Source organism: Sorangium sp. So ce836, assembly GCF_028553905.1.
GTDB classification, from domain to species: Bacteria; Myxococcota_A; Polyangia; order Polyangiales; family Polyangiaceae; genus Sorangium; species Sorangium cellulosum_D.
The window spans coordinates 11,838,769-11,895,763 of record NZ_CP102233.1 but is presented as its reverse complement, the minus strand read 5'-3'; the positions used below and the strand labels follow the sequence as shown (position 1 = coordinate 11,895,763).

General features: G+C 72.6%; 44 protein-coding genes, 2 tRNA genes and 1 pseudogene (2 of these 47 running past the window's edge). 33 read left to right on the top strand and 14 right to left on the bottom strand.

The window, feature by feature from the left end; all coding sequences use genetic code 11:
* From glmS to rpsI, 6 genes are all read left to right on the top strand, one after another.
* A protein-coding gene (glmS, locus tag NQZ70_RS43430; RefSeq protein ID WP_129579463.1) for a glutamine--fructose-6-phosphate transaminase (isomerizing) crosses the window boundary here: on the top strand, positions 1-1,393 show its 3' portion. 443 nt of this gene lie to the left of the window's left edge; 1,393 of the gene's 1,836 nt are visible here — the last part of the coding sequence; the start codon falls outside the window, past its left edge; the stop codon is at positions 1,391-1,393.
* Positions 1,394-1,498: 105 nt separating this feature from the next.
* The gene (locus NQZ70_RS43425) at positions 1,499-3,286 is read left to right on the top strand and encodes an ATP-binding protein (RefSeq protein WP_129579462.1); all 1,788 of its coding nucleotides are present in this window, start codon (positions 1,499-1,501) and stop codon (positions 3,284-3,286) included.
* Between the two features lie 106 nt (positions 3,287-3,392).
* Positions 3,393-3,479 (top strand) — tRNA-Ser (locus tag NQZ70_RS43420).
* A 105-nt stretch (positions 3,480-3,584) separates the two neighbouring features.
* Positions 3,585-3,672, top strand: a tRNA-Ser gene (locus tag NQZ70_RS43415).
* Between the two features lie 622 nt (positions 3,673-4,294).
* Positions 4,295-4,744, top strand: coding sequence for a 50S ribosomal protein L13 (gene rplM / locus NQZ70_RS43410; protein ID WP_020740461.1), 450 nt, complete (start codon positions 4,295-4,297; stop codon positions 4,742-4,744).
* Between the two features lie 8 nt (positions 4,745-4,752).
* Positions 4,753-5,145, top strand: coding sequence for a 30S ribosomal protein S9 (rpsI, locus tag NQZ70_RS43405; protein WP_020740460.1), 393 nt, complete (start codon positions 4,753-4,755; stop codon positions 5,143-5,145).
* A gap of 312 nt (positions 5,146-5,457) precedes the next feature.
* Here the strand turns inward: rpsI and NQZ70_RS43400 are convergent, their stop codons facing one another.
* Positions 5,458-7,602: a M23 family metallopeptidase gene (locus NQZ70_RS43400; protein ID WP_129579461.1), complete on the bottom strand. Its 2,145-nt coding sequence runs from the start codon at positions 7,600-7,602 to the stop codon at positions 5,458-5,460.
* Positions 7,603-7,719: 117 nt separating this feature from the next.
* On the opposite strand from NQZ70_RS43400, the gene NQZ70_RS43395 reads away from it, so the two are divergent.
* Positions 7,720-8,592, top strand: coding sequence for a lipopolysaccharide assembly protein LapB (locus tag NQZ70_RS43395; RefSeq protein ID WP_129579460.1), 873 nt, complete (start codon positions 7,720-7,722; stop codon positions 8,590-8,592).
* A gap of 3 nt (positions 8,593-8,595) precedes the next feature.
* Positions 8,596-9,852 (top strand): DUF2062 domain-containing protein, encoded by a 1,257-nt coding sequence (locus NQZ70_RS43390; protein WP_129579459.1) that lies wholly within the window; start codon positions 8,596-8,598, stop codon positions 9,850-9,852.
* Between the two features lie 1,084 nt (positions 9,853-10,936).
* On the opposite strand, the gene NQZ70_RS43385 is transcribed toward NQZ70_RS43390, so the two are convergent.
* Positions 10,937-11,389: a DNA-binding protein gene (locus NQZ70_RS43385; protein ID WP_129579458.1), complete on the bottom strand. Its 453-nt coding sequence runs from the start codon at positions 11,387-11,389 to the stop codon at positions 10,937-10,939.
* A gap of 997 nt (positions 11,390-12,386) precedes the next feature.
* On the opposite strand from NQZ70_RS43385, the gene NQZ70_RS43380 reads away from it, so the two are divergent.
* The 4 genes from NQZ70_RS43380 to NQZ70_RS43365 all read left to right on the top strand — a co-directional run bounded on the left by NQZ70_RS43380 (position 12,387) and on the right by NQZ70_RS43365 (position 19,223).
* A complete protein-coding gene (locus tag NQZ70_RS43380; RefSeq protein ID WP_257792747.1) occupies positions 12,387-12,518 on the top strand; it encodes a hypothetical protein in 132 nt (43 codons plus the stop codon).
* 1,086 nt (positions 12,519-13,604) lie between these two features.
* Positions 13,605-15,839, top strand: a complete 2,235-nt coding sequence (uvrC, locus tag NQZ70_RS43375; RefSeq protein WP_129579457.1) for an excinuclease ABC subunit UvrC — start codon at positions 13,605-13,607, stop codon at positions 15,837-15,839.
* A 270-nt stretch (positions 15,840-16,109) separates the two neighbouring features.
* Entirely contained in the window at positions 16,110-17,426 is a 1,317-nt protein-coding gene (locus NQZ70_RS43370; RefSeq protein ID WP_272826813.1) for a serine/threonine-protein kinase, read from the top strand.
* A 72-nt stretch (positions 17,427-17,498) separates the two neighbouring features.
* On the top strand, positions 17,499-19,223 hold the full coding sequence (locus NQZ70_RS43365) for a VanW family protein (protein WP_129579455.1): 1,725 nt from the start codon (positions 17,499-17,501) through the stop codon (positions 19,221-19,223).
* A gap of 66 nt (positions 19,224-19,289) precedes the next feature.
* On the opposite strand, the gene NQZ70_RS43360 is transcribed toward NQZ70_RS43365, so the two are convergent.
* Together NQZ70_RS43360 and NQZ70_RS43355 are read right to left on the bottom strand one after the other, a co-directional pair.
* Positions 19,290-20,312 carry a tryptophan--tRNA ligase gene (locus NQZ70_RS43360; RefSeq protein WP_129579454.1) on the bottom strand — a complete coding sequence of 341 codons (1,023 nt, stop codon included), beginning with the start codon at positions 20,310-20,312 and terminating at the stop codon, positions 19,290-19,292.
* A 149-nt stretch (positions 20,313-20,461) separates the two neighbouring features.
* The gene (locus tag NQZ70_RS43355) at positions 20,462-20,992 is read right to left on the bottom strand and encodes a DUF2007 domain-containing protein (RefSeq protein ID WP_165374458.1); all 531 of its coding nucleotides are present in this window, start codon (positions 20,990-20,992) and stop codon (positions 20,462-20,464) included.
* Positions 20,993-21,206: 214 nt separating this feature from the next.
* Between NQZ70_RS43355 and coaBC the strand changes: the two genes are divergently transcribed.
* Positions 21,207-22,520 (top strand): bifunctional phosphopantothenoylcysteine decarboxylase/phosphopantothenate--cysteine ligase CoaBC, encoded by a 1,314-nt coding sequence (coaBC, locus tag NQZ70_RS43350; protein WP_129579452.1) that lies wholly within the window; start codon positions 21,207-21,209, stop codon positions 22,518-22,520.
* Positions 22,517-23,245, top strand: coding sequence for a CPBP family intramembrane glutamic endopeptidase (locus NQZ70_RS43345; RefSeq protein ID WP_237244586.1), 729 nt, complete (start codon positions 22,517-22,519; stop codon positions 23,243-23,245). Before coaBC ends, NQZ70_RS43345 begins: the two co-directional genes overlap by 4 nt.
* 28 nt (positions 23,246-23,273) lie before the next feature.
* Here the strand turns inward: NQZ70_RS43345 and NQZ70_RS43340 are convergent, their stop codons facing one another.
* From NQZ70_RS43340 to NQZ70_RS43325, 4 genes are all read right to left on the bottom strand, one after another.
* On the bottom strand, positions 23,274-24,023 hold the full coding sequence (locus tag NQZ70_RS43340) for a YebC/PmpR family DNA-binding transcriptional regulator (protein ID WP_129579450.1): 750 nt from the start codon (positions 24,021-24,023) through the stop codon (positions 23,274-23,276).
* Positions 24,024-24,319: 296 nt separating this feature from the next.
* Positions 24,320-25,534, bottom strand: coding sequence for an ammonium transporter (locus tag NQZ70_RS43335; RefSeq protein WP_129579449.1), 1,215 nt, complete (start codon positions 25,532-25,534; stop codon positions 24,320-24,322).
* Positions 25,535-25,679: 145 nt separating this feature from the next.
* A complete protein-coding gene (locus NQZ70_RS43330; RefSeq protein ID WP_129579448.1) occupies positions 25,680-26,129 on the bottom strand; it encodes a universal stress protein in 450 nt (149 codons plus the stop codon).
* Complete coding sequence (locus NQZ70_RS43325; RefSeq protein ID WP_129579447.1) at positions 26,104-28,278, bottom strand: DUF2079 domain-containing protein; 2,175 nt, start codon at positions 28,276-28,278, stop codon at positions 26,104-26,106. The genes NQZ70_RS43330 and NQZ70_RS43325 overlap by 26 nt, the downstream gene beginning before the upstream one ends.
* A gap of 116 nt (positions 28,279-28,394) precedes the next feature.
* Between NQZ70_RS43325 and NQZ70_RS43320 the strand changes: the two genes are divergently transcribed.
* On the top strand, positions 28,395-29,033 hold the full coding sequence (locus NQZ70_RS43320; RefSeq protein ID WP_129579446.1) for a hypothetical protein: 639 nt from the start codon (positions 28,395-28,397) through the stop codon (positions 29,031-29,033).
* Positions 29,034-29,073: 40 nt separating this feature from the next.
* Here NQZ70_RS43320 and NQZ70_RS43315 read toward each other — a convergent pair whose 3' ends face one another.
* Both NQZ70_RS43315 and NQZ70_RS43310 read right to left on the bottom strand, forming a co-directional pair.
* Positions 29,074-30,057, bottom strand: coding sequence for a lysylphosphatidylglycerol synthase transmembrane domain-containing protein (locus NQZ70_RS43315; RefSeq protein ID WP_129579445.1), 984 nt, complete (start codon positions 30,055-30,057; stop codon positions 29,074-29,076).
* Between the two features lie 111 nt (positions 30,058-30,168).
* The gene (locus NQZ70_RS43310; RefSeq protein WP_237244585.1) at positions 30,169-31,230 is read right to left on the bottom strand and encodes a glycosyltransferase family 2 protein; all 1,062 of its coding nucleotides are present in this window, start codon (positions 31,228-31,230) and stop codon (positions 30,169-30,171) included.
* 445 nt (positions 31,231-31,675) lie between these two features.
* On the opposite strand from NQZ70_RS43310, the gene NQZ70_RS43305 reads away from it, so the two are divergent.
* The 3 genes and pseudogenes from NQZ70_RS43305 to NQZ70_RS43300 all read left to right on the top strand — a co-directional run bounded on the left by NQZ70_RS43305 (position 31,676) and on the right by NQZ70_RS43300 (position 34,843).
* Positions 31,676-33,262, top strand: a complete 1,587-nt coding sequence (locus NQZ70_RS43305; protein WP_165374457.1) for an AAA family ATPase — start codon at positions 31,676-31,678, stop codon at positions 33,260-33,262.
* Positions 33,214-33,720 (top strand): annotated as a pseudogene (locus NQZ70_RS53595) (AAA family ATPase); the annotation flags it as partial. The gene NQZ70_RS43305 and the pseudogene NQZ70_RS53595, both read left to right, overlap by 49 nt.
* A 70-nt stretch (positions 33,721-33,790) precedes the next feature.
* Complete coding sequence (locus NQZ70_RS43300; RefSeq protein WP_207217625.1) at positions 33,791-34,843, top strand: hypothetical protein; 1,053 nt, start codon at positions 33,791-33,793, stop codon at positions 34,841-34,843.
* 136 nt (positions 34,844-34,979) lie between these two features.
* Here NQZ70_RS43300 and NQZ70_RS43295 read toward each other — a convergent pair whose 3' ends face one another.
* A complete protein-coding gene (locus NQZ70_RS43295) occupies positions 34,980-35,795 on the bottom strand; it encodes a hypothetical protein (RefSeq protein ID WP_129579442.1) in 816 nt (271 codons plus the stop codon).
* Between the two features lie 270 nt (positions 35,796-36,065).
* Here NQZ70_RS43295 and NQZ70_RS43290 point away from each other — a divergent pair, with 270 nt between their 5' ends.
* The 12 genes from NQZ70_RS43290 to NQZ70_RS43235 all read left to right on the top strand — a co-directional run bounded on the left by NQZ70_RS43290 (position 36,066) and on the right by NQZ70_RS43235 (position 51,336).
* Complete coding sequence (locus NQZ70_RS43290) at positions 36,066-38,201, top strand: serine/threonine-protein kinase (protein ID WP_165374456.1); 2,136 nt, start codon at positions 36,066-36,068, stop codon at positions 38,199-38,201.
* Between the two features lie 52 nt (positions 38,202-38,253).
* Positions 38,254-38,574: a hypothetical protein gene (locus NQZ70_RS43285; RefSeq protein ID WP_129579440.1), complete on the top strand. Its 321-nt coding sequence runs from the start codon at positions 38,254-38,256 to the stop codon at positions 38,572-38,574.
* Positions 38,571-39,431, top strand: a complete 861-nt coding sequence (locus NQZ70_RS43280; RefSeq protein WP_129579439.1) for a sigma-70 family RNA polymerase sigma factor — start codon at positions 38,571-38,573, stop codon at positions 39,429-39,431. Before NQZ70_RS43285 ends, NQZ70_RS43280 begins: the two co-directional genes overlap by 4 nt.
* A 27-nt stretch (positions 39,432-39,458) precedes the next feature.
* Positions 39,459-40,643, top strand: a complete 1,185-nt coding sequence (locus NQZ70_RS43275) for a hypothetical protein (protein WP_272826809.1) — start codon at positions 39,459-39,461, stop codon at positions 40,641-40,643.
* Positions 40,644-40,663: 20 nt separating this feature from the next.
* Positions 40,664-41,800, top strand: coding sequence for a hypothetical protein (locus NQZ70_RS43270; protein WP_129579437.1), 1,137 nt, complete (start codon positions 40,664-40,666; stop codon positions 41,798-41,800).
* Positions 41,801-41,823: 23 nt separating this feature from the next.
* Entirely contained in the window at positions 41,824-43,368 is a 1,545-nt protein-coding gene (locus NQZ70_RS43265; protein ID WP_129579436.1) for a PGRS family protein, read from the top strand.
* Between the two features lie 209 nt (positions 43,369-43,577).
* On the top strand, positions 43,578-44,687 hold the full coding sequence (locus NQZ70_RS43260) for a hypothetical protein (RefSeq protein WP_129579435.1): 1,110 nt from the start codon (positions 43,578-43,580) through the stop codon (positions 44,685-44,687).
* 128 nt (positions 44,688-44,815) lie between these two features.
* Positions 44,816-46,258, top strand: coding sequence for a PGRS family protein (locus tag NQZ70_RS43255; protein ID WP_129579434.1), 1,443 nt, complete (start codon positions 44,816-44,818; stop codon positions 46,256-46,258).
* A gap of 215 nt (positions 46,259-46,473) precedes the next feature.
* Positions 46,474-47,547: a hypothetical protein gene (locus NQZ70_RS43250; protein WP_129579433.1), complete on the top strand. Its 1,074-nt coding sequence runs from the start codon at positions 46,474-46,476 to the stop codon at positions 47,545-47,547.
* A gap of 44 nt (positions 47,548-47,591) precedes the next feature.
* Positions 47,592-49,145: a PGRS family protein gene (locus NQZ70_RS43245; protein ID WP_207217623.1), complete on the top strand. Its 1,554-nt coding sequence runs from the start codon at positions 47,592-47,594 to the stop codon at positions 49,143-49,145.
* 196 nt (positions 49,146-49,341) lie between these two features.
* Complete coding sequence (locus NQZ70_RS43240) at positions 49,342-50,118, top strand: PP2C family serine/threonine-protein phosphatase (RefSeq protein ID WP_129579432.1); 777 nt, start codon at positions 49,342-49,344, stop codon at positions 50,116-50,118.
* 396 nt (positions 50,119-50,514) lie between these two features.
* Positions 50,515-51,336 (top strand): DUF434 domain-containing protein, encoded by an 822-nt coding sequence (locus NQZ70_RS43235; protein ID WP_237244584.1) that lies wholly within the window; start codon positions 50,515-50,517, stop codon positions 51,334-51,336.
* Positions 51,337-51,404: 68 nt separating this feature from the next.
* Here the strand turns inward: NQZ70_RS43235 and NQZ70_RS43230 are convergent, their stop codons facing one another.
* The gene (locus NQZ70_RS43230; protein ID WP_129579431.1) at positions 51,405-52,352 is read right to left on the bottom strand and encodes an NAD-dependent epimerase/dehydratase family protein; all 948 of its coding nucleotides are present in this window, start codon (positions 52,350-52,352) and stop codon (positions 51,405-51,407) included.
* Between the two features lie 348 nt (positions 52,353-52,700).
* Between NQZ70_RS43230 and NQZ70_RS43225 the strand changes: the two genes are divergently transcribed.
* Together NQZ70_RS43225 and cysK are read left to right on the top strand one after the other, a co-directional pair.
* A complete protein-coding gene (locus NQZ70_RS43225; protein ID WP_129579430.1) occupies positions 52,701-53,771 on the top strand; it encodes a sulfate/molybdate ABC transporter ATP-binding protein in 1,071 nt (356 codons plus the stop codon).
* Positions 53,772-53,826: 55 nt separating this feature from the next.
* Complete coding sequence (cysK, locus tag NQZ70_RS43220) at positions 53,827-54,792, top strand: cysteine synthase A (protein WP_129579429.1); 966 nt, start codon at positions 53,827-53,829, stop codon at positions 54,790-54,792.
* Here the strand turns inward: cysK and NQZ70_RS43215 are convergent.
* Together NQZ70_RS43215 and NQZ70_RS43210 are read right to left on the bottom strand one after the other, a co-directional pair.
* Positions 54,789-55,541 (bottom strand): hypothetical protein, encoded by a 753-nt coding sequence (locus NQZ70_RS43215; RefSeq protein ID WP_129579428.1) that lies wholly within the window; start codon positions 55,539-55,541, stop codon positions 54,789-54,791. The genes cysK and NQZ70_RS43215 overlap by 4 nt on opposite strands.
* Positions 55,542-55,785: 244 nt before the next feature.
* Entirely contained in the window at positions 55,786-56,331 is a 546-nt protein-coding gene (locus tag NQZ70_RS43210) for a hypothetical protein (RefSeq protein ID WP_129579427.1), read from the bottom strand.
* Positions 56,332-56,552: 221 nt separating this feature from the next.
* On the opposite strand from NQZ70_RS43210, the gene NQZ70_RS43205 reads away from it, so the two are divergent.
* A protein-coding gene (locus tag NQZ70_RS43205) for a MoxR family ATPase (RefSeq protein WP_129579426.1) crosses the window boundary here: on the top strand, positions 56,553-56,995 show its beginning. 622 nt of this gene lie beyond the right edge of the window; the window shows 443 of its 1,065 coding nt (coding positions 1-443); its start codon is at positions 56,553-56,555; its stop codon lies beyond the right edge, outside the window.

Below are 56,995 nucleotides of genomic sequence, written 5' to 3'. Positions count from 1 at the left end.
GGCGCTCCGGCAGGTCCACGGCGCCTACGCGATCGCGGTCGTCTCCCGCGACCAGCCCGACGTCATCGTCGCCGCCCGCTACGGCTCGCCGCTCGTCGTCGGCGTCGGCGAGAACGAGATGCTCTGCGGCAGCGACATCCCCGCGCTCCTCTCGCACACCCGCGACATGATCTTCCTCGAGGACGGAGACATCGTCGAGCTGCGCGCCGACGGCGTCCGCATCGAGACCGTGGCCGGGAGCGACAAGGTCGAGCGGCGCGTGAAGCGCATCGACTGGAGCCCCGTCCAGGCGGAGCGCGGCGGCTACAAGCACTTCATGCTGAAGGAGATCCACGAGCAGCCCGACGTCGTCGAGGCGACGCTGCGCGGCCGGATCGATCTCGCCGCCGGCGACGTGCACGCGACCGAGATCGGGGTCACGCCGGAGTTCGCGAAGGAGCTGCGCCGGGTCTACATCGTCGCCTGCGGCACGAGCCACCACGCCGGCATCGCCGGGCGCTACTGGCTCGAGCAGCTCGCCCGCGTCCCCACGGTGGTCGAGCTCGCGAGCGAGGTCCGCTACCGCGAGCCGATCTTCTTCCCCGACGACCTCGTCATCGCCATCAGCCAGTCGGGCGAGACCGCCGACACGCTCGCCGCCCTCAAGGCGGCGAAGGCGCAAGGCGCCAAGGTGCTCGCGCTCTGCAACGTGCTCGACAGCGCGATCCCGCGCCTCGCCGACGGCGCGCTCTACACGCACGCGGGCCCCGAGATCGGCGTCGCGTCGACCAAGGCCTTCACCACGCAGCTCGCCGCGCTGCTCCTGCTCTCGGTCTACCTCGGCCGCCGCCGCGACTCGCTCTCCGCGGATCGCGGGCGCGAGATCCTCCAGGCGCTCTGGGAGACCCCGAGCCACATGCGCGAGGTGCTCGGCGACGCCGACTACGTGCATGCCATCGCGAAGCGGCTCGTCCACGCGAAGGACGTCCTCTTCCTCGGGCGCGGCCTCGGCTTCCCGATCGCGCTCGAGGGCGCGCTCAAGCTCAAGGAGATCTCGTACGCCCACGCGGAGGGCTACGCCGCCGGCGAGATGAAGCACGGGCCGATCGCCCTCATCGACGAGAACCTCCCCGTGATCGTCGTCTGCCCGCGCGACGCGCACTACGACAAGACCTTCTCCAACCTGCAGGAGGTCCGGGCGCGCGAGGGGCAGGTCGTCGCCATCGCCACGAAGGGCGACGAGTCGATCCTCGAGATCGCGCAGCACCACGTCTGGATCCCGAAGGTGCCGGACGAGGTGGGGCCGCTCCTCACGGTGCTCCCGCTCCAGCTCATCGCCTATTACGTCGCCAACCTGAAGGGCAACGACGTCGACCAGCCGCGCAACCTCGCGAAAACGGTCACGGTCGAGTAGCGGCGCTCCCCCGCGGCTGGGCCGCTCCGGCGCGCGGGCGGCCCAGCCGGGCGGCGCGGGCGGCCCGCGTGCGCGCCGGCGCGGGGCCGCGGCTATGCTGCGCGCATGCGCATCCCCGGCAGAACGGAGCGGCGGGTCGTCGCGGCCATCCTCGTGACCGCGCTCATCCCGCTCGTCGCCAGCATCGTGGTCGCCAGGACGGTGATCGCGCGGGTGTCGGCGACGGCGTTCCAGCCCGAGTTCGGCGTCCACCTGGACAGGGCGCTCGGTGTGTACGCCGAGCTGGCCGCCGCCATCAAGCAGGGCATGCGCTCCGAGGCCGAGGCGATCGCCGCGGCGGATCCGCTGCGCCGGAGCGCCTTCGCCGGGGACGCGGAGCTCCTCGGCGCCGAGCTCACGCGCGTCATCGCGGCGCACCCCGCGCTGGTCTCCCTGCGCGTCGAGCGCTGCGGCGGCGAGCTCGTCGGCGCGCGGGAGCGCGGCCGGCCGGTGGACCCGGCGCGCGAGAAGACGCTCACGGTCCGGAAGGCGATCGAGCGCGCCCCCGGCTCGACCGCGGAGCCCGCGCCCCCCGCGGAGCCCGCGGCCGAACCCGACGACTGCGAGGGCGACGCGAGGGCGCTCGTCGCGACGTTCGCCGCGCCGAGCGCCCGCTTCGACGAGCTCGAGTCCGCGCAGGCGTTCGCGCAGGCGTACCGCGCCCTCGAGCGCGAGCATCGCAAGGAGTACGTCGACGAGAGCTACGGCGACGCCTTCGCCGCGCTGCTCGGCGCGACGATCGTCCTCGCCGTGCTCGCCGGCGTGCTCGTCGCGCGCCCCGTGGTCGATCGCGTCGCGCGGCTCGCCGCGGCCATGCGGCCGGTCGCCGAGGGCGATCTCTCGGTGCGCGTCGCGCTCAAGGGCGACGACGAGGTCGCCGACCTCGGCCGCGCCTTCGACCGCATGCTCGAGGAGCTCGAGGGCAGCCGCGCGCGGATCGAGTTCCTGAAGCGCATGGGCGAGTGGCAGAAGATGGCGCGGCACCTCGCGCACGAGATCAAGAACCCGCTGACGCCGATCCAGCTCGCCGTCGAGGAGTGCCACCGCCGCTATGCGGGCAGCGACCCGGCCTACCAGCGCCTGCTGCAGACCACGCTCGAGGTTGTCGAGGAGGAGATCGGCACGCTGCGCCGGCTCGTCGGCGAGTTCTCCAATTTCGCGCGGCTCCCGCAGGCCGAGCTCGAGCCCGCGGATCTCGCGGAGTTCCTGCGGGAGCAGGGCGAGCGCTTCGCCGCGGTGGAGGAGGCGGGGCGCGAGCACGCCTCGGACGAGGCGCTGCTCGGGCGCGTCGATCTCGAGTTCGACGTGCCGGCCGGCCCGATGCCGGCCGCGCTCGATCGCGAGATGCTCCGGCGCGCCCTCGGCAACATCGTGCGCAACGCGGCGCAGGCGCTGCGTGACGCGCAGCGGGCGGCGCCGGGCGGGGGCGCTGCAGCGCGCCCCGGCGCCCTGTGGGGCAGGGTCCGCGTCTCGGCGCGGAGCGAGGGGCAGAGCCACCTCATCGCGATCGACGACGACGGGCCGGGCATCGATCCCGCCGTGCGCGACTCGGTGTTCGATCCCTACGTCACGACGCGGTACGACGGCACGGGGCTCGGCCTGAGCATCGTGAAGAAGATCGTCGTCGACCACGGCGGCACCATCGACGTGCTCGAGTCCCCGCTCGGGGGCGCGCGCTTCGTCGTCCGGCTCCCGCGCGCGGGCACGCCCGCGGCGCGCGCCGCGCAGCGGGCCGAGGGCGAGGGCGAGGGCGGAGCGCGCTCGACCTCGCCGCGCGCGGCGGGCGGACCTGGAGGCCCGGCGGCGCTCGGGCGCGAGGCCTTCTCCGAGGGCGATCGCGAGGACGCTCGTTGATGTTCGGGGGTCCGGCGGAGGGTCCCGGCCACGAAAGCGCGCCGACGCGTCGGTCCGTGTCAGGAGATGCTTGACCAGCCGGCCCCGCTTTGCCATGTTCGCCCGCGGAGAGGTGACCGAGAGGCCGAAGGTGCCTGATTCGAAATCAGGTGTACCCGCAAGGGTACCGCGGGTTCGAATCCCGCTCTCTCCGCTACGCTTGGCTGCTTGCCCCCGCTGAACCAGGTGGGCTCTGACCGCCCGCTCTCTCGCGGGCGGCGCCGGTCCGGCAGAAGCGGGGCGCGTCGAAGAAGTATCGGGAGAGGTGACCGAGTGGTCGAAGGTGCACGACTGGAAATCGTGTGTACGGCAACGTACCGCGGGTTCGAATCCCGCCCTCTCCGCCAAGCTGAACCGTCTGTCGACTCCTGGTGGTGAGCTCCTCCGAAACGAGCCCGCGGGAAGTTCGCGACGAGAAAAAAGAGGATGAGGCCGAGCGGCAGCTGCGCTCGGAAGTCGTGGCCGGTCGCTGAGCGACGCCCGGCTTCTGGATGCGCCGCCTCGAGCTGATGCCCGCGGAGCTGCGGCGCCTTCAACCTCGGTCGGGCCGAAGCGGAGATCTGTCCCGAGCGACGGGGGCGGTATCTGGAGACCATCCCGCGCAGGACGTGGCGAAGCGAGCGCTGTCTGCTGGGCGAGGAGCGTGGGCGCGTGAAGGCCGCGCAGGAGGCGCGAGGGCGCGAGGGCGCGAGGGCGCGAGGGCGCGAGGAAAGCGGCGGACGAGCGCGGCAAAGGACGCGCAGCAAACGAAAGAAGCGACCGGCGCGAACGCTTGTGCTATCAGGCGGCCGACCGACGCGCCCTTGACCGGCTCGCGCCGGACGACAAGGCTCCCGCCGGACGACAAACGTGACGATGACGACGATGACGATGCGCCACGAGCGGGCCCGAGACGCTTGACAGGCGGAGGGCCGCCTTGTAGAAGTTGCGCCCCTTTTTGGCAGGCGCCCTTCCGGAGTTTTTCGCCCAATGAATCCTCAGCCCAAGTCCTTTTCCGCCAAGCCTGCGGAGGCCCGCAACGAGCGTACGTGGTGGGTGATCGACGCGGAAGGCAAGCCCCTCGGCCGCCTTGCCAGCCGCATCGCCATGGTGCTTCGCGGCAAGAACAAGCCCACGTTCACGCCGCACGTCGACACCGGCGACTTCGTGATCGTCGTGAACGCCAAGAAGGTCCTTCTGACCGGTCGCAAGCTCCAGCAGAAGAACTACGTGCGGCACAGCGGTGAGCCGGGCGGCTTCCGCTCCGAGGCGTACGGTCATCTGCTCGAGCGCAAGCCGGAGCTCCCCATCCAGAAGGCCGTGAAGGGCATGCTCCCGAAGAACGTGCTCGGGCGCGAGCTCCTTACCAAGCTCAAGGTCTACGCCGGTCCCGATCACCCCCACGCGGCGCAGAAGCCGCAGCCCCTTAGCTACAGCTGAGCAAAGCCATGACGGAAACGAGAACGTACGCCACTGGGAAGCGTAAGACCGCGGTCGCGCGCGTCTTCCTCTCGCCGGGCACCGGCAACATCAAGGTGAACAAGAGGCCCGCCGACGAGTACTTCGTCCGCGAGACCTCGCGCATGGTGATGCGCCAGTCGCTGGAGCTGCTGGAGCTGCTCGAACAGTTCGACGTGAACGCGACCGTCGTCGGCGGTGGGCACAGCGCCCAGGCCGAGGCGATGCGGCACGGCATCGCGCGCGCCCTGTGCGAGCTCGATCCGGAGCGCAGGTCGTCGCTGAAGCGCGCGGGCTTCCTCACGCGCGACGCGCGCAAGAAGGAGCGCAAGAAGTACGGCCAGCCCGGCGCCCGCAAGCGCTTCCAGTACTCGAAGCGCTAGCAGGCCCGGCAGCTGCCCGTCGGGGCGGTTGCCATGGCGACGCCATCGAGGACGCGAGGGATCTTCCCTCGGCGTCCTCGACGCTTTTTGTCCTCGGCCGGGGGAGGCGCTGCGCTCTTCGCGCGGACGCCCTCGGCCTGCTCGGCGTCACATCGTCTCCGGCGGCTCTCGAGATCGGGGCCTTCGATGGGCTCGCCGTGCTCGAGCGGACCTCCCGGCCCGCCCGGCGTCACATCGCCTCCGGCGGGCTCTCGAGATCGGAGCCTTCGATGAGCTCGCCGTGCTCGGGCGGACCTCTCGGTCCGCCCGACGTCACATCGTCTCCGGCGGACTCTTGAGATCGGGGCCCTCGATGAGCTCGCCCTCATCGTCCCCGGCGCCTTCGGGCGGCTTCGGCTCGGGCTCGGCCGGCCCGCTCGGCCCGACCGCGGGCGCCGCGGTGACCGTGGCCTCGCTGCCGGCCGCTGCGGGGGGCGGCGGGGTCGGCTCCGCGACCTCCGGCTTCACCGGCTCGGGCGGCGGCTCGGGCAGCGGGATGGCGTCGAGCCGCGCGTCGAGCGCCTCCTTCGCCGCGGCGAACGCCGCGCGATCGACGCCGGGCATCACGCGCTCGCCGTCGAGCTGGAGCGTCTCGGCGTCGAAGTACTTGCCGTCCTTCTTCGCGCTGAAGTGAAGGTGCGGGCCCGTCGAGCGGCCCGTCGACCCCACATACCCGACGAGCTGGTGGGTGCCCACCTTCATGCCGACCTTGATGCCGGCGGCATACCTCGACAGGTGCGCGTAGCCGGTGCTGACGCCGTTCGGATGCAGGACGGTGACGAGGTTGCCGCTCGGACCCGCGGGGCCGACCCACTCGACGACGCCGCGGTACGCCGAGTACACCGGCGTCCCCGTCGGCGCGCCGAAGTCCGTCCCGTTGTGGGGCATCCTCTTCTTCAACACCGGGTGCATCCGCTGCGGGTTGAACCTCGACGTCACGGGCGCGCCCGGGACCGGCGCGCGCCATCCGCCCGCGTACGGCTGCCGGCCGCGCTCGTCGAAGTAGCCGCGGGCCTCTTGCCCCTTGAAATCGTAGATGCGCACCGGCTTCTCGGCGGGATCCGCGGGCCGGTACTCGAGCGCGATGATCTTCTTGTACCGGGAGAACATCCCGAGCGCCGTCTCTTCGACGGCGATCAGCCGGACGGTGCTCCCTTCCTCGAAGCTCTCCGTCGACATGCGCCCGCTCAGCGCGTCGTCGATCACGTCGAGCACGCCCGCTTCCAGGCCGCCCGATCGGTACGCGCTCGTGAGATCCTTGCCCACGTAGAAGGCGGCGACGACCTCCTCCTCGGCGATCTTCATGTCGAGCGTGGTGCCCGAGAGCAGCCCGGCCGCGTCCTCCCGCGCCTGGTAGATCTCGCTCGCCGAGACCTCGTACTCGAAGGCGCGGACGCGGCGCGTGGAGCGGTCCATCGCGACCGTGAACCGATCCTTGCGGCCGCACTTGTCGAACTTCCGCAGCCCGTCGAAGGCCTTCATGATCCGGTAGATCTGCGCCTTCGGCACGCCCTTCTCGTCGAGGGCCGTGATGAACGACCGGCGGTCCATCGCGTCGCTCGCCAGGATCACGGACGAATCCTTCGCGAGCTCGGAGATCCGCCACGGGCCCGGCAGCGGGGTGCGCTTCTTGGCCTTCACCTCGGGCGCGGCGGCGGGCTTTCCGGCCTCTTCCGTGCCTGTGGTCGAGCCCGCCGGGCCCCCCGCGACCAGCGCGCGCTCGTCGCGCACCGGGACGCCCTGGATCAGGAGCGCGATGAGCGAGGTGAGCGTCGCGAGGCCGAAGATGCCGCCGAAGACCGCGGTCATGCGCGGCGAGAGGTGCGGCCCCGGAGGCGGCCGGCTGAGGCCGGCGGGCAGACGCGGGCCGTCCGCCGCGCCGGAGCCCGCGTAGGGGCCGCCGTCCGCGAGCGACGGGCGGGAGGGCCGCGGATCGCTGCCGCGCGACCAGGGCGCGGCGCCGCGCCCGCGAGAAGAAGGAGGAGGGAGCTGCGTCCACGACGGCGACGAGCGCGCGCGCAGATCGCCGCCGCGCGACCAGGGCGCGGCCGGAGCGCTCTCCGCCCGGCGGTGGCCCACGAGCGGCGCGGCCAGCGGCGGCGTGGCAGGCCGGCTGGAGGCGTCGAGCGCGTCGTCCGTCACGTCGTCGGCGCCGCTGCGCTCGATGTCCGCGCGCGGCGCGGGATGCGGGACGATGCCGGGCTCGGCGCGCGGCGCGTCCCGCGGGGTGGCGTCGGCCTCCGCGCGCGGCGCGCCCTGCGGGACCGCGGCGCCGGCCTCCGTGCGCGGCGCTCCCGGCAGGGCGGCGGCGCCGGGCCCCGACGCCCGGCCGGCGTCGTCGTTCCGCTCCTCGGAGCGGTCCGCGGCGTCCGGACTTCCGGGAGCCTCGAGCGGGTTCTGGGGTACTGCACTCGGCACGCCGACGTGCGTACCAAGGCATCGTCGGGGTTGCAACCGCGCGGCCACCCGATCCGCGCAAGGGTTGCGCGGAAGACCGACCGCATCGTACGCCGGTCGCGTAAGCTGGCGGGCCTCATGGACGACAGGCTGAAGCAGCTTCTGGTTCTCGGCAGGGAGCACTACGAGCGACGCGAGTACGATCTGGCCGAGCACGCCCTGCGGCAGATCCTCGAGAAGACCGATCGGTTCGCGGACGTCTTCAACATGCTCGGCGTCATCCTCCACGAGCGCGGCGATTTCCTCGCGGCCGAGGCCCACTTCGAGCGCGCGGTGCAGCTCAACGAGCACTACACGGAAGCGCTGCTGAACCTCGCCGTCACGTACAACGACCTCGGCAAATACGAGGCGGCGCGACAGGTCTACTCCCGCATCCGTCGCGGAGAGGGGGACGGCGGCGTCCTCGACCCGTTCGCGCGCGGCAAGATCGCCAACATGCATGCCGATCTCGCGCAGGCCTATGCCGACGCGGGCTGCGCGCAGGAAGCGATCGCCGAGCTGAAGCGCGCCGTGGCGCTGTGCCCGACGTTCGTCGATCTCCAGCTGCGCCTCGGCACGATGTACCGCGACGCCGGCAATCTGGCGCTCGCCCGCGAGCACTACGCCGCCGCGCGCGACGCCAACCCGAAGTACGCGCCTGCGCGCGTGTTGCTCGGGGTCGCGCTGCACTCCCTCGGTGCGCACGATCTCGCGATCGCCGAGTGGCGCGAGGCGCTCGCGATCGAGCCCGACAACAAGACGGCGAAGATGTACCTTCGCATGGTGGAGGCGCAGCGGAGCGGGAACACCGCGGGCGCGGCGCCGCGCGACGCGACGCCGACCACCTCGCGGGGCGCCTCCTGGGACGCGCTCGACGAGTCGACCCCCACGGAGGTGAGCGACCTCCTGTCCTCGCTGTCGGCCGACGCGGCCGATGACGCGGATCGCCCCACACCGGAAGGCAACCCCTGAACGTTGGCGAAATACTCTCTGCTCCGCGAGGAGGCGCGCCGCGCATGGCGCGAGCTCCGTGGCAGCGAGCTGTCGGCCGGCCGGACGGCCGTGGCGGTGGCGATCGGCCTGTTCATCGGATCGCAGCCGATCTTCGGCTGCCACACGCCGCTCGTCCTCCTGCTCTGCCTGTGGTTCCGTCTGGACGCGGCGATTGCCTGGGTCGCGGCGAACATTTCCAACCCCTTGTTCGCACCAGCGCTGCTCACGGCCGAGTTCCAGGTCGGGGCGTACCTCCGCACCGGGCGCTGGCTGCGCCTTCATGAGAAGATGAGCTGGGCGCAAGCACTGTCCGAGTTCCCCGAGTACATGCTCCTCGGCGCGCCCGTGGTCGGGCTCGCGCTCGCCGCGCTCGGCGGCGGGCTGGTCTTCGCGCTCGTCGCGCTGAAGCGGCGGCGCGCGCCCTCGCTGCGGCGCGGCGGGATGGAGCCGTATCGGCTCCCAGAGGACGCGCCGCCGTGGGTCCACGCGATCGAGCGCGTCGCGGCGAGGTACAGCCCGCAAGAAGGCGCCACGCCGGCGCAGCGCACCCGGTTTCACTATGTCCGCTTCAAGCTGCTCGGCGATCCCGTCGCGCGGCTGATTGCCGACATCGCCGGCGACCGCCCCGGCGCGCTGGGGGAGGTGCTCGATATCGGGACCGGGGCTGGCCAGCTGCCGATTCTCCTGCTCGAGCTCGGCCGGGCCGCGCGCTCGCGGGGGTTCGACTGGGACCGCGCCAAGATAGAGGACGCGCGCCGCGCGAGCGGCGGCAATCCGGGCGCGCCTCTGCCGCCCTCGGCCGAGCCGCCCGGCTCGTCCGGCGAGCAGCCCGCCCCCCAGGCGGCCCCTCCGCTGGCCGCCGAGTTCTGGTGCGCGGACGCGCGCGAGGCCGAGCTGGGAGACGCAGACACCGTGCTGCTCATCGACCTGCTCCACTACTTCCGCGTGGAGGAGCAGGACGCGATCGTGCGGCGCGCGGCGGCCGCGGTCCGACCGGGAGGGCGCCTGCTCGTCCGCGAGGCGGACACCGAGCGCGGCCTGAGGAGCTCGATCACGCTCCTCGAGGAGCGCATCTTCACCGCGCTTCGATTCAACCGGGGCGAGCGGGTGCGTTTCCGCCCTGCCCGGGAGATCGTCGCGCTCCTCGAGCAGCTCGGCTTCTCGTGCGAGACGAGGCCCGCCTGGGGGAAAACGCCGTTCTCGAATGTCCTCATCGTCGGGACCCGGGCGGATCGCTGAGCCCGAGTCGCGCTTCCCGCCGAGATCTCTTCACGCACCGCCGTCGCGACGCCCCTCGGCGGTGTCACCGGGGCGCCCGGTCCAGCGTGCAAGCTCGGCCCGGTGGACCGACTGTCGATCGCGCGCCGCGGGGATCCGATGAGCATCGCAGATGGTCAGAACCTGTCCAGCGCGGTGGCAGTTGGGTCTCGTCGGTTCACGCCGCTCACGAGGCGCGGTATCCGCTGAGCAACTCCAATGTGGCACAGACCATGCCTTGGCGTTGACCAAGGGCCTGGCGGCGCTCCTTGCTGTCCGTGTCCGTGCCTGATCCACAGAGGCCGAGAGCGCCCGAGGGCCCTCTTCGGCTGGAGGCCGGGCTCGCCCACGTTGCAAATTCGCAATATCCGCCTGGGGCGTCCTGCCCAGATGTCTGTGAAGGTGCGTTGGCCACCAGCCCGCTTGGGGCGAGGCGATGTCTCGCAGGCGCAACCATCAGTACCCGGCGGGACACCCGAGGGAGGAGGCGCGGGCCAGGCGCTCACAGCCGCCACGCTCGCGCCGCGCCGATCGTGCTCTGCCAGCTTGGCAATCCCGACCACTTGCGGTCCACACAGCTAGATGTGGTGGTCCTTCGATGTCACCCCACGACATGTTGGGGTCTTCGGGTGAGGTGATGCTGCCCGACTCCCGCGCGAACGACAGGAGCGCGGGCATGGCCGCTCGGTAACCCAGCGTCCTGGGCGCCGGAGCGCGTCTGGCCGCACAGCGGCTGTCGGGCGCAGCTCCCGCATTGCGTCGCTGGGCGGATCCGCTCAGCAGCGGTCGGGCGGGAGCTTTCGGGCCGCGCGCGCGGATTTCTCCACGGCGCGTGCGGGGCTCTCCACGGCGCTACGCCGAGAGGGCATTGCTGGGGGAGTTTTCCTGAGGGGGTTCCGGAAGCGTGTACGGCTGCGGAGCTTGCTCCGCCCCGATGTGCGACGCCTCCGCGCCTGCCTGGGGAGCTCCTGGCTGGCCACGAGTTCCCCTGCTGGGCTTGGAGGAAGGCTGGACGTCGACCTCGGGCGGCTCGGTCGGACCCGCCCGGCGGGTGTCGAGGCCGGCTTCAGCGGGAAAAGTACTTGGTCGCCCGCTTCTCTCCTTTCGACGTGATCTTCTTCTCGACGAGCAGCTTCCGAATCGGGAGGGTGAGCTCCTTCGTGGTGGTGCCCAGATCCTTGGCGATCTGCTCCACGCCCTGGCCGCTGTTGGCCCGGATGTGCTCCAGGACCTTCTGCGTCATGGCGGCGAGCTCTTCCTTCGAGCGCTTCTCGCCCTTCTTGCGGGTGGGCTTCGCGGCGCGCGCGGGGCGCCCCGCCGCCTTCTTGACCTCCGCAACCGGCTGGGGAGCGGCCTTGGCCCGACCCGCCTTGCGCGGCGCGGCGGCGGCAGCGGCCGGCTGGCCCTCCCCCCGCAAGGCGTCGGCGACGGCCTCGAGAGCCGCTTTGCGGACAAGTCCGCTCAGCTGAGAGACGAATGCATCAACGTGGCTTTTGATCTCGGTTTCGACGTTGCTCATTGGATCTCGCGTCCCATGAATAGCTAGAGTTGTCAACTGCTGAACAGCACCTTGGTTGAAAATAATTCGAGAGGTGTCCCCCTCATCCCCTCAACTCGCGTCGGGAACCCGCGCTCGCGAGCTCCCGTCCCGCCGTCCCCTCATGGCGTGCTGGGGCGACCGGTCGAGCCGGACTCCAGCCAGCGCGTCTCCCCAGCGGCGTCGCGCCGCGAAGCCAAGCCAGCTGGCTTCGCTCCGAGGGGCGAAGCCCGGTGGCCGATCCGCGAAGCCAGGCTCTGCCCAAACCCAGGAGGGGTGCGATGGACAGCGCCGCGGTCCTCTCTCCGCCGCGCTGCGGCCTCTCCTGCTGCCGCGCGGCGCGCGCCGCGGGCAGACCCGTAACCGCGGGGAGCCAGCGACATTCCCACGAAGGTTGGCTTTCCTGTGCTCCGGACACACGCGACCCACCTCGCAGCAGCCGAAGCGGGCGCCTGACCGAGGGAGCGCGGAGGAGGCCGACCCCCCCGGGTGAGCCGCCCTCATCGAGGAAAGCTGTCATGGACGAGGCCGCCGTTCCAGCCCACCCCGGTGCGCTGGACCGGAGGTCTTTCATTTCTGCATTCCGCTCTGCACCGGCGGCGTGTCTGTATGCCCGAGCTTTCGTCTCCGGACCGAGCCGCTCTCCGGGATCGACCGCAACGTGTCCGCCGCCGATCCGCCCTCCGGCGCTGTCGACGTCATGAGGGCTACCCCACCCACCTGCCGGGGCGTCCCCCCGGCGGAGCGGCGCGAAGGCCCGAGGCGGTTGCGCCCACCCATGTTGCAGCGCCGAGGCCACCTCGCCTCGGGCGTGGCTGCGTCTTTTTGCGGCTGTGCTGGAGCTGCCCAGCCTACGGCCGTGTCCCCCAAACCGCTCGCCGCGCCCGCGACCCGGCCGCCGCCCCGGCAAGCCGGAAGTCTGCCCGCGGGAGGTCTCGAGGCCGCCGCTCCTGCTCAGCCGCTCATCCTGACTCAGGCGGTGACACTCGCGCTGGGCACGAGGGTGACGCTCGTCCGCGGCTCGCCCCAGCTCGCGGGCGCAGAGCGCGCCGCCGCCGCCGAGGGCGACATCGAGCCCCTGAGCGGGGCGGCGGTGATGGACGCTGGTTGACAGTTCGTCGCTCCTCGGCTGTTCGACGCGCACTCCCACCTCGGGCTCCACCCGACACCAGGTGCAGCGGCGCACCTGGACGGCAACGAACGGGAACCAGATACGGGACCGGTGGCGCCGCAGGCTCAGTCCGCCGATGCCTTCTGGCCACAGGACCCGGGTATCGAACGGGCAGTCGCTGGTGGTGTTACGACCATACAAGTCCTTTCGGGTTCAGGCAACCTGATTAGAGGGTGCGCGGTAAAGATGGAGCGCCGGCCGGGCATCGGGGCCTCCCAGATGCTTCCCAGATGCTCCCCAGATGGTCCCCAGAGGCGCGTCACCGCGGCGCCCGGCGGGCTGAAAGTGGCTTGCGGGGAGAACCCGAAGCGCAGCTACGGCGAGGACAAGCGGGCAGCGGTGGCCGGCCTGGGCAACCTCGCTCTCCAGCGGGCGGCCTCTCTCAAGGCCAAGAAGCTCCAGACGGACTGGGCGCGATGAGGCGACGAGGAGTCGCGCAAGATTGCGACCGAGGCGAAGACGCCGCCGCCCGCGAGGCCACGAAGGAGGAACGCGCGACACCCGAGACCTGCTCCTGGGAGGTCTTGCGAAGATCTTGCCGCTCGGCCGCCTCTCGGATCGAGGGCGCGTCTCGAGGCGAGCCGCGCGCGGTGAGCCACCACCGCTGTCGTCTCCGCCGCCGGCCACACGGGCGATGGCGACACACGCGAGGGCGCCGGCGCCGTGATCACGAGGGCGCCGCCGCCGGCGCGCGCGAGCGCGCCGCGCCGCCGAGCTCCGCGAGCGTGCCCCAGACGAAGCCGCGCAGTCGCGGCGCCGCCCCGCTCGTCGCGCTCACGCGAGTCGCGCGCGACGAGCGGGGCGGCGCGACTGTCGCGCAGGCCACCGCGCCTCCGCGGCTCGCGCCGTTCGGGCGGCCGGCGTGAGATCTCGACCAGGGCGTTCCGCCGCGAGCTGCGCCGCGCCGCGCGCCGGCGTTTCCGAGGTGTCACGGAGGACCGCGCGGCAGCGCCGCCCCGCTGTGCCGGAGGGGCCGTGATCGGGGCGCTTGCTGCCGGCGCGCGCGACTTCTAGATCGTTCCGGCCGTGGTCAACCCGAGCGCCAAGCAGGATCCCGAAGCCCTCCTCGCAGCCAAGCTCGCCTCGCTCCCGACGAAGCCTGGCTGCTATCTGTTCATCGACAAAACGGGCGCCGTCGTCTACGTCGGCAAGGCGAAGAGCCTGCGCTCGCGCGTCCGCAGCTACTTTCAGGAGAGCGGGAGCGACGCCCGGTACTTCATCCCGATACTCCGGAAGATCGTGGCCGATCTGGAGACGGTGGTGACCGCCACCGAGAAGGAAGCGGCCGTACTCGAGAACGAGCTCGTCAAGCAGCACAAGCCGCGGTTCAACGTCAAGCTGCGTGACGACAAGGACTTCCTCTGCCTCAAGCTCGACACGCAGAAGGAGTGGCCGATGCTCGAGACGGTCCGCCGCCCCGCGCCGGACAAGGCCCGCTATTTCGGCCCGTACCACTCGGCGACGAGCGCGCGGCGGACGCTCCACCTGGTCAACAAACACTTCCAGCTCCGCACCTGCTCCGATGCCGAGATGGCGTCGCGGCGGCGGCCGTGCCTGCAGTACCAGATCAAGCGTTGCCTCGCGCCGTGCGTGATGGATGTGGATCGCGCGCTCTATACGGAGATGGTCCGCTCGGTCGCGCTCTTCCTCGAGGGGCGCCACGACGAGCTCACGGGCGAGCTCACCGCGCGAATGCGGGACGCGTCGCGGGAGCTCGAGTTCGAGCGCGCCGCCATCTACCGCGATCAGCTCCGGGCGGTCGAGGCGGTGCGGGAAGCGCAGCGCGTCGTCTACGTGAAGGACGTCGATCAAGACGTGGTGGGCCTCTACCGCGAGGGGACGCTCGTGGAGGTCGAAGTGATCCTGGTGCGCCAGGGGCGCGTGACAGACACGCTGTCCTTCTCGCTCCGCAACATGGAGCTGCCCGACGACGAGGTGCTCGGCGGCTTCCTCAACGAGTACTATGGCGTCGCGTCCACCACGATCCCCGATGAGGTCCTCGTGCCGGTGTTGCCCGACGGCGCCGAGGGCGTCGCGGAGTGGCTCAGCGATCGGCGCGGGCGCAAGGTGACGCTCTTCGTGCCTCAGCGCGGGCCCCGCGTCGACCTGCTCAAGATGGCGAACGAGAACGCGGCTCACGCGTTCCGGGAGAAGCAGAGGAGCTCCGACGATCTCGAGGCCCGCCTCGAGGAGCTCAGGGAGCGCCTCCGACTCCCGACGCTCCCGCGTCGCATCGAGTGCTGCGACATCTCGCATCTCGGCGGCGGCGACACCGTGGGATCGATCGTGGCGCTGCTCGACGGCCAGCCCGACAAGAAGCGCTACCGCAGCTTCAACGTGAAGAGCGTGGCCGACGGCGACGACTACGCCGCGATGTACGAGGTGCTCGCGCGGCGCTTCCGCCGCGGCAAGGCCGCTCGCCCGGCGAGCCCGCCGGCGGTCGCGGACGGCGCGGAGAGCGGCGCCGCGCCCGGCGCCTCCGAGGCGGACGCGAGCGATCTGCCCGAGGGCGACGCGGCCGAGGGCGCGCCCGACGACGCGATCGAGAACGAGGCGCCGGACGGCGAGGCGATCGAGGCGGACGCGGCCGAAGAGGCGGTCGACCCGGTGAGCGCGGGCGACGCTCCGCCGGAGACGGAAGCGGCGCAGGCGACCGCGACCGCGGAGCGGCAGGCCGCCGGCTCGGCCAGCGAGGCGCCGAAGAGCGCGCAGTCCGGCGGAGCCGAGTGGGATCTGCCGGACCTGCTCGTGGTCGACGGCGGGCGCGGCCAGCTCCAAGTCGCGCTGTCGGCGGCGCGCGATCTCGGCCTGCACGACCTTCCGATCGTCGGTCTCGCGAAGGAGCGCGAGACGCAGTCCGGCGAGAAGCTCGTCGACCGCGTCTACCTGCCTGGTCAGAAGAACGGTATCCCGCTCCGCTCCACGAGCTCGGCCCTCTTCTTCCTGGCGCGGGCGCGCGACGAGGCGCACCGGTTCGCCAATCACGCGCGCAAGCGGCTGGGCAAGGCGCGGCGCCTCCGCTCCGAGATCGAGGACATCCCGGGGCTCGGCAGCGCGGTGAGGACGGCGCTCCTCCGGGAGCTCGGCTCGCTGGAGGGCGTGCGCCGCGCGACCGACGCGCAGATCCTGGCGGTCACCGGTGTGACCAAGCGCCACCTGTCCGCGCTGCGCAAGGTCATCCCGTCTCCCGAGCCCGCGCCGTCCGCCGCGCCGGAGGAGGGCGGCGGTGATGCCGAGAAGGCTCCGGGGCTCACCCGGTGAGCGCGCGCGGGCCCGCGGCGCGATGGACCGGTGTAAAGATCACGCCGCGACCGAACAGCGTTCCGGGTTGAGCGCCAAGGCGTTCTCTGCGACGATCCGGACATCAGGCGCCCGGCTTCGCTCCGGGCGCGCGCTGTCGATCCTCGATCAAGATCACCACCTGGCACACCGAGCGCTCCTCGCGAACCCGACCTCATGGAGGCCGCGCTCGGCGGGCTCCATTCCCGGCGGGGACAGCCCCGCTCCGGGGTTACTCGGCACGTGAGCACCATGGGAGAAGTACGCGCTGGCCACACGCTCGGTCGCTATGAGCTCCTCGTCCCCATCGCGCTCGGGGGCATGGCCTCGGTGTGGGCCGCTCGAACGAGCGGTCAGCTCCCGAGGATCGTCGCCGTCAAGCTGCTGCGCGCCGAGCTGAGCGACGACCCCGACTTCGAGGCGATGTTCCTGGACGAGGCCACGCTCGTCTCGCAGATCCACCACCCGAACGTCGCGGAGACCATCGATGCGGGCGAGGAGGACGGCGTCCTCTATCAGGTGATGGAGCTCATCGACGGCGAGCCGCTCAACCTCGTTCTCCGCGAGAGCAAGGCGCGCGGCGGCGTCCCGCTCCCGGTCGCGCTCCGCATCGTCGCCGAGGCGGCGCTCGGCCTGCACGCGGCGCACGAGCTGCGCGGCCGCGACGGCAAGCTCGTCGGCCTCGTCCACCGCGACGTCTCGCCGCAAAACATCCTGGTCGGCTACGACGGATCGGTGAAGATCCTCGACTTCGGCGTCGCCAAGGCCGCCTCGAACCTGCAGCGCACCAAGGTCGGCCAGGTGAAGGGCAAGTACGCGTACATGTCGCCGGAGCAGGCGGGCAGCGAGCCCATCGATCGGCGCACCGACGTGTTCACGCTCGGGATCGTCTTCTATCAGCTGGTGACGGGCAAGCACCCCTTCCTCGCCGAGAACGAGCCTGCGACGGTGCGCCGCATCTGCGACAAGGCCGCGGCCGAGCCGCCGCGCACGCTCGTCCCTTCGCTCCCGGACGACGTCGGGCGCATCGTCATGAGGGCGCTCGCGAAGCCCAGGGACGAGCGCTTCGCGTCGATGGCCGAGCTGCGCCGCGCCATCGAGCAGGCGTCGCTGACGACGCCGCTCGCCACCGCCGATGAGCTCGCCGCGCTGATGCAGCGGCTGCTCGGCCCGCGCGGCGAGCGCCGGCGCGCCGCGATCCAGGAGGCGATGCAGATCGCGCGCGAGCGCTCGAACGACCCGGACTATCCGCCTACCCAGCAGAGCTCGCCACAGGCGGCCGAGCCCCCCGGGCGCGCGGTCGTGGAGCGCGGCGCGAGCGCTCCGCCGCCCGAACGACGCGCGCGGCGCTGGCTCGTCCCCGTGGCGTCCGTCGTCCTCGCGGTCCTCGTGGCGCTCGCGGGCGCGTACCTCCTGCGGTCCGCGCCCGCAAACCGCGCGCCGCACGGGCGGGGCGGCTTCATCGTGCCCAGGGCGGGCTCCATCGGGGCGCCGCTCCTCCGGGCCGCGCACGCCGCGTCGAAGGCGCCGCGCGGCCGCGCGGCCCCCGGGGCGGGCACCGCCCCGTGACCGGCTAGGCCGCGCCGGCGGCGGCGTTTCCTTGACGGTTCGGGGAAGGCTTTTCAAGATGGCCGCCCTCGCATGGATCTTCGCCGCTCGCCGGAGCTCTGGCGGTTCGCCGCGCTGGTGGCGATCTTCGTCACGAGCGGCCTGGTCATCACCTACCTCGTGCTGCCGCCGCCGCCGGACGACGGCCCGAAGCCTCCGCCGGTGCTCCGCGTCGCAGCGGTGCCGGTGCCGACGGGCGGCGACGTCGTGGCCAACGCGCTCGATCTCGTGCGCCGCTACGCGACCGGCGAGATCCGGATCGTGCTCCCCGACGGCTCCGCGCGCGCGCTGCGCCGCAACGACCTCGGCGTCGAGATCAACCGCGTCCGCCTCGCCGAGTTCGTCCGCGAGGCGCTCCGCCCGGAGAGCGCGCTCCGCCGCGCGCACGAGCGCGTGGACGAGGACGCCCCGCTCGACATCCCGATCCCGCTCCTCCTCGACTCCGAGCGGGCGATCAGCAAGCTGCTCGATCTCAAGGTCGAGCTCGACGCGCCGGCGGTCGACGCCTATGTCGATCTGGAGGCGAAGCAGCTCAGGCCCGAGAAGATCGGGTATCGGCTGGACGTCTACGGCACCCTCGCGCGGATCGACGCCGCCCTCCGGGCGGGCGAGGACACGGCGCAGGCCAGCGTCGAGACGATCGCGCCGAAGCTCGTCGCGGAGCAGCTCGGCAACGTCAAGTTCGACCAGGTGCTCGGCTACTTCGAGACGCGCTACGCGACCGGGGCGAAGTCCAAGGAGAGGACGTATAACCTCAGGCTCGCCGCCTCGAAGCTCGACGGGGTGGTCGTCCTGCCGGGGGAGATCTTCGACTTCAACGAGACGGTCGGCCCGCGCGACGAGGCGCACGGCTACCGGGTCGCTCCGGTCATCGCCCAGGGGGAGCTCGTCGACGGGCTCGGCGGCGGGACTTGCCAGATCTCGGGCACGCTCCACGGCGCCGCGTTCTTCGCGGGGCTCGAGATCGTCGAGCGCTACCCGCACTCCCGTCCGAGCTACTACATCAAGCTCGGCCTCGACGCGACCGTCGTCTATCCGACGATCAACTACCGCTTCAGGAACCCGTTCGACTTCCCGATCGTGCTCCACGAGACGGTGGCCGGCGGCGTCGTGCGCGCCGAGATCCTCGGCCCCTCGCGCAAGCTCACGGTCACGTACTTTCGCCGCATCGACGAGGTCATCCCGTTCGAGGAGCTGGAGCGCCCGACGCCGAAGCTGCCTGAGGGGACACGGACGCTCGCCCAGCGCGGCATCCCCGGCTTCCGGACGACGAGCTCGCGGGTCGTGCGCGACGGCGCCTATGGCGTGCGGGAGAAGTGGAGCGACAGCTACCCGCCGACCACGCAGATCATCCATGTCGGGAGCGGCCCGCGCGATCCGGGGGTCAAGGTGGCCGACGACAATCACCCCGAGTACGTGGCCGACGAGTACCTCGTGGTCACGCAGGGCCCGGACGTCCGCACGCCCGGCGTGACCGGCCCCGAGCCGGGCGGCGGCACCGTCGAGAGCCGCGAGCCGGGGCTCACGGGCGAGCGCGGCTGGACCGAGCGCGCGGGGATCGGCACCTTCCGAGCGAAGGGGGATGCGCGCGGCGAGGACGCCCCGCCTGCGGAGGGCGCCGGCACCGTGCAAGCCTCGAACGAGCAGCCCGAGGGCAAGGGCGCGAGAGAGGCCCGCGGCCAGAAGGACCCTGCGGGCGACGAGGCGAAGGACGGCAAGAGCAAGAAGCGGCGCCAGAAGAAGGGCGACGGCGGCTGATCGGCCGCCGCCCGCCGGCGCCGGCGGCCGGCGTCAGCGCACGTCCGCCTGCGCCGGCGGCGGCCTTCAGCGGATGCCGACCGCCTTGCGTGTCTCCTGGATCGTCGCGCTCGCGATCTGCCGCGCGCGCGCCGCGCCCTGCGCGAGCAGCGCGTCGACGCGCGCCGTGTCGGCCATGAGCTCGGCGTAGCGCCGGCGCGGCTCCTCCAGCGCGCGGTTCAGCACCTCGAACACGGCCTCTTTCGCCTCGCCCCAGCCGATGCCGCTCCGGTAGCGGCCGCGGAGCGCCTCCGTCTCCTCGGGCGTCGCGAACTCCCGGTAGAGGTGGAACAGCGGCGAGGTGTCCGGATCCTTCGGCTCGCTCGGGGGCGACGAGTCCGTCTTGTACTTGAAGATCGTCTTGCGCAGCTTCTCCGGCGGCAAGAAGAGCGGGATGGTGTTGTCGTAGCTCTTGCTCATCTTGCGGCCGTCGAGGCCCGGGATCACGGCGGTGTGGGCGTCGATGCGCGCCTCGGGCAGGACCAGGACCGGGCCGTAGATCGCGTTGAACCGCTGCGCGATGTCGCGGGCGATCTCGATGTGCTGGACCTGGTCCTTGCCCACGGGCACGACATTCGTCTTGAACAGGAGGATGTCGGCCGCCATCAGCACCGGATAGTTGTAGAGGCCCATGTTGATCCCGGCGTCGAGGTCGTCCATGTCCTCCGCGGTCGCGGCGCTCGACGCCCGGGACTCCATGTTCTTGGCGACAGCGGCCTTGTAGGCGTGCGCGCGGTTCATGAGCCCCTTCGCGGTGAAGCACGACAGGATCCAGGTGAGCTCGAGGATCTCCGGGACCTCGGATTGCCGGTAAAAGATGACCTTCTCGGGGTCGAGGCCGAGCGCGAGCCAGGTCGCGGCGACCTCGTGGACCAGGCCGCGGAGCTTCTGCGCGTCGTGGATGCTGTTGAGCGCGTGGTAGTCCGCGACGAAGTAGAGCGCGGTCGACGCGGTCCCCGCGAGCGCGAGCGCCGGCTTGATCGCCCCCACGAAGTTGCCGAGGTGCGGCGTTCCGGTGGGCTTGATGCCGGTGAGGACGGTGCTTGCCATCGTTGTCGTGTTCCTCTGAGGGAGCATGACGAGCTCCCGGTGGGGGATGCTACTGCCGCGCGCCAGAAATCCCGCCTGGGATTTCTCCCCGCCACGTCACGGTGGCTCCGGCGCGGCGCCGGGCGCGCCGCGTCGCGGCCGCCGCTGGCTCACTGGCCCTTCGGACGCAGCGCCGCTCCGCGCGGCGCGCGGTAGGGATTCCCGCGCCTCGGCGCGTTCGTCCCCGGGGGCCAGTAGGCATCGCACTTGCGGCAGTGCCACCGCTTCTTCAGGACGAGGAGCGGCAACCCGAGCAGCAAGAGGATGGCGAGGATCTGACCCGGGGCCCACTCGCGGTAAGCGTAGCGCGCGCCGCACGCCGGGCACTTCGGGCCATCGAGCTCGGCCGCTTCGTCGTCCTCGTCGAGCTCGCGATCGTCGTCGACGGGCGGCGGCTTCAGGATCTCGGTCGCCCGCTCCAGATCCGCGCGCGGCACCTGGAGCCGGATCCCGAGGGACCTGCCGATATAATGAGGTGTCAGCGTCGCCACGTGCTCATCGGCGATGAAGGCGCGGATGCCGTGAGCGGACAGGGCCGAGCGCCCCATCTGCGCCTCGACGGACTCGCTGTACGTCGCCACCGTGACGAGCTGCTCGGAGCCCGCCCGGGCGCGGCCCCGCGACCGATCGAAGGAGCGCACCCGGCGAGGGTAGCATCCGCCCGCGGCGCAGCGTGTACGGCTGCCGGTTTTCGTGCCACGGTGGGCGGAGGTGGACCGCGAGGCGGCCGCCGATCGATGTTCACAAGGGACCGCGCAGCGGCTCCCGACCGATGTTGGCCGAGGACCGCGCCGCGGCTCCCGACCGATGTCGGCCGGGGACCGCGAAGCGGCTCCCCCACGCTGCACCTGCGTCATGTCCGGCCGAACGCCGTCCTCTCCTGCGCCTCCCCCCGACGCCCCCGCTCCGCCGGCCGCCGGCCACACCGCCGCCGGCGGGCGACCGACCGTCGCGCTCGCGGTCTCCGGCAGCATCGCCGCGTACAAGGCCGCCGAGGTCGCGCGGCTCCTGATCCAGGGCGGCGCGCGCGTGCTCCCGATCATGACCCGCGCGGCGCAGCAGTTCCTCGGCCCGATGACGCTGAGCGGGCTCTGCGGCGCGCCCGTGCGCGACACGATGTGGGACCCGGGGTTCGCGGGCGAGCTGCACGTCGCGCTCGCCGCCGAGGCGGACCTCGTGCTCCTCGTGCCCGCGACCGCCGACGTGCTCGCCCGCCTCGCCGCCGGCCGCGCCGACGACCTCGTGACGGCGCTCGCCCTGTGCGCGAAGGGCCCGGTGCTCGCCGCGCCGGCGATGCACCCCCGCATGTGGGCGCACCCCGCGACCGCGCGGAACATCGCCACGCTCGAGGCCGACGGGCGCGTGGAGCTCGTCGGCCCGGTGTTCGGCGAGGTCGCCTCGGGCGAACGCGGCCTCGGTCGCATGGCCGAGCCCGCGGCGATCGCGGCCGCGGCGCTCTCGCGGCTCGGCCCGCGCGATCTCGCGGGGCTCCGCCTCGTCGTCACCGCGGGGCCCACGCTCGAGGACCTCGATCCCGTGCGCTTCCTCGGCAACCGGTCGACCGGCAAGATGGGCTTCGCCGTGGCCGAGCGGGCGGCGCTCCGCGGCGCGCAGGTCACGCTCATCGCCGGTCCCGTGTCGCTCGCCACGCCGCCCGGAGCGCGGCGCGTCGACGTGCGCGGCGCGCTCGAGATGCGCGCCGCGCTCTGGCAGGCGCTCGGCGAGGACCTCCGCGGCGCCGACGCGCTGATCATGACGGCCGCGGTGTCCGACTACCGCCCGGCCGAGCAGCACGCGACAAAGCTGAAGCGGACGCCGGATCTCGCCTCGCTCCCGCTCGTCCCGAACCCCGACCTGCTCGCCGAGGTCGGCCTCGCGCGCGCCGGCCTCGACGCCTCCGCGCGCGAGGGCGGCGCGCGACCGCTGGCGCTCGTCGGGTTCGCCGTCGAGACCGCCTCGGACGACGGCGTGGTCGCCTATGCCCGGCGCAAGCTCGCGAGCAAGCGCGTCGACATGATCGTCGCCAACCACGCCGCGGACTCGTTCGGCCGGGACGACAACCGCGCCACGCTCGTGACCCGCGACGCCGCCGACGCGCTCGGCGTGTTGCCCAAGCCCGTGCTCGCCGACCGCATCCTCGACCGGGTCGTGCAGCTGTGCGCGCGATGATCCCGAGCGACCCGCCGGCCACGGACCCGCGCGAGCCGCCGCGGGCCTCGCGCCGCGAGGCCGCGCTCATCGCCGCGTCCGTCACCGCCTGTGTCGCGCTCGCGGTCGCGTACGCGTTCCACCCCGATCGCGCGGGCGCGCCCGGCATGCTCGCGCCGCTCGGCGCGCTCTACGCCGTCCTCGCGGCGGTCACCGCACTGTGGCTCCGCCGGCGCGGCGAGCTGCGCGCCGCGCTCCGCCCGCTGTCGGGCGATCTCGCGCGCGGCGCGCTCGTCGCGGCGGTGCTCTACGGCATGGCCATGGCGGTGCAGCTGGCGCTCGCCCCGCGGGGCTCGCCGCGCGAGGCGTGGCTGCTCCGCCTGTACCTCCACCTCGGCGACCCCCTGGCCGACGCGCGCGTGTTCACCGGCGCGATCGTCTTCGTCGTGGCCGCGCTCGAGGAGCTCGTCTGGCGTGGGCTCGTCATGCGGGCGCTCGAGGGGCCGTTCGGCCAGGTGACCGCCTGGCTGCTGTCGAGCGCGCTCTTCGCCGCCGCGCACCTCCCCACGCTCTTCTTGCTCGGCGATCCGCTCGCCGGGCCGAACCCGCTGCTCGTCGCGGCGGGCTTCGGCTGCTCGATCGTGTGGGGCCGCGTGGTGCACCGCACCGGCCGCCTGCCGCCGGCGCTCTTCGCCCACGCGTTCTTCTCGTGGGCGATCGTGAGCTTCCCGATCTGGCGCCCGTGACGTGCGGGCGCCCTCGTCGGGCGGGGCGTCACCCCTCGAGCTTCGCGAGCTCCTCTTCGGGGACGTCGAAGTCGGCGTAGACGTTCTGCACGTCGTCGTGGTCGTCGAGCGAGTCGACGAGGTTGAGACAGACCTCGGCGTCGCGGCCGGCGACCTCTTTCTTGGTCTTGGGGACGTAGCCCGCGGTGCTCGACTTCACCGCGATCTTCGCGTCCTCGAGGGCCTTCACGACGGCGTCCATCGCCTCGACGCTGGAGAGCACCTGCCACTCCTCGCCCTGGTCGCTGTAGTCGTCGGCGCCCGCGCCCACGGCGGTGTCCATGAGCTGGTCTTCGGTCGCCGCGTCCTTCGCGAGGAGGATGATCCCCTTGCGATCGAAGGCCCACTGCGCGGAGCCGCCGGCGCCGAGCTGCCCGTTGTTCTTCTCGAAGATCTTCCGGATCTCGGCGACGGTGCGGTTCCGGTTGTCGGTCATCGCCTCGCAGAGGAACAGGGTCCCGCCGGGGCCGGTGCCTTCGTAGAGGATCTCCTCGTAGTTCGCGCCCTCGATCTCGCCGGTGCCGCGCTGGATGGCGCGCTTGATCGTGTCGGCGGGCATCGCCTGGCCCTTGGCGTCGTTGATCGCCTTCCGGAGGCGCGGGTTGCCGTTCGGGTCTCCGCCGCCCATGCGCGAGGCGACGGTGATCTCCTTGATGAGCTTGGTGAAGAGCTTGCCGCGCTTCGCGTCGAGGGCGCCCTTCTTCCGCTTGATGGTGGCCCACTTGGAATGGCCGCTCATGCCTGTCTGCTCCGTGATGACGGGGCGCTCGCTCGGCGCGCGCCCAGGGGAAAGGTTCGGCGCAAGCTGGAGCACCGATCGGTCCGGGGGGAGAAGCCGTCGGGGCGCTGGGGGCGCCGAGAGAGCGTCGACCTCTCATGGCATCCCTGGCGCCCCGGCGGTTCGAACCGTCTGTCGCTCTAGCGGTGCGCCCGGGTGGAGGCAACTACGACGGCGCCCCACCCCCCTCCTTACCAGGAGAGCGAGCCCGGCCGAGGCCCGAGACGACGCTGGGGGCTGGGGGGGCGCCTGTGTCGCTACAGCGCGTAGCCGGTCTCGCCGTGCTCGGTGGCGTCGAGGCCCTCGCGCTCGTCGCTCTCGGCCACGCGCAGGCCGATCAGCTTGTCGACGAGCTTGAGGAGCAGGAAGGTCACGAGCGCCGCGTACAGCCCGACGGCCACGATGCCGGCGAGCTGCGGGACCAGCTGACCGGGGTTGCCGGCGATCACGCCGTCGCGGCCGCCCTCGTTCAGGGCCTTCTCCGCGAACACGCCGGTCAGGATGGCGCCGAGGAGGCCGCCCACGCCGTGGACGCCGAACGCGTCGAGCGAGTCGTCGTAGCGGAGGCGCTCCTTCGAGACGACCGCCACGTAGCAGACCGCGCCCGCGAGCAGGCCGATCACGGCCGCGGCCCAGGGCGCGACGAACCCGGCCGCCGGCGTGATGCCGACGAGCCCGGCCACGATGCCGGACGCGACGCCGAGCGCGGTCGGCTTGCCCCGCTGCGCCCACTCGACGAAGAGCCACGCCGCGCCGCCCGCCGCCGCCGCGACGTGCGTGTCGAGCAGCGCCAGCGCCGCGAGCCCGCCCGAGGTGAGCGCGCTGCCGGCGTTGAAGCCGAACCAGCCGAACCAGAGGATGCCCGTGCCCGTCAGGGTCATCGTCAGGTTGTGCGGCACGTGCCGCTCGTGCGGGTACCCCGAGCGCCTGCCCAGCACGATCGCGCAGATCAGCGCCGAGATGCCCGCGGCGAGGTGGACGACGGTGCCGCCCGCGAAGTCGAGCGCCCCCATCTCGTAGAGCCACCCCTTCTCCGCCCACACCCAGTGGGCGACGGGATCATAGACGAGCGTGGACCAGAGCAGGATGAAGACCAGATACGCCGGGAACCGCATGCGCTCGGCGAACGCCCCCGCGATGAGCGCGGGCGTGATCACCGCGAACATCATCTGGAACGCCGCGAAGGCGAGGTGCGGCACGGTGCCCCGCTCCACGCCCGCGAGCCCCCGCATGCCGACATAATCGAGCCCGCCGATGAGCCCGCCCTGCGACGTGCCGAACGCGAGCGAGTACCCGATCGCCACCCACTGCACGGAGATCACCGCGAGCGCCGCGAACGAGTGCATGAGCGTCGCGAGCACGTTCTTGCGGCGCACCATGCCGCCGTAGAACAGGGCGAGGCCCGGCGTCATGAAAAGGACGAGGGCTGTCGATGCGAGGAGCCAGGCCGTATCCCCAGTGTCGATCTTCATGACTGGGGCGTAACGTGCCCGATGTTTCAACGAGGTTTCGGAGCCGCGGCCGGATGCATTTGGCAGGACGTCGGGAAATTTCTAATACCCGATCTGGAAGCTCCCCGACCCGCCGGCGGGGTGCTGGCGGGGGGACCGGGCCGCTTCAGGCAGCGGATTGCGGGCCGCGGATCGTCAGCACGGGGACCTTCGCCGTGCGCACCACCCGCTGGGCCACGCTGCCGAGCAGCGCCCGCGCGACCGCTCCGCGCGTGTGCGTCCCGATCACGATCATGTCGGCGCCGATCTCGTCCGCGAGCCGGCAGATCTCCTCGTCGGGGACGCCGGCGCGCAGCGTGCCCGAGATCTCGACGTCGGTCACGGCGCGCCGGCGCTCGAGCACCTGATCGAGGCTCCGCTGGGCCGCCTCGGCGAGGCGCGACGCGTCCTCGGCCGAAGGGATCAACGACGAGCCCTCCGGGAAGGTGTAGACGGGCACGCTGTACACGTGTGAAACGACGACCTTCGCGGGGAGCTTGCGGGCGAGCTCGATCGCCGTGTCGAGCGCGCGCTCCGAGGTCTCGTCGAAGTCATGGGCCAGGAGGAGGGTCTTCATCTTGCTCCGCGGTGCTGGTGGGCTCGGGCGGCGCGCCGCCGTCTTTTCTGTCCGGCTTTCGTAGCTCCGGAGCCGGGCCTTCGGTAGGGGGCTCGTCGCGCTCGGCCGGAGCTTTCGGCGGCTGCTTCGCCGCCGGCTTCACCCGCTTGAAGAGCGCCATCTTCTTCAGCCGGCCGAGCTCCGTGAGCTCGCCGCGCTTCACGGCCGCGTTGTGGCGCTCCAGGTCCTTGCCCTTGAGCTCCCCCTCGTCGAGGAACACGTACTGGACGATGGCGGCGCGGTCGCCCGGGTAGAAATAGGCTTCCTTCCGGTTGGACACGTGCGGCCCCATCTTGCTCGTCGCGCCGACGATCGCCCCGGGCGGGATCGACTCGACCTGCTGCCTGACCCACGCGTAAGTCGCCTCCTGCTCGGGCGTCAGCGTGCGCGCCACGCGGTGGAAGCCTCCCCTGAACGAGGCATTCTCGACGAGGCCGCCGAACTTCCACGACACGAGCGCGCTCGCCACGAGGGTCGCCGCGAGCAGCGCGCGCGAGAGCCGCCGCCCGTCGAGCCCGAAGTACGCCGCCGGCGCCGAGTCCTCGGCCCGCCTGAGCGCGATCGGCGTCAGCACGAAGGCGATGGGGAAGAGGATCGACGAGTACTGGAAGTGGATCGAGAAGACCGCGTCGCGCGAGGCGAGCAGACAGAACAGGAGCCCGTAGGCGAGCATCCACCGCCCGGGCTTGGCGAGGAAGGGCAGGAAGCAGAGGGGGACGAAGAGCTGGAGCAGGAAGAGGATCTTCGGCTCCTCGAGCATGACCTTGAGGGCGAAGACGGGGTTCGTGAGGAGGGAGATGACGAGGCCGCCGAGCCCGCTCCGGTTCGGCATGAGCTCCTCGTAGTAGTAGGCGAACGAGTACGCGTCCTTGCCCGACATGATGATGCCGGCCGACGTCATGAAGAACAGCTTCACGATGACGAAGTAGACGAGGCTCGTCGCGATGGTCACCCAGCCGAGGCGCGTCCGGCCCGCGCGCCGGTCGAAGATGGCGTAGAGCCCGATGAAGCACATCAGGAGCGAGACGTCCTCGCGGCAGAGCAGCAGCGCGGCGAGGGTGACCCAGTACCACCGGTCCCTGCCGGTCTCGTAGAAGTAGAGGAGCCAGACGACGAGCGGCGAGATCAGCGCGAGCGAGTGGAACTCGTACATGTTCGCGCCGTGCAGGGCCGGGTAGAGGGCCCACACGGCGGCGAGCAGGAGCGCCTTGCCGCGGTGCTCGAGCTTGTCGAGCGCGAGCAGGTACACCGGGATCACGCCGGCGCCGAGCCACACGGACTGGAGCACGAGGAGGAACTCCGCCCGCGGGTAGATGAGGTAGAGCGGCGAGAGCAGGACGAGGATGGGATCGAAGTGCGCGGAGCCGTGGTAGCCGGCGCGGAGCCAGGAGCAGCCGAGCGGTCGCCCGTGGATCGACTGGTAGAAGATGTTGTCGTAGTACCCGAGGTCCGGCGTCCGCGTGTGCAGCGCGTGGTGGTTGGTGATCGCGAGCCGGGAGAAGAAGAGGGCGTAGCCTGCCCACAGGGCGAGGACGGCGAGCGGCGCGAGCCACCGGCCGGCGCTGGCGAGCGGGCCGCCGCTTGCGGGCGCGTCGTCGAGGGCGGGCGCGTCGTCGAGCGCGGGCGAGAGCCGCGCGCTGCGGCCCCAGGCGTAGACGCCGGCGCCCACCGTCGCGGCGGCGAGGACGGCGTAGAAGATCGCGGTCTTCGGGCTGTCCTTCTCGATGTTCGGCAGCTTGAGCGCGGCGACGAAGGGGAGCGCGAGCAGGGGGGCGAGGGCGCGGTTGAGGCGGCCCACCGTGCCCACGACGTCCCACGAGCGGGTCAAGGCGCGCCTCGCCAGCATCACGAAGAAGTAGGCGAGGCCGACCCCCACGATGGCGGCGACGGCGCCGCCGGCCATCCAGCGGCGCTCCAGCTCGGTCAGCTTGTTCGTCGAGAGCAGGGCGACGCGGCTCGGGTGGGTGAAGACCCACGCCGACACGGCGATGCTCATGCCGAAGAGGATCGGCCACGGCGCCAGGGTCACGGCGGCGCGCGCGAGCCGCTCGAGGGTGCCGTCGAGCTTCGCGAGCGCGCTGCTCAGCCTGGTGCGATGGGGCTCTAGCATGGAGGAGGCGGGTCCTCGGCTACTTGACCCTACCCCCCGCTGTCAAGGAACGGCAGGAATCGCGCGGGGGCGTGGGAAGGGCAGGCGCCGCGCGCGGCCCGCGGTAGAATGGGCCCATGTCGCACTACCGGGATCATCTCGATGCGGCTCGCGCGCGCATCGAAACCCTCGAGGCCAAGCTGAAGGAGCGGGAGGCGGCGCTCGCCGCACGGGACGCGGAGCTCGCGGAGGTCCGCGCCGAGGTCGAGCGGCTGCGCGGCGGCTCGGGCGACGACGGCCCGCTCGACGGCCCTCACGGCCGGGCCGGCGGGCAGCGCGCCCTCCTGGTGGCGCTCGCGGTGTGCGGCTTCGCCACCGCGACCGGCTACGCGATGGTGCGGCCTGCGCACTGCCCGCAGCGCGGCGCCTCGTACCCCGCGTCGGCCGAGGTGCTGCCGCGGTCGCACGACGGGCACGACGCCTGGTCGAGCCGGGTCGACGCCGCGCGGCTGCGCGTGGGCAGGGCCGCGGGCGCCGCGCTCGAGCACGGCCGGGTGCGCGCGCAGCGCTGCTGGCAGCCGGACGGCCCGAGCGGCGAGGGGAGCGTGACCGTGACCTTCGCGCCGGGCGGCGACGCCCAGGTGGAGCTGGACGGGCCGCCCTACGCCGGCACCGAGGTCGGCGAGTGCGTGGTCGACGCCTTCCGCGCGGCGGCCTCGCGGGTGCCGTCGTTCGACTGGGAGCCGCTCACGCTCACGACGCGGTTCTCTCTCTAGTCCAGGGTGACGCGGCATTGCGTGGCTCGAGGCTCGGCCGTCACGGCGGAGCCGGGGTCTGCGGAGCGGGGGCGGTGGGCGGGGGCGCCAGCTGCCAGCTCACGAAGCCCAGGGCGACGACGTTGAGGTAGATGACCGCGAAGACGAGGAGGCCGAAGCTCACGCCGTGCTCGGCGGTGAAGCCGAGGGAGGGGAACACGAGGGAAAAGAAGAGCTCTCGAACCCCGACGCCGGCGATCGAGATCGGCAAGAGGCCGAGGAGGTTCGCGATCGCGAGCAGGCAGGTGACGTCGAAGAGCGAGAGCGAGATCCCGAGGGCGCGCGCGATCAGATAGCCCTGCACGAAGTTGACGACGAACGTCGCCACCGTGACCGGAAGCGTGAAGAGGAGCCCGCGCCCGACGTGGGCCCGAAGCGCCACGAGGAAGCGGCTCGCCGCCCCAGGCTCGGCGGAGTCTCCGGGCTCCTTCGCGATCTTGCGCGAGAAGGCGAGGAGGATGCGCTCGGCGAGGCCAGGGATCAGCAGCACGAGCGGGGCGAGGACCGTGAGCGCGATGCCGCCCCACGTCAGCCAGGCCAGCTGGCCGGCGATGACCGCGCTGTAGCGGGCGACGCCGACCGCCACGAACGCGGCGAGCACGTAGAGATCGCACAGCCGATCCATCACGACCGTGGCCAGGCCCTCCGCATAAGGGACACCCAGGTCGTGACGCAGGTAGCGGATCCGGAGGACGTCGCCGACCCGACCCGGGGTCAACATGCCGACGTAGAGCGACGTGAGGTACGCGCTCCACGCCCGGCGAAGGGGGTAGACGATGCCACGGGCGCGGAGCAGCGCGTCCCAGCGGACCACCTTGAGGTGGATGTTGAGGACGTTGAGCGCCGCCGCGAGCGCGAGCGGGGCGGCCGAGGCCGAGGCCACGGCGCCGAGCACCGCGTCCCGGTCGTCCATGCGCGCGACCACGAGGACGAGCAGCAGCGGCCCGATCAAGCGAACGAGGGCGCGCAGGACGGTGCGGCGCATGGAGACGAGGCCCGCGGCGCGCTCAGCGCGGGGCCGCGAGGCGGGAGAGCCGGAGAGGAACGAGGAGCCCGGGCGCGGGGCGCCCGGACCGAGCGGCGCGCGGGGCGGAGATCACTCGATCTCCTCGCGGACCGGCAGCTCCTCGGCCTGGTGCCGCTGCTGCATCTGGAAGGTGAGGAACTCGCCGATGAAGCCCATCGAGAAGAACTGGATGCCGAGGAGGATCATCAGCACGCCGAGCAGGAGCAGCGGGCGATCGCCGATCTTGTGACCGAGGAACCAGAGGAGCGTGAGATAGGCGTTGATCGTCACCCCGACCGCCGCGAACACGAGGCCGATGAGGCCGAAGAGGTGCATCGGCTTCTTCGAGTAGCGGGTCAGGAACATGACGCTGAGCAGGTCGAAGAAGCCGCGCAGGATGCGCTCCAGGCCGTAGCGGGAGCTGCCGTACTTGCGGGCGTGATGGCGCACCGGGATCTCCGCGACCCGGAAGCCCTGCCACGCGGCGAGCGCCGGGATGAACCGGAAGAGATCGCCGTAGATCGGGATGGTGCGGAGCACCTCGCTCCGGTACGCCTTGAAGCCGCAGTTCATGTCGTGGAGCTTCACGCCCGTGACCGAGCGGACCGTCCCGTTGAAGATGCGGGACAGGACGAGGCGGTTCTTGGGGTCGAGCCGGTTGACCTTCCAGCCGACCACGACGTCGAGCCCCTCCTCGACCTTCGCGATGAAGCTCGGCAGATCGGCCGGGTCGTCCTGGAGATCGGCGTCCATCGTGACGACGACCGCGCCCTTCGCCTTGCGGAAGCCGGCCGTCAGCGCCGTCGCCTTGCCGAAGTTCTTCCGCAGCCGGATGCCCTTCACCACCGGGTTCTCCGCGCGGATCCTGGAGATGACGGCCCAGGTGTCGTCCGTGCTGCCGTCGTCCACGAAGATGAGCTCGTAGGTGAAGCGCCCCCGCAGCGCCTGGTCGATGCGCTGCGCGAGCTCGGCCAGGCTCTCCGCCTCGTTCAGCCCCGGGACGACCACCGAGACGTGCGGCGCCGCCGAGGTGGCCGGCGCGACCGAGGGCGCCATCAGGCTCGGGCGAGGGTCGAAGGCGGAGAGCCCGAACGTGACGCGGTCCTCCGGGACCTCTGTAGGGGCAGGTGTGGGGGGCTGGTCCACAATCACGGCGGCGGAGGATAGCAGGATCGTCGCGGAAGCGCGCGGTTCCGTCCGTGAGAAGCGCCGGCGGATGGGGATCGCGCGACGGGAAGGTGCTGGCGGTCACCGGCAGGGGTGGAGGGAAGGGCTGCGGAGAGCCGGCAGGGGTTCAGGTAAGGGCTGCGGAGGCCCGGCAGGGGGTCGGGCAAGGGCTGCGGAGAGCCGGCAGGGGGTCGGGCAAGGGCTGCGGAGAGCCGGCAGGGGGTCGGGCAAGGGCTGCGGAGAGCCGGCAGGGGGTCAGGGAAGGGCTGCGGAGAGCCGGCAGGGGGTCAGGTTAGGGCTGCGGAGAGCCGGCAGAGGGAGGACGGAACGCTCGCGGATGCGAGCAGCGGTCGATGGCGGCGTTGACATCCCCTGTGTGTCCGCCTGCCGGCTTCATGACGGAGCGGGTGGGGTGTGCGAGACTCTCCGCATGAACGGCCGCGGTACGAAGACCCTCGAGCACCTCCTGCGGCGCTTCGACGAGGAGATCCACTTCGGCGCCGTGATGCTCGAGGTACTCGAGAAGGACGGCTTCGAGCTGACCCATGCTCGCCCGGTTGCGCCGCGGAGCTGGCTGCTTCGCGCGAAGCCGCCGCAGCAACTCCAGGAGGGGTTCGGTCTGGCCCCCGAGCTGCTGTTCGTCGTCGTCCAGGGCGAGGTCCAGTCGAGGGATCTCCAGCGCGCCGCCGATGAGGTCGTGCGCTCTGGCCTGCGCCTCGACGGCAACCTGGTCATCGTCACGGACGACGGCCACACGTATGACGACGGTCGGCCGCTCAAGGAGCGCCTCGAGCGGATGCCGGGCCGGGATCAGCGCGTGGCGTGGGTGTGGAACGAGGACCGGTTCTGGCCGCCGCTCTCCGAGGTGCTCCGCCGGAGCCTGCCCACGTATGACATCTTCGAAGAACGTGATCCGGTCCGAGGGCACCAGCTCATGGGCCGAGATGCGGAGGTGAAGGACCTCCGCACGCGCGTCCTGCGCGGCGACGCCGTCGGCGTCTTCGGATTGCGCAAGTCGGGCAAGACCTCGTTGGTTCGCGCGGTCACCGACTGGTTCGATCCGGCGAGCGGAATCAAGACGCCAGACGCGGAGCAGGATGTGTCCCAGGCGTGCGTCCTCTGGGTCGACGCGCAGGGGCTCGATCTGCCGACCATTGACGATGTCGCGGACGACATGCTCGCCGCGCTGGGCCGCAGGATGCGTGCGGCCGGCGCATCCTACGGGCCTCCGGCACGGGAGGGCATCGCCGGCTTGAAGGCGGCGGCTCAGGCGATTCTGGACGAGGGGCTGCGCCTGTGCTTCGTGATCGACGAGTACGATCTCCTGTTCGAGCGCGAGGGCAACCTCGGCCCTGTCCCCGGCATCTCGCGGCTCCTCGGGCTCGTGCGGGCGCTGTCCCAGCAACAGCAGGGGGCGGTCTCGCTCGTGCTGATCGGTCGCGATCCCGAGCACCTGTCCGCTCCGCAGCTCGATGGCGTGCCGAACCCCTTGCTCGCGGGGCTCACGCCGATGTGGCTCGGACCGCTCCGTCCACCCCACGACGCGGAGATGCTCCGGAAGCTCGGGCGTCGCGTGGGGCTGGCCGTGGGGCACGAGACGGCAGCGCTTGCTCGCGCGTGGACCGGCGGGCACCCGCTGCTGCACCGACAGTTTGGCTCGGCGCTCCGCGAGGAAGTCCGGCTGCACGCCCCGGGAGCGCTCCAGAAGGAGCCGACGGACCCTCACTGCGAGCGAGCCGTCGAGCGCTTTCTCGGTCGTCAAGCCGTGCTGGAGGTGGACCGGGAGATCATCGCGCTGCTCTCGAAGAGGTACCCTGCGGCTTACATGTTGCTTCTCGATCTCATCGAGAGCCGTGACCCTCAGGCGGTCGTGAAGCGGTCGGGTGGCTCGCTGGGCCCCGGCGCGCGGATGCTGCGGAATTTCGGCTTGCTCGACGAGGCCACGCTGGCGCTGCCGAATCACCTGTCGTGGTACGTCAAGACGCTTCTCCCCACGCAGACGCAGGTGGCCGTGTGAAGGGGCGCCCCAATCCGTACAACTGGCAGGGCCACACCCCAGGTCACCCCGTGCGCCGGGATGAGTTGGTGGCACGCATCACGGAACACCTCCGTCGCGGGGCTGCCGTCAAGGTGATCGGCGCCCGCGGGATGGGAAAGAGCGTGCTGCTCCACCACATCCAGGCTCATCTGCTCCAGGATGCACCGGGGACCCGCGTCCTGCTCGTCCCGGGGCCGCCCGAGGAGCCGACCGTCGCCGGAGCGGTGCGCCATCTCGCGGCGGAGCTCGGCATCCGCGATCTCTCGCCGCCGCGGATGGATGACCTCCTCGAGCGCGTGCTGGAGGGCAACATCACGCGCCTGGTGGTTCTCTTTGACGAGGCCGACCAGTATGTGACGGCCGGGGAGGGCGAACGGGGGGCGTTCGCGCGGAGCTGGTTCAACAAGCTGGAGGTGACGCGAAAGCAGCACGGCTCGCGCTTCGACGTCGTGTTTCGCGGGCGGGATCGGCCTCTTCTATCTCGAGAGCGAGGTGGGGTCCGGCATCGTGAGCCGCGCCGAGCCGTGCGTGCTCGATCCCTTCGGACCGGCGGAGATCTCGGAGCTCGCCAGGCCCTTCCAGGAGGACGGGCGCCCCCTGGACGACATCTGCCTGGAGACCCTCCGCGTCCTCACCGGGGGCATGCCGGGGCTCGCGACCTACGGTCTGCAGCACCTGTGGGAGGCGAGCAGCCCTTCCGCGCATGCGCTGGAGGAGATCTTCGGAATCTTTCGCGAGAGGCACGACAGCTTCCTTCGCGCGGTGCGCTCCTCCGTCTCGCAGTACGGGCGGCTCGATGCCCCTTGGCGCGTGCTGAAGACCGTTCGCGAGCATGCTGGCGCGGTCCCGATGCAACGGCTCCGCGATGCGTGCGCCTTGCAAGCCGGTGAGCACATCTCCATCGATCCGGAGCAGGCGCTGAAGCTCCTGCGCGCGGCCGGTCTGGTGAAGGTGAAAGGCTCAACGCTCGCCGATCCTGTCACAGCCTGGCCTATCGCCTCGATCCTGAACCTGCCGGACACGCCGGCGAGCTCAGGCGATCCCATCGAGCGCCTGGTGCAGGACCTCTGCGCGGTGCTGGCGAACCTGCGCCGCTTCGGCCGCGATTTCCATGGCGACTCCGGGCTGCTGCACGAAGAGGTCTTCAGCTCCTTCATCGCAGCGGGGCTGCGTCTTCTGGGATGGGAGACGGACCGCGAGGCCATCCAGGTGGCGGGTTTCACCGACATCAAGGTACGCCTGACCCGGCCGGACATCGACGGCCATGCCGTGATCGAGACCAAGATCTGGCGCGACGCTGCTCGCAATGCGGGGATCCAGAAGCAGATCGACGACTATCGTGTCCCGGATACCCGCCACGGCATCGCCGTGATGCTGGGGACGCGCGACGCGGCCGGCTGGCGGGAGGCGTACGAGCGGACGTGCCTCGCGGGCCGCGACGTCGAGCGACTCTCGACGCCGCTGGATCTGGTGGGCCGTTGGCGGGTCCGGCAGATCGATCCGGGAGGCGAGGCGTGGCGCACCGACCACCTGGTGGTGCAGCTCCCGAAGCGCAGGTGATCCTGGCAAGAGCGTGGGCTGGCGAGACCTCCGGCGCCAGCCCTCAGGGAGGCGACCGGCGCCGGAACAGGTTGCGCGCGGGGCCGGCCGGCGATGGAACGCTCGCCAGGCCGCCCGGCGCCCCCCGGGCAGGCGGTCAGCCGGACGTGCTCTCCGGCGCCTCCGGCTCGTCGGCGCCCTCTTCCACGACGTCCTCCTCCTCCGGCGCTACCGCCGCCGCGCCGCGCTGCGGGCTGCGCTCGAGCAAGGCGAGGAACGGCGCGTGGAGCGCCTCGAGGAGCTCTCGGTGCTTGCCGCTCGGCGTGTGCTCGATGAGCCAGCCGATGTCGTCGTGGATGCCGTTGAACGCCCGCGTGCACGCGGCCACCGCCTCCCGGATGCGCTTCGACCGCGCGACCGCGCGCTTCTGGCCGGCGCTGCGGCCGAGCCCCTTGGCGAGCGCGTCGGTCGCCTCCTCGACGCGCCTGAGGTGCGCGCCGGCGCCGACCTTCTTCACGTCGGCGGCGAGCGGCGCCTTGCCCGCGACCGCGACCTGGTGCCAGCCATAGTCGACCTCGGCGTCATACGCGTACTGGGTCTGCTCGGTGCCCGCCCCCGCGAGCAGGGCGCCGCGGAGCCGCACCGCCGCGTCGCGCTGCGCCGGATCCTTGCTCTCGGCCGCCGAGGCCAGGAACAGGTGCAGCGCCCGCTGCGCAGCGTCCCACTCCGTGTCGAGCTCGGCGAGCGCCGCGGCCGAGGCGACCCCGAGCGCCTCGTCGAGCGCCGCGATGCTCCAGAGCGCGCGCGCCTTCCAGACTACCGGCTTCGGCGCTTCGAGCAGGAGCGCCGTCGGGACGCGGTTCGGAACATCGTACTTGGCGATCGAGACGCTCTTCCACGCGCCTTGCTCGAGATCGCGCGCGAACGCGCTGAACGCCTTGTCCGTGACGAAGCTGTATCCATAGGATGCCATGGTTCTTTCCTCTCCCTCCCCCGTCGAAAGCCCACATCTAATGAGATGCGCGGGCGCCTTCGCAAGCGCTTTGTTCCCGTCTCGTCGTCGGACTCGTGCTCTCGCTCCATCGCCGAGAGGAGCACGGGCGCGCCCGGGAGCGGCCTCGCCGGGCGTTGCGCGCATCTCGATGGGCGTCCTGCAGATCGGGTGAGCACTCCGGCGGCGCCGGCTCGACATGGACGTCGCCGGCGGCGCCTCCAGAGCGGCGCGCCGGCGAGGCGCTTGCGCATGGACGACGCGAATCGATCCACCGACACCGCTGAACCGGCGGCCATCAGGGCGGGGCTGCCCGCGCCGGCCGCCCCGCCCGCCGATGGACCGGCGGACGTCACGGCGGCGCTGCTCATCACCGAGGGGCTGCCCATCACCGAGGTGCTGCCGGCCGCAGGGCTGCCCGCCACGATGGAGATCTCTTCCCCGCTGCCATGGAGTAGCGTCGCCCCAGGGAAGGAGCGTGACAGCGCCGTGAGCGACGCCGGAGAGCCCATCGAGCGGCAGGTGTTCGAGCCGGGTCAGGTCTTCCACCAGGTGGAGATCGTGCGCTTCGTCGGCGCCGGGTACTCCGGCGAGGTGTACGAGGTCCGCCACAAGATCACCGGGGCGCGGCACGCGCTCAAGATCATGCACCTGCGCGACCGGATGGACGCGAGGAAGGCGGAGCGGAGCCTGGCCGAGGCCCACGGGACGTTCGGTATCCAGCACGCGAACGTCGTCGAGGTCTTCGACATCGGCTGCGAGGCCGACGGGACGGCGTGGATGCTGATGGAGTTCCTCGACGGGCCGACGCTGACGACGACCCTGGAGCGGCAGGGGCGGCTGTCGCCGCTCTTCGCGCTGCACGTGGCGCTCGAGGTCGCGTGGGGGCTCGACGCGGCGCACGAGAACCAGATCATCCACCGCGACGTCAAGCCGGACAACATCGCCTTTACCGCGGACGGCTCGGTGAAGGTCGTCGATTTCTCGATCGCGAAGGTGATCCCGTACGAGATGCGGACGACCCAGCGCAACGTGCGGCTCGGGACGTGCGCGTACATGTCGCCGGAGAACCTCGAAGGGGCCGACGCGGACGCGCGGTTCGACATCTACTCGCTGGGGCTGGTGCTCTGGGAGACGATCGCCGGCCGCCACCCGTTCCAGGACGCGTTCCACGACCGGACGCTGCTCGCGAAATGGCAGTTCTTCATGGATCCGGCGCCGCTGTCGGAGGCGGCGGGGCTGCCGGCGTACGTGGACGAGGTGATCCGGCGCTCGACGGCGAAGGAGCCGTCGGAGCGGTACCTGACGATGGCGGAGATGGCGCAGGCGATCATCGCGCTGCGCAACCGGCTGGAGAGGGACGAGGCCGAGGGGCGGATCTCGCTCGTGGTGCCGCCCGGGGAGCCGCCGATCCCGGGCCGGTCGAGGTCGCGCGCCGTCTACCGGCCGCCGTCGACGGGGCCGACGCTGGAGGTGCCGCGGCGGGAGCCGTCGGCCAAGGTGGTGGTGGCGCCGCCGGTCCCGCTGATCGGGCCCGGCGGCACGATGCCGGTCGATGCGGCGGCCATCGCGGCGGCGGGCGGCGGGCGGGCGGCGTTCGGGAGCGCGCCGGGCGGGAGCGCGCCGGGCGGGAGCGCGCCGGGCGGGAGCTCGCCGGGCGGGGCCGCGAAGACGGCGCGGGGGACCGAGATCATGCCGGTGGTGGAGCGCGCGCCGGGATCCCGGCCGCCGTCGCGGCCGGCGGCGGTGCGGACGACGAGCCCGATGCTCCGGCAACTCGGCGAGGCGGCCGAGGGCGCGGCGGGCGCGGCGGGCGTGGCGGGCGCGGCCGGCGAGCGGGAAGGCGGGGCGCGCGGCGGGCGCGAGGTGCGGGTGACGCCGTGGACGCTGGTGGCGCTGGTGCTGGCGTCCTCGGCGGCGAGCGCGCTCACCGTGCGCTGGCTCGCGCTGCCGGAGGCGGCGCAGGGAGGCCCGGCGGCGGCGCCGCTCGTGTCGGAGGCGGCGCAGGGAGGTCCGGCGGCGGCGCCGCTCGTGTCGGAGGCGGCGCAGGGAGGTCCGGCGGCCGCGCAGGAGGCGGCGCCGCTCCTGTCGGCGGCGGCGGCGAGAGCGGGCGCGCGTGTGGCCGAGGGCGCGGGCGCGATCGAGGCGCCGGACGCGGGCGCGGTGGCCGTGGCGCCGGACGCGGCCGGCCGTGGAGGTGCCGCGGCGGCGCCCGCGACGGCCGGCCGTGGAGGTGCCGCGGCCGCCGGCCGTGGAGGTGCCGCAGCGCCGGCGTCCTCGCCGCGCGCGACGACGGCGCCGGGAGCGCCGGGACCGCGCCGGCCTGCGGCGCCGGCCGCGCCGACGCGGAGGAAGCCCCCGCCGTTCGGTGAGTCGCCGATCTTCTAGGGGCGCGCGGAGGACGGAGATCTGGAGCGCGCAGCGCAGAGAGGAACCGCGGATGTCGCAGAACGAACGGGACGCATCGGACGAGTCGGGCGAGGAAGCGCGGCTGCGCGCGGCGCGCGTGGTGGCGGAGACAGTCGAGCGGAGCCTCGCGCCGTACCGCGGGCTCGTGCCGCCGGCGATGCTGGCGCAGATGCGCGAGGCGATCGAGGACGAGCTGGTGAAGAACCCGTACTCGGCGGCGCTGCTGCGGCAGCTCATCGCGCGGCCGGCGCCCGCGTCGAGCGGGGAGGTGACGCGGGAGGGCGCGCCGCTGGACGGGCGCGGCCGCGGCCGCGAGGGGGGCGGCGCGGGCGGCGGCAGGGAGGGCGCATGAGCGGCGAGGACAGGCCGGCGGAGGTGCTGCCGCTCTTGACGCCGAAGCAGAGGGCGCTGGTCGAGCGGGCGCTGCCGAAGGTCGAGGCGCGCGCGCGGTGGCACGCGCGGCGGTACGCGGGGCTGGTCGACCGGGAGCAGCTCGCCGCGGCGGGCGGCGTGGCCGTGGTGGAGGCGGTGCGGCGGTACGACGAGGAGCAGGACGCGTCGTTCGAGAGCTACGTGAGCGCGCGGATCGACGGCAGCATGCTCGACCTGGTGCGCGCGGAGACGACGGCGCGGCGGCGGGACGTGGCGATGCGGCGCGCGATGGCGCGGGTGTCGGAGCAGCACCAGGGCAGGTTCGACGTGCTGCGGGACGGGCCGGAGGAGATCCAGGCGAAGCTGCAGGCGTTCAGCGACGAGCTGGCGGTGGCGGGGTTCGTCGCGGGGGTGGCGGTGGCGCAGCGGTCGGCGCCGGAGTCCGCGCCGGCGGAGGATGCGGAGGAGCGGGCGGAGCACGCGGCGGCGATGCGGGCGCTCGGCGAGGCGCTCGGGGAGCTGCCCGAGGACGAGCGGCGCGTGCTCGGGGCGGTGTTCGTGGACGAGATGGACATGCACGAGGCGGCGGCGTTGCTCGGGGTGGCGTACATCACGGTGCGGCGGCGGCTGGAGCGGGGCCGGGAGAAGCTGCGCAAGGCGCTGGTGCGGCGGGGGGTGAGGTCGGTGCCGCCGCCGCGGGACGAGCCGGGGCTCGGGCCGGTGCTGCGCGGGGTGCTCGACGTGGGTGAGGGCGGTGCGCCGGGTGGGCGAGGCGCGGGGGAGCGGGGGCCCGAGCGAGGCGCGGGGGAGCGGGGGCCCGGGCGGCGCGGGCGGTAGGCCGCGCCGGGTGCAGGGAGAGAGGCGATGGCGAGAGAGGAACGCGAAGCGCCGGGCGCGCCCCGGGCGATCCAGAGCCAAGGCGAGGCCGCGGCGAAGGCCTACGTGGTGGGCGAGGTCGCGCCGAGGCCGCTGCAGCCGACCGTGGAGATGGAGCGGGTGCACGTGGAGGACCCGCGGCGCGTGCCGCCGCCGCGGGCGGAGGCGCGGCGTGGGAGCGGTCCGCGCAACCCGGAGCAGCGCGCGCCGCTCGCCGATGTCGGGGCGCCGGGCGTGACGACGCCGGAGGGGCTGCCGGTGACGAAGCGGCAGCCGATCGTGATCGACAGCGAGCTGCTGGCGCAGTGGCACGAGGGGCGCGGTGGGCGAGGTGGGGAAGGGGAGGGCGGCGAGCCGCGCGGAGCGGAGGCGGGCGGCGGGCCGCGCGGAGCAGAGGGCGGTGGGCCGCGTGCAGGAGGAGAGGGCGGCGGGCCGCGCGGAGCAGAGGGCGGCGGGCCGCGTGGAGGAGAGGGCGGCGGGCCGCGTGGAGGAGAGGGCGGCAGCGGGGCGGCCACGAGCGGCGCGACGGCGGCGAGCGCGGGGGCGGCAGGCCGCACGTCGCGGCTCGCGGAGGTCGCGGCCGCGCGGCGCACGGCGCGCCGGGCGGGCCGGCAGCGCGCGGCGTGGGTGCTGGCGATGGGCGTGCTGCTGGCCATCGGGGTGGCGGTGGCGCGATCCGGGAGGGGAGCGCGCGACGGCGCGAGCGAGGTGCCCCGCAGCGGGGGCGGAGCGGTGCCGGGCGCGACGGCGGAGGTCCGGCGGGCGGGGGGGACGGCTGCGGAGAGCGCGAGGGCGCCGGGGGCGAGCGCGGCGGGGACGCCGGCTGCGCCGGTCGCGAGCGGGACGGCGCCGGTCGCGAGCGGGACGGCGCCGGTCGCGAGCGGGACGGCGCCGGTCGCGAGCGGGACGGCGCCGGTCGCGAGCGGGGCCGCGCCGGTCGCGAGCGGGACGGCGCCGGTCGCGAGCGCGGCGCCGGGTGGAGCTGCCGTCGCCGCGCGGCCGGCGCCGCGGTCGCAGCCGCCGCCGGCGGCGATGACCGCGCAGCAGAGCAGGTCCGGCGCGCCGGCCGCCGCGCGGCGCGCGCCGGGCGCGAGCGGATCCGCGGCGCCGGCGCGTGAGGGGCCGGACGCGCCGCGGGCGACGAGCCCCTACGACACGCCGAACTTCGATTGAGCCGCCGGGATGGATCGACGATGGAAGACGCGATGAAGAAGCTGACGATGCACTTGACAGGTGCGGCGCTCTGCGCGCTGTGCGCCTTCGCGCCGGCGGCGGCGCTCGCGCAGGCCCCGCCGCCGGGCGCAGCGGCGGCGGCCGGGGAGGACGAAGCGCGCGGCGACATCGCCCGCGCGACGCAGCTCTACCGGCAGGGGAACGAGGCGTTCAAGCAGAAGCGGTGGTCGGACGCGGAGCTCTTGTACCTGAAGGCGTGGGCGCTGGTGCGGTCGTTCGACATCGCGGCGAACCTCGGTGAGGTGCAGCTGCAGCTGAAGAAGCCGCGGTCGGCGGCGACGTTCCTCGGGTTCGCGCTGAGGACGGCGCCGCCGTCGGCGAAGCCGGAGCAGATCGCGCGGATGCGGCACTTCCTCGAGGAGGCGAAGGCGCAGGTGGGGACGGTGCGGGTGCGGGTGAAGAACGTGGCGGACGCGGAGGTGCTCGTGGACGGCGAGCGTGTGCCGGACGAGGAGGCGAAGCACGAGATCTACCTGGAGCCCGGGGAGCACGTGCTGGCGATCCGGCGGGCGGGGTACGAGGAGGAGGTGCTGCGGGTGCTGGCGGCGCCGCTGATTACGGAGACGGTCGAGCGGGAGCTGAAGCCGAAGACGGAGAAGCTCGAGGCGGGCCTGGGGGCGACGGAAGCAGGTGCGACGAGGCCGGGAGCAGCCGGCGCGCCGGTGCAAGGGGACGCGAAGGCGAACGCGCCGGCTGCGGGGGCGCGGGTGGAGGAGCCGCGGAGCTGGGTGCCGGCGTTGGCGCTGGGGGCGGCGAGCGTGGTGGCGCTCGGGGTGGCGGGGGGCTTCACGGTGGCGTCGAACGCGGAGCACAACGAAGCGCAGGCACAGAGCGACGTGATTCGAGCGGAGGGGGGGCGATGCATCAGGACGCCCAGCGCATTCAGTGAGTCGTGCGCGGCGCTGGAGCAGACGGTGTCGCATGGGGAGAAGCTGGGCGACATCGCGCGAGTCGCATACCTCGCGTCGGGGGTGCTGGCTGTTGGCGCTGTGGCTTACGCGCTCTGGCCTCGAAGTACCACGACCTCGTCGAGCGTGCGCGTATCCGCTGAGGTGCGCTCGGGCGGTGGCGTCGTCAGTGTCCAGGGGATCTGGTGAAGGCTCGCGAGGGAGAGCGCGCGATGAGGATGCACACGAGACACTGGACGATGGTGACAGCGGCGCTTGTTCTCGGTGGCGCGAGCTGCCGCGACTTCTGGACCCAGTGGACCGATGACTGTGAGCTGATGCTGACGTGCCAGTACATGGTCCAGGACATTGATACGACGCCAGCGGACTGCGTGCCGAGCGAGAACGCCGACGCGGTGGACGACGCGTGCGGCGTGTTCGTGTCGTCGTCGGGGAGCGACGGGAACGCGGCGACAAAGGAGGCGCCGTTGAAGACGCTGGGCGCGGCGCTGGCGCGCGCGGAGAAGGGGAAGCGGCGGGTGTACGCGTGCGCGGAGAGGTTCGACGAAGCGGTGGAGGTCGCGGGGAGCGTGACCATCTACGGCGGGCTGGACTGCGCGAGTGGGTGGGGCTGGGTGGGGGAGCAGAGGAAGACGACGCTGACGGCGGGGGCGGGAGAGATCCCGCTGGTGATGCGGGGAGGCGGGGGCGAGGTGAACGTGCGCGTGGAAGACGTGCACGTGCAGGCGCGCGGGATCGAAGCGGGCGACGTGACGCTCGCGGGAGCGTCGTCGATCGCGGCGGTGGCGGAAGAGGTGAGCGTGGAGCTCGCGCGGTGCGTGCTGGAAGCGGGGGAAGCGGCTGCGGGAGCGGAGGGAGCGGCGTACGAGACGAGCGCGATGGGGGGAGCCGAGGGGAACAGCGGCGGCGAGGCGTGCTCGGCGGAGATCGTGGTGACGGGCGGCGTGAAGAACGACTGCGGCACGCCGGACGATCCGAGCGACGATTCGCGCGGCGGCTCGGGCGGAAACGGCGAAGCGGACACCGGCGTCCCCGGTGCTCCGGGCACCCCGGAAGACTTGATGAACGGAGGCAAAGGCGAAAGTGCAGCGGCGTGCACCGACGGGACCGCTGGTAAGGAAGGCGCCGCGGGTGAACCTGGAGCCGGCGCAACGGGCCTCGGCGCGATCGGCGCGAGCGGCTACGTCGGGGTGGCGGGCCGCGAGGGCACGAAGGGCAGCACGGCGCAAGGCGGCGGCGGCGGCGGGGGCGCGAAGGGCGGCGCGGGCGCTGACAAGTGCATGCTGGCGGAGTCGGCCGGCGGCGCGAGCGGCGGCTCCGGCGGAGCCGGCGGCTGCGGCGGAGCGGGTGGCCGGGGCGGCGGCGCAGGCGGAGCGAGCATCGCGCTGCTCAGCCTGAACGCGACGGTGAGCTTCGAGGAGGTGACGCTGAAGACGGGGCGAGGCGGAGCCGGAGGCAAGGGAGGCGCTGGCCAGGAAGGCGGCGAAGGAGGAGCGGGCGGCCCCGGCGGCAAGAAGCCCGAGGGCGCGACGGCGTTGAAGGACGCGTGCGCCGGAGGAGCCGGAGGCAAGGGAGGCGTGGGCGGTCCCGGAGGCGGCGGTCGCGGCGGGCACGCGATCGGGATCGCGTACAAGGGCGCGATGCCGCCGACGCAGGGAGCGACGATCGAGCTGGGCGAGGCGGGCGACGGCGGCGTGGGCGCGGATGCGAAGGGCGAAGGCGCGGCCGGCGTGAAGGCCGAGGTGCAGGCGTTCTGAGGTGAGGTCGTGCGCGGCGCTGCGGCTGCGACGGAGCAGCCGCAGCAGCAGCGCGACCACGGCGGCGAAGAAGACGATGGGCGAGGCGGCGCACCGGAGCCGGCGCGACGAGCGGCGGGCGTGTGCCCGCGCGGCGGGAGCGCAAGTGCGGCGGAAGCGCGAGGAGCGAGCAGGTGGATGGCGGACGTTGCGAGGACGAGGGAGCGACCGTGAGACGAGAGCTGCACGCGGGGTGGCTGGCGATGTCGTTGCTGCTCGGGAGCACGGCGGCAACGACGAGCGTCCGCGGAGAGGAGCGGGTGAAGCCCGTGCCGAGCGCAGAGAGCGAGCGAGACCGCGCGGTGCGGGACTTCGAGGAAGGCCGGAAAGCGCAGGTGGCGGGCCGGCTGGAGGAAGCGGAGTTCTTCTACCTGCGGGCGTGGAGGAGGATGAAGTCCTACGACATCGCGACGAACCTCGGGCAGGTGCAGCTGCAGCTGCAGAAGCCCGCGTCGGCCGCGAGGTACCTGGCGTTCGGCGTGCGCACGGTGGGCCCGGAGATCGAGCCGGAGCGGCTTTCGCGGATGGAGGCGCTGCTGGTGGAGGCGAAGGCGCAGGTGGGGACGGTGCGTGTGCGGGTGAAGAACGTGCCTGACGCGGAGGTGTTCGTGGACGGCGAGCGGGTGCCGGACGAGGAGGCGAAGCACGAGATCTACCTGGAGCCTGGGATGCACGTGCTGGCGATCCGGCGGGCAGGGTACGAGGAGGAGGTGCTGCACGTGATAGCGGCGCCGCTGATCACGGAGACGGTCGAGCGGGAGCTGAGGCCGAAGGCGGAGAAGACGGAGGCGACGGGGAAGGGCGCGGGCGCTGCGGCTCCGGGAGCCGCAGCGAGCGCGGCGGCGATGGGGGAGGTGACGACGAAGGCGCCGGCGGCGGGGGCGAGGGCGGAGGAGCCGCGGAGCTGGGTGCCGGCGTTGGCGCTGGGGGCGGCAAGCATGGTGGCGCTCGGGGTGGCGGGAGGGTTCACGGTGGCGGCGAACAAGGCGAGCGCGGAGGGAGACAGACAGCACGCGATGCTGCGCGAGGCTGGAGGCGGTTGCGTGGGTGTTCCCAGCGAATACAGCTATCTGTGCTCGGGCCTTCGCGACAGCGCGTCGCGCCACGAAACGCGCACGCGTGCGGCGACTGTGGCGTATGTGGCCTCCGGTGCCCTCGCGATCGGTGCGGTGACCTACGCACTCTGGCCGCGTGCACGGACTGCGACGTCCCGCGGGATGCGCGCATCGCCCGAGCTGAGTCCGGGCCGCGCTGGGATCGTCGTGCGAGGTGCCTGGTGAAACGCTCGCGAGAGGCTGCGATGACAATGCGAAGAAGGCGCTCGATGCATGGAATCTTGGCGCTCGCAGTGAGCTTTTGCGGTTGCGATGTCGCATGGCCCAACACGACCGAGGACTGTGAATTCACCATGACCTGCGAGCACCATCGCGGGCTGTGGAACGATTCGGAGACACCCGCGGACTGCGTGCCGAGCGAGAACGCGAGCGCGGTGGCCGACACGTGCGGGGTGTTCGTGTCGGTGGGCGGCGACGACGCGAGCGAGGGGACGAAGGACGCGCCGGTGAAGACGCTGTCGGCGGCGCTGGCGCGCGCGGAGAAGGGGAAGCGGCGGGTGTACGCGTGCGCGGAGAGGTTCGAGGAGGCGGTGGAGGTCGCGGGGAGCGTGACCATCTACGGGGGGCTGGACTGCGCGCGCGGGTGGGGCTGGGTGGGGGAGCAGAGGAAGACGACGCTGACGGCGGAGGCGGGAGAGATCCCGCTGGTGATGCAGGGAGGCGGGGGCGAGGTGAACGTGCGCGTGGAGGACGTGCACGTGCAGGCGCGCGGGATCGAAGCGGGCGACGTGACGCTCGCGGGAGCGTCGTCGATCGCGGCGGTGGCGGAAGAGGTGAGCGTGGAGCTCGCGCGGTGCGTGCTGGAAGCGGGGGATGCGGCGGCGGGGGCGGAGGGAGCGGCGTACGAGACGAGCGCGATGGGTGGAGCCGAGGGGAACAGCGGCGGCGAGGCGTGCTCGGCGGAGATCGTGGTGACGGGCGGCGTGAAGAACGACTGCGGCACGCCGGACGATCCGAGCGACGACTCGTTCGGCGGCTATGGCGGCAACGGCGGACCCGACATCGGCGGCCCCGGTGCTCCGGGCACCCCGGAAGACTTGATGAACGGAGGCAAAGGCGAAAGTGCAGCGGCGTGCACCGACGGGACCGCTGGTAAGGAAGGCGCCGCGGGTGAACCTGGAGCCGGCGCAACGGGCCTCGGCGCGATCGGCGCGAGCGGCTACGTCGGGGTGGCGGGCCGCGAGGGCATGAAGGGCAGCACAGCGCAAGGTGGCGGCGGCGGCGGGGGCTCGAAGGGCGGCGCGGGCGCTGACAAGTGCATGCTGGCGGAGTCGGCCGGCGGCGCGAGCGGCGGCTCCGGCGGAGCCGGCGGTTGCGGCGGAGCCGGCGGCCGGGGCGGCGGAGCCGGAGGCGCGAGCATCGCGCTGCTCAGCCTGAACGCGATGCTCAACTTCGAGGACGTGACGCTGAAGACGGGCCAAGGCGGCGCCGGAGGAAAGGGAGGCGCCGGGCAGGAAGGCGGCGAAGGAGGAGCCGGTGGTCCCGGCGGCACGAAGCCCGAAGGCGCGACGGAGCTGCACGCCGGGTGCGCTGGCGGCCCGGGCGGCAAGGGCGGAGCTGGTGGATCCGGAGGCGGCGGCCGCGGCGGGCACGCGATCGGGATCGCGTACAAGGGCGCGATGCCGCCGACGCAGGGAGCGACGATCGAGGTGGGCGAGGCGGGCGACGGCGGCGTGGGCGCGGATGCGAAGGGCGAGGGCGCGGCCGGCGTGAAGGCCGAGGTGCAGGCGTTCTGAGGTGAGCGCGTGAGCGGCGCGTCGCGGCTCACGCTCCGCCGCAGCAACCGCAGCCGCCGCGTCGAGCGGGGCGACGAGGACGAAGAGCGAGGCGTCGCGCCGGAGCCGGCGCGACGAACGGCGGACGTGTGCGCGCGCGGCGGGAGCGCGGGCGCGCTGAGCGAGCGAGGAACGAGCACGTGGATGGCGGACGTTGCGAGGACGAGGGAGCGACCGTGAGACGAGAGCTGCACGCGGGGTGGCTGGCGATGTCGTTGTTGCTCGGGAGCGCGACAGCGACGACGAGCGTCCGCGGAGAGGAGCGGCCGTGGTCGGGAGGGAGCGCGGAGAGCGAGCGCGATCGCGCGGTGCGGGACTTCGAGGAAGGCCGGAAGGCGCAGGTGGCGGATCGGCTGGAGGAAGCGGAGTTCTTCTACCTGCGGGCGTGGGCGCGGATGAAGTCGTACGACATCGCGACGAACCTCGGGCAGGTCCAGCTGCTGCTGCAGAAGCCTGCGTCGGCCGCGAAGTACCTGGCGTTCGGCGTGCGCACGGTGGGGCCGGAGATCGAGCCAGAGCGGCTTGCGCGGATGCAGGCGCTGCTGGCGGAGGCGAAGGCGCAGGTGGGGACGCTGCGGGTGCGGGTGACGAACGTGGCGGACGCGGAGGTGCTCGTGAACGGCCAGCGCGTGCCGGCCGAGGAGGTGGAGCACGAGCTCTACGTGGAGCCCGGGCAACACGTGCTGGTGATCCGGCGCGCGGGGTACGAAGAGGCGGTGGTCCACGTGGCCGCGGTGGCGGGCTCGCGCGAGGAGATCGCGACGGAGCTGAAGCCGAAGACGGCGACGCGGCCGGGGACGGCGGGCGCGCCGATGCTCGGGGAGGCGAAGACGAAGGCACCTGCGGCGGGGGCGACGGCGAAGGAACCGCGGAGCTGGGTGCCGGCGATCGCGCTGAGCGCGGCGAGCGCCGTGGGGCTTGGGGTAGCGATGGGCTTCACGGTGGCGTCGAACAAGGCGAGCGCGGACATGCGCGCGCAGCGGTCAGCGCTCTGGCAAGCCGGCGGTGCGTGCATCGACGCCCCGGTCGAGCACGCCTTGGCGTGCAGAGAGCTTCAAAGGACAGCGGCGCGCGCCGACGTCCACGCGAATGCGGCGCGCGTTGCCTACGTGACCTCGGGCGCGCTGGCGATAGCTGCATTGACGTACGTCATCTGGCCCGGAGGACGACCAGCGCGCGCGGTCTCCCTGGAGGTTGGGCCTGGGCTGGATGCGGGTGGTGCAAGCATCGCCGTGGTGGGCTCGTGGTGAGGAGAAGAGGGAGAGGCGTGGTGAGGAGAATGATGCAAAGTGCCGTGCAGCGAACGCTGAGGTGCTTGTTCGTGGGCATCCTGGTCGGAGGCGCTTGGATGACGACGGCGTGCTGGGTCAACTACACCGACGACTGCGAGTTCATGCTCACCTGCGAGCATTACCGTGGTCGTGGTAGCGATGACGTGACCCCTGCGGACTGCGTGCCGAGCGAGAACGCCGGCGCGGGCGCAGTGGACGATGCGTGCGGGGTGTTCGTGTCGTCGTCCGGGAGCGACGGGAACCCCGCGACGAAGGAGGCGCCTGTGAAGACGCTGTCGGCGGCGTTGGCGCGCGCGGAGAAGGGGAAGCGGCGGGTGTACGCGTGCGCGGAGAGGTTCGAGGAGGCGGTGGAGGTCGCGGGGAGCGTGACCATCTACGGGGGGCTGGACTGCGCACGCGGGTGGGGCTGGGCGGGGGAGCAGAGGAAGACGACGCTGACGGCGGGGGCGGGAGAGATCCCGCTGGTGGTGCGGGGAGGCGGAGGCGAGGTGAACGTGCGGGTGGAGGACGTGCACGTGCAGGCGCGCGGGATCGAAGCGGGCGACGTGACGCTCGCGGGAGCGTCGTCGATCGCGGCGGTGGCGGAAGAGGTGAGCGTGGAGCTCGCGCGGTGCGTGCTGGAAGCGGGGGATGCGGCGGCGGGGGCGGAGGGAGCGGCGTACGAGACGAGCGCGATGGGTGGAGCCGAGGGGAACAGTGGCGGCGAGGCGTGCTCGGCTGCTGCATCGCTGGGCGGGCTGTCGGTCAAGAACGACTGCGGCACGCCGGACGATCCGAGCGACGACTCGCGCGGCGGCTTGGGTGGTGTTGGGGCAGCGGACAGCGGCGGCCCCGGTGCTCCGGGCACCCCGGAGGACTTGATGAACGGAGGCAAAGGCGAAGGTGCAGGTGTGTGCGCCGACGGGACGGCTGGTGACGAAGGCGCCGCGGGTGTTCCTGGCACAGGCGCAACGGGCCTCGGCGAGATCAGCGCGAGCGGCTACGTCGGGGTGGCGGGCCGCGAGGGCACGAAGGGCAGCACGGCGCAAGGCGGCGGCGGCGGCGGGGGCGCGAAGGGCGGCGCGGGCGAAGGCAAGTGCATTCTGGCGGAGTCGGCCGGCGGCGCGAGCGGCGGCTCCGGCGGAGCCGGTGGCTGCGGCGGAGCTGGTGGCCGGGGCGGCGGAGCCGGAGGCGCGAGCATCGCGCTGATCAGCGTGAACGCGACGCTCAGCTTCGAGGGGGTGACGCTGAAGACGGGCCGAGGCGGAGCCGGAGGCAAGGGAGGCGCCGGGCAGGAAGGCGGCGAAGGAGGAGCCGGTGGTCCCGGCGGCACGAAGCCCGAAGGCGCGACGGGGCTGCATGCCGGGTGCGCTGGCGGCCCGGGCGGCAAGGGAGGCGCGGGCGGTCCCGGAGGCGGCGGCCGCGGCGGGCACGCGATCGGGATCGCGTACAAGGGCGCGATGCCGCCGACGCAGGGAGCGACGATCGAGCTGGGCGAGGCGGGCGACGGCGGCGTGGGCGCGGATGCGAAGGGCGAGGGCGCGGCCGGCGTGAAGGCCGAGGTGCAGGCGTTCTGAGGTGAGCGCGTGAGCGGCGCGTCGCGGCTCACGCTCCGCCGCAGCCGCGCCGCGATGCGGTGCGAGGGAGCGACATGGCGACATAGCCCCGGCCGCCCTCGGCGCGGCCGGAGCCCATCCAGAGGAACGCGCGCCGCCCTGCGCGGCGCGCCTTGACGCGGCTCGCCCCGCCGGCGAGCGCGCGAGGAGGACGATCGTGTATCCACGGCTCGCCATCGAGGCGGCAGCGCAGTCGGACGTGGGGCGGCGACGGAGCCACAACGAGGACAGCTTCGCGGCGCTGCCGTGCCTCGGGCTGTTCATGGTGGCCGATGGCCTGGGAGGCAACGCGGCGGGAGAGGTGGCGTCACGCATGGCGATCGAGGTGGTGAAGAGCTGCTTCGAGGAGGACGGGGACCTGGAGGACACCTGGCCCTACGGCGCGCCGCGGCCGCACGACCGCGACGAGGTGCGGCTCGTGCTCAGCGTGCGGCGCGCCAACCGGGCGATCTACGAGGCGAGCCTGCACCAGGAGGCGAACCGCGGCATGGCCACGACCTTCGCGGGTGTGCTGCTCGGGCCGGGGATGGCGTACATCGCACACGTGGGCGACTCGCGCGTGTACCGCATGCGCGGCGGAAAGCTGGAGCGGCTGACACGGGACCACACGCTGCGAGAGGAGCTGCTCCGGGACGGCGACGGCGCCCTGGCCGCGCTCGAGGCGCTGAGCGACAGAGCGAGCGCCGTGACGCGGGCGCTCGGGTGCGACGAGAGCGTGGCAATCGAGTCACGCGTGGAGGCGACGGCGCCGGGCGACATCTTCCTGCTGTGCTCGGATGGACTCTGGGGCCCGGTGCCCGAGGAGCGGATCGCAGGGGTCCTGGAGGCGCACCAGGAGCTGAGCCTCGCGGCGAGCCTGCTGATCGACCTCGCGAACGAGCATGGCGGGCCGGACAACGTGACCTGCGTCCTGGCGCGCCTCGGAGGCGCGTGAGCGTGACGGGATGGGCGGCAACCGCGGAGCGACCCAGAATGAGAAAAAGATGTCGTTCGCCGTAACGGTGTGCACCGCGCAAATTGCGGGATCCCTGGCCGAAGTGGATCGACACGCGCCGTGATCGAGCGCTACGTTCTGCCTGCCGCGGCGACGCGGGTCGGCGGGCTGTCAGGCGCTTGCAACACGGCCACCCCCATGGGTGCGTGGCGTGACGAGGCGCCGGCGGAGAAGCCGATGATCTGCTGATCAGAGTCCAATCCGTACCGGACCTAAAGTCTGGATGTCCTCCAAAGGTCGCAGACGGCAGCCCGACGCAGCAGATCCTCCTCAATTCCGCGCCTTCCGGCGTAACGCTTGCAGCAGTGTCGGTCCTCCACCGAGCATCGAAGGCCAGTGACGGACTCGGACGAACGATACGACCCACCCGCCGGCGAGAAGGCCGGCGAGCCGGTGCCGCGCGGCGGCCACCCCGACGACCCGCGGCTCTTCGGCCCCGAGGCCGTCGCGAAGCTGCGCGCCGCGTTCGAGGAGGTGACGTGGCTCCTCGGCCGCGGCTATCCGCTGCGCACCGCGATCCGGACCGTCGGCGACCACCACCAGCTCGCCGCCCGCCAGCGCCTCGCGCTGCAACGGTCCGCCTGCTCGGACGCGCAACGCGCCTCGCGCCTCGCGCGCCGCGCGCCCGCGTCGTCGCTCCGGGGCGCGGAGGCGAGCATCGACGGCTTCAACCTGATCATCACCCTGGAGGTGGCCCTCTCGGGCGGCCTGCTCCTGCGCGGCCCGGAGGGGGCGCTCCGCGATCTCGCGGGCCTCCGCGGCAGCTACGCGCCGATCGCGCAGACCGACGCGGCCATCGATCGCCTCGGCGCCGCGCTGTCCGGCGCCGGCGCGGCGCGCGCGCGCTTTCTCCTCGACGCCGCCGTCCCCAGCTCGGGCAAGCTGCGCGCGCGGATCCTCGAGCGCCTCGCCGCCGCCCCCTTCGCCCTCGAGGCGGCGCTCGTCCCCGATCCCGACCGCCTGCTCGTCGGGGCGGCGGGCGTGATCTCGTCCGACAGCGTCGTCCTCGATCGCTGCGCGCAGTGGATCGACCTCGCGGGCGAGATCCTGGCCGCGCGCGCGCCAGCGACGCGCATCGTCGACTTCGTGCCCGGCGGCGTCGACCTCGCCCCCGGCGGCGTCGCTCCCGCCCCCCGCGGAGGAGCGCCCGGCTCCTGAGCGGCGCGGAGACGCGGGGCCCTCGGGCCGCGGGCACCCCCCGGCCGGTAACGCGGGGCCCCGCCGCGCTATCGGGCGGGCCCGAGCCGCCTCGACTGCCACGCCACCTGGGCGGCGAGCCCCTCGCGCAGGGGCACCCGGGGCACATAGCGGAGCGCCGCCCGCGCCGCCGCCGTGTCGGCCCAGGTGTGCCGGACGTCGCCGGCCTGCGGCTCGCCCCGCTCCACGCGCACCGGCCCGGCGAGCTCCCCGAGCAGCCGGAGCGCCTCGTTCAGGCTCACCCGCGAGCCGCCGCCGATGTTGAACACGCCGACCGCGCCGCCCTCCATCGCCTCGACGTTGGCCTGCACGACGTCGCTCACGTACGTGAAATCGCGCGTCTGCTCGCCGTCGCCGTGCACGCGGACCGTCTCGCCCTTCAGCACGGCGGCGATGAACCGGTGGAACGCCATGTCGGGCCGCTGCCCGGGGCCGTACACCGTGAAGTACCGGAGCGAGACCGTGGGCAGGCCGAAGTTGCGCCGGTACAGCTCGCAGAGGTTCTCGGCGGCGAGCTTCGTCACCCCGTAGGGCGAATGCGGCGCGGTCCGGCGGGACTCGTGCATGGGCACGTCGTCCGCGTCGCCGTACACGGAGGACGACGAGGCGTAGACGAGCTTGCGCACCTGGCCGTGCGCCCTCGCCGCCTCCAGCAGCCGCTGCGTCGCCAGCACGTTGTCGCGCAGGTAGCCCTCGAAGCTCTGCCCCCAGCTCGGGCGCACGCCGGCCTGCGCCGCCTGGTGGAAGACCACCTCGCACGTCGAGAGCAGCGAGCGCAGGTCGGCGGTCGCGAGATCGGCCGTCGACAGGGAGAAGCGCGGTTCACCGAGCAGCCGGGCCAGGTTTCCTTCCTTGATCTCGCGGCCGTAATAGTCGGTGAAGCGGTCCACCCCGAGCACCTCATGCCCGAGCTCGATCAACCGCTCCGCCAGGTGGGCGCCGATGAATCCGGCCACCCCAGTCACCAGACAACGCATCCGTCTCCCGTCCTGGTCCCGCCGCGCCGCGCGGCCCGCCGTCCTCGCCGTCCTGCCGCCCCGCGGCCTCCGTCCCGGTCCTGCCGCGTCGCGGCGCGGCGGATGCTAGCACTTCGGCCCGTCCCTTGGACCGGCACCCGCCGGCAGCCACCCGCGCGCCCGCCGCCCGGCGAGCCCCAGAGGCCGGAGCGCGCCACGGGCTTTTTGCAAAAATACCCACCTTTCCGATGTATCTTCTGAATCCGGTTGCGCCTCCCCGTCCGGCGGGCGACGCTGGGCCGCGCTCGGGCGCCCTGGTTTTTTCTGTCCGAGGCGCGCGCGGGGCGGGCAGAGGGTTAGCTGTCGCTTATGGGAATCGTTGTCGAGCAGCTCACGAAGCGGTTCGGTCCGAACAAGGTCGTCGACGACGTCTCGTTCGAGATCGAGAGCGGCGCCCTTGTCGCGCTGCTGGGGCCGAGCGGAGGGGGCAAGAGCACCGTCCTGCGCATCATCGCCGGGCTCGAGAGCCCCGACTCCGGCGAGGTGATCCTGAACGGGAAGAACGCGACGCACACCCGGGTGCAGGACCGGAACATCGGCTTCGTGTTCCAGAGCTACGCCCTGTTCCGGCACATGACCGTGCGCGACAACATCGCCTTCGGCCTCACGATCCGGAAGCGGCCCCGGAAGGAGATCGAGGCCACGGTCGACGAGCTCCTCGGCCTCGTGCAGCTCGAGGGGCTCGGGAGCCGGTTCCCGCACGAGCTGTCCGGCGGCCAGCGGCAGCGGGTCGCGCTGGCGCGCGCGCTCGCCCCGGGGTCGTCGCTGCTCCTGCTCGACGAGCCGTTCGGGGCGCTCGACGCCAAGGTGCGCCTCGAGCTGCGCGAGTGGATCCGCAGGCTCCACAAGGAGCGCGGGATCACGAGCGTCTTCGTGACCCACGACCAGGAAGAGGCGATGGACCTCGCCGACCGGGTCATCGTGCTGCACAAGGGGCGGGTCGAGCAGATCGGCACGCCCGAGGAGATCTACGACCGGCCGGCGACCGAGTTCGTGGCGAGCTTCGTCGGGTCGATCAACGTGCTCAAGGGGGAGGTCCGCGACGGCCAGGCCGCGCTCGGGACCCTCGCGGTGCACGCTCCCCCCGGGACGGGCGACGGCGCGAGCGTGCGCGCTTTCGTGCGGCCGCACGACATCGAGGTCCACACCCGGATCGACTCGTCGAGCTCACCCAGCGCCGACGACGCCAGCGTGGCGCGCGTCGAGCGGCTGTCGCGGGTCGGATGGATGGTCAAGGCGGAGCTCCGCCTCTCCGACGGCCAGCCGCTCTCCGTCGAGCTCACCAAGGACCGCGTCGCCGAGCTCGCCCTGTCCGAGGGGGACCGGGTGCTTGTAAATCTCCGAGACGCCAAGATCTTCGTGCAAGATTACTCCATCTAGCCACCTGGCCGGCGCTTCCGTCTGGCCCGGGGGTCAGTCAACACGGAGGCGGCACGTGGGTTCAATCTTCGACAACATCGCGGCGACGATCGGGCGCACCCCCCTCGTTCGCCTGAGCTCTGCGGGCAAGGGGCTGCGTGCCGAGCTGATCGGCAAGGTCGAGAGCCGGAACCCCGGCGGCAGCGTCAAGGATCGCATCGGCCTCGCGATGATCGAGGACGCCGAGCGGCGGGGCAAGCTGACGCACGGGAGCGTCCTCGTCGAGCCGACGAGCGGCAACACGGGCCTCGCGCTGGCGATGCTCGCCGCGGCGAAGGGCTACCGGCTGATCCTCACGATGCCCGAGTCGATGAGCCCGGAGCGGGTCGCGCTGCTCCGGGCGTTCGGGGTCGAGGTGCTGCTCACGCCCGGGTCCTTGATGGTGCAGGCCGTCGCGCGGGCGCGCCAGATCGTGGAGGAGACGCCGGGCGCGGTGATGCTCCAGCAGTTCGAGAACCCGGCGAACCCCGCCGCGCACCGGATGACGACCGCGCGCGAGATCTGGGAGGACACGGACGGGGCGGTCGACGTCGTGGTCGCCGGCGTGGGGACCGGCGGGACGATCACCGGCGTGGGCGAGGTGCTCAAGGAGAAGAAGCCGGGCGTGAAGATGATCGCGGTCGAGCCGAAGAACGCCGCCGTGCTGAGCGGCGGCCGCGTGGGGGCGCACCTCATCCAGGGCATCGGCGCGGGCTTCGTCCCGAAGATCCTCCGGCGCGAGCTCATCGACGAGGTGGTGCCCGTGACCGAGGACGAGTCCTTCGACGCCGCCCGCCGGCTCGCCAAGACCGAGGGGATCCTCGTCGGCATCTCCGGCGGCGCGGCGATGGCGGCGGCGCTCTCGATCGCGGCGCGCGACGAGATGCAGGGCAAGAAGATCGTGGTGATCCTGCCCGACGGCGGCGAGCGGTACGTCACCTCGCCGCTCTTCAAGGAGCTCGTCGGCTGCGCCCGGGGGGCCGCGCCCCGGCCGAAGGGCTAGGGGAGGCAGCCGCACATCGGGTCGCCTTCCCTGCAGACGCACTCCGCCTTCCTGGGCGCCGGCTGCGGCTGAGGCCGCGCGACCTTGCCCTGGAGCGCGTCCCGGTCGCGCTTCGCCGCGAGGAGCTTGCGCTCGAGCTCCGCCTTCTCCGCCTCGCTCCGCACCGTCTGGTACGCGAGCGTGAGCTCGCCGATCTGCCGCTCGCTCGCGGCGAGGTCGCTCTGGAGCGCCGCGAGCCGCTGCTCGTACGCGGCGCGCGCGGCCGTCTGCTCGGCGAGCGTCTGCTCGGCCTCCGGCTTGATCTTGCCGAAGTAGGCGCCGAGCGTCGCGGCGAGCGCGGCGACGAAGAGCGCGCTCCCCCCCGCGATGAGCCGCACGAGGCGCCGCTTCTGGGCGTCGCCCGCGAGGGCCGCGAGCCTGCGCTCGTGGTCTCGCTGCTTCTCGAGGGCCTCGACGCGGGCGCGCTGCTCGGCCTCGACGCGGGCCTTCTCGACGGCCGCCGCCCGGATCCCCTCGAGCCGCGCCGCCTCCTCGCGCGCGAGCTCGTCCTCGCGGCGGGCCCGCTCCTCCTCGGCGCGGAGGCGCGCCTCCTGCTCCGCCAGGGCGCGCTGCTCGAGCGCGCGCCGGGCCTCCTGCTCCGCGAGCGCGCGCCGGCGCGCGGCCTCCTCCTCCTCGCGCACCCGCTGCTTCTCGAGGCTCATGAGCTGCTTGAGCGAGAAAAGAACAGAGCTCTCCTGGATCTCGGCCATGACGGATCGACCTCCTTGCCCGCGCCGGGGTGCGGCGCATGGCGTGCGATGGAGAGCGCGCCGCCGGCGGATGGAGTCCACCCCTCCGGCATCGCTCCTCGCGCGCGGTGCGCTCGCGGTTCGCACGTTCGACCGAGCGAGGAGACGGAAGCTTGGATGGTTCAGGCGACGTTCGGAGGACGAACGAAGGGGCGCCGGGGAGGCGCCGCGGAGCATGGAGAAGGAGGGAGGCGCGGCGGCGCGATCACTCGACGCGGACGGCGACGATGACCTTCATCCAGACGCCCTCGGGCGGGATCTTCTTCGTGAGATCGACCTCACCGAACCAGTCGACGTGCACCGTGTAACCGCCGTTCTCCTCGTCCGGATAGAAGAATTTCCGGATGTCGCCATGATACTTGCGATCCAGCGGGACGATGCGCTCGCCGGCGGGCATCGGCGCCTTCTTGGCGATCAAGGTCGACTCGCCGTCGACGACGGCCTGGGCCGTGATGCTCTTGATGAACGTCAGGTCGGGCACGTTGTTGTCGCGCGCCTCGAGCCGGATGAACATGAGCTCGGCGCCGTCGACGGAATTCGGGTCCTGCGAGATGGAGACCTCGCTCCATCCGGAGAAGGTCGACTGCGAGGTCGGCTTGACGAGGAACTTCGTCTCCGCCTCATGCTCGCCGGCTATCGTGGCGCAGGCGCTCGCGCCGAGCGAAAGCGCCGCGGTGAGCGCCGCGCCGGCGCGCGCGGAGAGACAGAGCGAGGCAACTGCACGGCGACAGGTCCGGATAAGCATGTTCATCCGAGAAAGATAGCATGGCGGCGCCCCTCGCCGAGGCGATCGGCCGGTCGTTTCCGTGCATTACGTGCGTCCGCAGCGCCTCCGGAGGGGCGCTCGGCGCTCCGGCGCGGCCCCGTCGATCTCGGTCCGACACGAGACGTCGAGTCTTCTCGGCGGCGCGCTGCGGCGCCGATCGACGCCCGGCGCGCGGCCGGCTATGGTCGTGCCCCGAGGGCGACCGGATGGCGGCGGAATCAGGCGCAGGTATTGACGGAGCAGAGGGATCGGCCCCTGCCTCCTTCGAGGCGAGGCTCGAGCTCGCGCAGCAGACGAGCGCGCGGCTGCGCGAGGCGATCGGGCAGGCCGTCGTCGGCCAGGGCGACGTCATCGAGCAGACGCTCTGGGGGATCATCGCGGGAGGGCACGTCCTCTTGGAAGGGGCGCCCGGGCTGGGCAAGACGCTCCTCGTCAGGACCATCGCCAGCTGCCTCGATCTCAGGTTCTCCCGCATCCAGTTCACCCCGGATCTCATGCCGAGCGACGTGATCGGGACGAACGTGCTCGTCACGGCGGAAGGCGGCTCGCGCCACTTCGCGCTGCACAAGGGGCCGATCTTCGGGCAGGTGATCCTGGCCGACGAGATCAACCGCGCGACGCCGAAGACGCAGAGCGCGCTGCTTGAGGC

Excerpts from the sequence above, each read along its gene's own strand:
- NQZ70_RS43425 (WP_129579462.1), top strand. The coding sequence starts at position 1,499 with ATGCGCATCCCCGGCAGAACGGAGCGGCGGGTCGTCGCGGCCATCCTC.
- rplM (WP_020740461.1), top strand. The coding sequence starts at position 4,295 with ATGAATCCTCAGCCCAAGTCCTTTTCCGCCAAGCCTGCGGAGGCCCGC.
- rpsI (WP_020740460.1), top strand. The coding sequence starts at position 4,753 with ATGACGGAAACGAGAACGTACGCCACTGGGAAGCGTAAGACCGCGGTC.
- NQZ70_RS43395 (WP_129579460.1), top strand. The coding sequence starts at position 7,720 with ATGGACGACAGGCTGAAGCAGCTTCTGGTTCTCGGCAGGGAGCACTAC.
- NQZ70_RS43385 (WP_129579458.1), bottom strand. The coding sequence starts at position 11,389 with ATGAGCAACGTCGAAACCGAGATCAAAAGCCACGTTGATGCATTCGTC.
- NQZ70_RS43370 (WP_272826813.1), top strand. The coding sequence starts at position 16,110 with ATGGGAGAAGTACGCGCTGGCCACACGCTCGGTCGCTATGAGCTCCTC.
- NQZ70_RS43365 (WP_129579455.1), top strand. The coding sequence starts at position 17,499 with ATGGATCTTCGCCGCTCGCCGGAGCTCTGGCGGTTCGCCGCGCTGGTG.
- NQZ70_RS43360 (WP_129579454.1), bottom strand. The coding sequence starts at position 20,312 with ATGGCAAGCACCGTCCTCACCGGCATCAAGCCCACCGGAACGCCGCAC.
- coaBC (WP_129579452.1), top strand. The coding sequence starts at position 21,207 with ATGTCCGGCCGAACGCCGTCCTCTCCTGCGCCTCCCCCCGACGCCCCC.
- NQZ70_RS43345 (WP_237244586.1), top strand. The coding sequence starts at position 22,517 with ATGATCCCGAGCGACCCGCCGGCCACGGACCCGCGCGAGCCGCCGCGG.
- NQZ70_RS43340 (WP_129579450.1), bottom strand. The coding sequence starts at position 24,023 with ATGAGCGGCCATTCCAAGTGGGCCACCATCAAGCGGAAGAAGGGCGCC.
- NQZ70_RS43335 (WP_129579449.1), bottom strand. The coding sequence starts at position 25,534 with ATGAAGATCGACACTGGGGATACGGCCTGGCTCCTCGCATCGACAGCC.
- NQZ70_RS43330 (WP_129579448.1), bottom strand. The coding sequence starts at position 26,129 with ATGAAGACCCTCCTCCTGGCCCATGACTTCGACGAGACCTCGGAGCGC.
- NQZ70_RS43325 (WP_129579447.1), bottom strand. The coding sequence starts at position 28,278 with ATGCTAGAGCCCCATCGCACCAGGCTGAGCAGCGCGCTCGCGAAGCTC.
- NQZ70_RS43320 (WP_129579446.1), top strand. The coding sequence starts at position 28,395 with ATGTCGCACTACCGGGATCATCTCGATGCGGCTCGCGCGCGCATCGAA.
- NQZ70_RS43315 (WP_129579445.1), bottom strand. The coding sequence starts at position 30,057 with ATGCGCCGCACCGTCCTGCGCGCCCTCGTTCGCTTGATCGGGCCGCTG.
- NQZ70_RS43305 (WP_165374457.1), top strand. The coding sequence starts at position 31,676 with ATGAACGGCCGCGGTACGAAGACCCTCGAGCACCTCCTGCGGCGCTTC.
- NQZ70_RS43295 (WP_129579442.1), bottom strand. The coding sequence starts at position 35,795 with ATGGCATCCTATGGATACAGCTTCGTCACGGACAAGGCGTTCAGCGCG.
- NQZ70_RS43290 (WP_165374456.1), top strand. The coding sequence starts at position 36,066 with ATGGACGACGCGAATCGATCCACCGACACCGCTGAACCGGCGGCCATC.
- NQZ70_RS43285 (WP_129579440.1), top strand. The coding sequence starts at position 38,254 with ATGTCGCAGAACGAACGGGACGCATCGGACGAGTCGGGCGAGGAAGCG.
- NQZ70_RS43280 (WP_129579439.1), top strand. The coding sequence starts at position 38,571 with ATGAGCGGCGAGGACAGGCCGGCGGAGGTGCTGCCGCTCTTGACGCCG.
- NQZ70_RS43275 (WP_272826809.1), top strand. The coding sequence starts at position 39,459 with ATGGCGAGAGAGGAACGCGAAGCGCCGGGCGCGCCCCGGGCGATCCAG.
- NQZ70_RS43270 (WP_129579437.1), top strand. The coding sequence starts at position 40,664 with ATGGAAGACGCGATGAAGAAGCTGACGATGCACTTGACAGGTGCGGCG.
- NQZ70_RS43265 (WP_129579436.1), top strand. The coding sequence starts at position 41,824 with ATGAGGATGCACACGAGACACTGGACGATGGTGACAGCGGCGCTTGTT.
- NQZ70_RS43255 (WP_129579434.1), top strand. The coding sequence starts at position 44,816 with ATGACCTGCGAGCACCATCGCGGGCTGTGGAACGATTCGGAGACACCC.
- NQZ70_RS43230 (WP_129579431.1), bottom strand. The coding sequence starts at position 52,352 with ATGCGTTGTCTGGTGACTGGGGTGGCCGGATTCATCGGCGCCCACCTG.
- NQZ70_RS43225 (WP_129579430.1), top strand. The coding sequence starts at position 52,701 with ATGGGAATCGTTGTCGAGCAGCTCACGAAGCGGTTCGGTCCGAACAAG.
- NQZ70_RS43215 (WP_129579428.1), bottom strand. The coding sequence starts at position 55,541 with ATGGCCGAGATCCAGGAGAGCTCTGTTCTTTTCTCGCTCAAGCAGCTC.
- NQZ70_RS43210 (WP_129579427.1), bottom strand. The coding sequence starts at position 56,331 with ATGAACATGCTTATCCGGACCTGTCGCCGTGCAGTTGCCTCGCTCTGT.